The sequence below is a fragment of the Arthrobacter sp. zg-Y40 genome (assembly GCF_020731535.1).
Lineage (GTDB): Bacteria > Actinomycetota > Actinomycetes > Actinomycetales > Micrococcaceae > Arthrobacter_B.
Genome location: NZ_JAJFZS010000001.1, coordinates 57672 through 114981, shown reverse-complemented (window position 1 = coordinate 114981; position 57310 = coordinate 57672). Strand labels below are relative to the sequence as shown.

At 66.5% G+C, this 57310-nt stretch carries 55 protein-coding genes (1 of these 55 running past the window's edge); 41 read left to right on the top strand and 14 right to left on the bottom strand.

Annotated elements, in window-relative coordinates:
* Positions 1–427 precede the first annotated feature (427 nt).
* A complete protein-coding gene (locus tag LJ754_RS00515; RefSeq protein WP_227924914.1) occupies positions 428–1651 on the top strand; it encodes an HNH endonuclease signature motif containing protein in 1224 nt (407 codons plus the stop codon).
* 32 nt (positions 1652–1683) lie between these two features.
* Here LJ754_RS00515 and LJ754_RS00510 read toward each other — a convergent pair whose 3' ends face one another.
* From LJ754_RS00510 to LJ754_RS00500, 3 genes are read right to left on the bottom strand one after another with little or no spacing between them, the layout of a single operon-like run.
* Positions 1684–3234, bottom strand: a complete 1551-nt coding sequence (locus tag LJ754_RS00510) for an FAD-dependent oxidoreductase (RefSeq protein ID WP_227924913.1) — start codon at positions 3232–3234, stop codon at positions 1684–1686.
* Positions 3231–4142 (bottom strand): FAD:protein FMN transferase, encoded by a 912-nt coding sequence (locus tag LJ754_RS00505; protein ID WP_227924912.1) that lies wholly within the window; start codon positions 4140–4142, stop codon positions 3231–3233. The genes LJ754_RS00510 and LJ754_RS00505 overlap by 4 nt, the downstream gene beginning before the upstream one ends.
* Positions 4143–4151: 9 nt before the next feature.
* Positions 4152–4670 (bottom strand): FMN-binding protein, encoded by a 519-nt coding sequence (locus LJ754_RS00500; RefSeq protein WP_227924911.1) that lies wholly within the window; start codon positions 4668–4670, stop codon positions 4152–4154.
* Positions 4671–4898: 228 nt separating this feature from the next.
* Between LJ754_RS00500 and argS the strand changes: the two genes are divergently transcribed.
* The 9 genes from argS (at position 4899) to LJ754_RS00455 (ending at position 16958) form a co-directional block, all read left to right on the top strand.
* Positions 4899–6548, top strand: coding sequence for an arginine--tRNA ligase (gene argS, locus LJ754_RS00495; protein WP_227913831.1), 1650 nt, complete (start codon positions 4899–4901; stop codon positions 6546–6548).
* A gap of 3 nt (positions 6549–6551) precedes the next feature.
* Entirely contained in the window at positions 6552–7976 is a 1425-nt protein-coding gene (gene lysA, locus LJ754_RS00490) for a diaminopimelate decarboxylase (RefSeq protein WP_227924910.1), read from the top strand.
* A 24-nt stretch (positions 7977–8000) separates the two neighbouring features.
* On the top strand, positions 8001–9296 hold the full coding sequence (locus LJ754_RS00485; protein ID WP_227924909.1) for a homoserine dehydrogenase: 1296 nt from the start codon (positions 8001–8003) through the stop codon (positions 9294–9296).
* 3 nt (positions 9297–9299) lie between these two features.
* Positions 9300–10427: a threonine synthase gene (gene thrC / locus LJ754_RS00480; protein ID WP_227924908.1), complete on the top strand. Its 1128-nt coding sequence runs from the start codon at positions 9300–9302 to the stop codon at positions 10425–10427.
* 8 nt (positions 10428–10435) lie between these two features.
* On the top strand, positions 10436–11431 hold the full coding sequence (gene thrB, locus LJ754_RS00475; RefSeq protein ID WP_442860294.1) for a homoserine kinase: 996 nt from the start codon (positions 10436–10438) through the stop codon (positions 11429–11431).
* A 429-nt stretch (positions 11432–11860) separates the two neighbouring features.
* A complete protein-coding gene (gene rho, locus LJ754_RS00470; RefSeq protein ID WP_227924907.1) occupies positions 11861–14083 on the top strand; it encodes a transcription termination factor Rho in 2223 nt (740 codons plus the stop codon).
* 157 nt (positions 14084–14240) lie between these two features.
* Positions 14241–15320: a peptide chain release factor 1 gene (gene prfA / locus LJ754_RS00465; protein WP_227913836.1), complete on the top strand. Its 1080-nt coding sequence runs from the start codon at positions 14241–14243 to the stop codon at positions 15318–15320.
* A 13-nt stretch (positions 15321–15333) separates the two neighbouring features.
* The gene (gene prmC / locus LJ754_RS00460) at positions 15334–16248 is read left to right on the top strand and encodes a peptide chain release factor N(5)-glutamine methyltransferase (protein WP_227924906.1); all 915 of its coding nucleotides are present in this window, start codon (positions 15334–15336) and stop codon (positions 16246–16248) included.
* Positions 16245–16958 carry an L-threonylcarbamoyladenylate synthase gene (locus tag LJ754_RS00455; protein ID WP_227924905.1) on the top strand — a complete coding sequence of 238 codons (714 nt, stop codon included), beginning with the start codon at positions 16245–16247 and terminating at the stop codon, positions 16956–16958. Before prmC ends, LJ754_RS00455 begins: the two co-directional genes overlap by 4 nt.
* On the opposite strand, the gene map is transcribed toward LJ754_RS00455, so the two are convergent.
* The 4 genes from map to LJ754_RS00435 all read right to left on the bottom strand — a co-directional run bounded on the left by map (position 16955) and on the right by LJ754_RS00435 (position 20652).
* Complete coding sequence (gene map / locus LJ754_RS00450) at positions 16955–17737, bottom strand: type I methionyl aminopeptidase (protein WP_227925402.1); 783 nt, start codon at positions 17735–17737, stop codon at positions 16955–16957. The genes LJ754_RS00455 and map overlap by 4 nt on opposite strands.
* A gap of 70 nt (positions 17738–17807) precedes the next feature.
* Complete coding sequence (locus tag LJ754_RS00445) at positions 17808–18782, bottom strand: NAD-dependent epimerase/dehydratase family protein (RefSeq protein WP_227924904.1); 975 nt, start codon at positions 18780–18782, stop codon at positions 17808–17810.
* A complete protein-coding gene (locus tag LJ754_RS00440; RefSeq protein ID WP_227924903.1) occupies positions 18779–19750 on the bottom strand; it encodes a glycosyltransferase in 972 nt (323 codons plus the stop codon). Before LJ754_RS00440 ends, LJ754_RS00445 begins: the two co-directional genes overlap by 4 nt.
* 2 nt (positions 19751–19752) lie before the next feature.
* Positions 19753–20652, bottom strand: a complete 900-nt coding sequence (locus LJ754_RS00435; protein ID WP_227913841.1) for a glycosyltransferase — start codon at positions 20650–20652, stop codon at positions 19753–19755.
* 171 nt (positions 20653–20823) lie between these two features.
* Here LJ754_RS00435 and LJ754_RS00430 point away from each other — a divergent pair, with 171 nt between their 5' ends.
* From LJ754_RS00430 to murA, 14 genes are all read left to right on the top strand, one after another.
* Positions 20824–22764 carry a polysaccharide biosynthesis protein gene (locus LJ754_RS00430; protein ID WP_227924902.1) on the top strand — a complete coding sequence of 647 codons (1941 nt, stop codon included), beginning with the start codon at positions 20824–20826 and terminating at the stop codon, positions 22762–22764.
* Positions 22764–23759: an MraY family glycosyltransferase gene (locus tag LJ754_RS00425; RefSeq protein WP_227924901.1), complete on the top strand. Its 996-nt coding sequence runs from the start codon at positions 22764–22766 to the stop codon at positions 23757–23759. The genes LJ754_RS00430 and LJ754_RS00425 overlap by 1 nt, the downstream gene beginning before the upstream one ends.
* Before the next feature lie 149 nt (positions 23760–23908).
* On the top strand, positions 23909–24391 hold the full coding sequence (locus tag LJ754_RS00420; protein ID WP_227924900.1) for a hypothetical protein: 483 nt from the start codon (positions 23909–23911) through the stop codon (positions 24389–24391).
* On the top strand, positions 24384–24659 hold the full coding sequence (locus tag LJ754_RS00415; protein ID WP_227924899.1) for an AtpZ/AtpI family protein: 276 nt from the start codon (positions 24384–24386) through the stop codon (positions 24657–24659). The genes LJ754_RS00420 and LJ754_RS00415 overlap by 8 nt, the downstream gene beginning before the upstream one ends.
* 85 nt (positions 24660–24744) lie before the next feature.
* Complete coding sequence (gene atpB / locus LJ754_RS00410; RefSeq protein WP_227913846.1) at positions 24745–25548, top strand: F0F1 ATP synthase subunit A; 804 nt, start codon at positions 24745–24747, stop codon at positions 25546–25548.
* Between the two features lie 73 nt (positions 25549–25621).
* Positions 25622–25840: an ATP synthase F0 subunit C gene (gene atpE, locus LJ754_RS00405; RefSeq protein WP_227913847.1), complete on the top strand. Its 219-nt coding sequence runs from the start codon at positions 25622–25624 to the stop codon at positions 25838–25840.
* 44 nt (positions 25841–25884) lie between these two features.
* Positions 25885–26433, top strand: coding sequence for a F0F1 ATP synthase subunit B (locus tag LJ754_RS00400; RefSeq protein WP_227913848.1), 549 nt, complete (start codon positions 25885–25887; stop codon positions 26431–26433).
* Positions 26433–27248, top strand: a complete 816-nt coding sequence (locus tag LJ754_RS00395; RefSeq protein ID WP_227913849.1) for a F0F1 ATP synthase subunit delta — start codon at positions 26433–26435, stop codon at positions 27246–27248. The genes LJ754_RS00400 and LJ754_RS00395 overlap by 1 nt, the downstream gene beginning before the upstream one ends.
* Before the next feature lie 99 nt (positions 27249–27347).
* Positions 27348–28985, top strand: a complete 1638-nt coding sequence (gene atpA, locus LJ754_RS00390) for a F0F1 ATP synthase subunit alpha (protein WP_227913850.1) — start codon at positions 27348–27350, stop codon at positions 28983–28985.
* A gap of 98 nt (positions 28986–29083) precedes the next feature.
* Positions 29084–29977, top strand: a complete 894-nt coding sequence (locus LJ754_RS00385) for a F0F1 ATP synthase subunit gamma (RefSeq protein ID WP_227913851.1) — start codon at positions 29084–29086, stop codon at positions 29975–29977.
* Between the two features lie 80 nt (positions 29978–30057).
* The gene (gene atpD / locus LJ754_RS00380) at positions 30058–31521 is read left to right on the top strand and encodes a F0F1 ATP synthase subunit beta (RefSeq protein WP_227913852.1); all 1464 of its coding nucleotides are present in this window, start codon (positions 30058–30060) and stop codon (positions 31519–31521) included.
* A gap of 5 nt (positions 31522–31526) precedes the next feature.
* Positions 31527–31820: a F0F1 ATP synthase subunit epsilon gene (locus tag LJ754_RS00375; RefSeq protein WP_227913853.1), complete on the top strand. Its 294-nt coding sequence runs from the start codon at positions 31527–31529 to the stop codon at positions 31818–31820.
* Positions 31821–31829: 9 nt separating this feature from the next.
* Complete coding sequence (locus LJ754_RS00370) at positions 31830–32258, top strand: DUF2550 domain-containing protein (protein WP_227913854.1); 429 nt, start codon at positions 31830–31832, stop codon at positions 32256–32258.
* Positions 32259–32373: 115 nt separating this feature from the next.
* Positions 32374–33639: a UDP-N-acetylglucosamine 1-carboxyvinyltransferase gene (gene murA / locus LJ754_RS00365; RefSeq protein ID WP_227913855.1), complete on the top strand. Its 1266-nt coding sequence runs from the start codon at positions 32374–32376 to the stop codon at positions 33637–33639.
* Positions 33640–33731: 92 nt separating this feature from the next.
* On the opposite strand, the gene LJ754_RS00360 is transcribed toward murA, so the two are convergent.
* The 3 genes from LJ754_RS00360 to nucS all read right to left on the bottom strand — a co-directional run bounded on the left by LJ754_RS00360 (position 33732) and on the right by nucS (position 36143).
* The gene (locus LJ754_RS00360; protein WP_146361532.1) at positions 33732–33935 is read right to left on the bottom strand and encodes a cold-shock protein; all 204 of its coding nucleotides are present in this window, start codon (positions 33933–33935) and stop codon (positions 33732–33734) included.
* Between the two features lie 208 nt (positions 33936–34143).
* Positions 34144–35394, bottom strand: coding sequence for an N-acetylglucosamine-6-phosphate deacetylase (locus LJ754_RS00355; protein WP_227924898.1), 1251 nt, complete (start codon positions 35392–35394; stop codon positions 34144–34146).
* A gap of 53 nt (positions 35395–35447) precedes the next feature.
* The gene (gene nucS, locus LJ754_RS00350; protein WP_227924897.1) at positions 35448–36143 is read right to left on the bottom strand and encodes an endonuclease NucS; all 696 of its coding nucleotides are present in this window, start codon (positions 36141–36143) and stop codon (positions 35448–35450) included.
* Between the two features lie 40 nt (positions 36144–36183).
* Between nucS and LJ754_RS00345 the strand changes: the two genes are divergently transcribed.
* The gene (locus LJ754_RS00345) at positions 36184–36528 is read left to right on the top strand and encodes a hypothetical protein (RefSeq protein WP_227913858.1); all 345 of its coding nucleotides are present in this window, start codon (positions 36184–36186) and stop codon (positions 36526–36528) included.
* Here LJ754_RS00345 and LJ754_RS00340 read toward each other — a convergent pair.
* Positions 36525–37883 carry an AI-2E family transporter gene (locus LJ754_RS00340; RefSeq protein WP_442860293.1) on the bottom strand — a complete coding sequence of 453 codons (1359 nt, stop codon included), beginning with the start codon at positions 37881–37883 and terminating at the stop codon, positions 36525–36527. The two genes, LJ754_RS00345 and LJ754_RS00340, sit on opposite strands and share 4 nt — an antisense overlap.
* A 299-nt stretch (positions 37884–38182) precedes the next feature.
* On the opposite strand from LJ754_RS00340, the gene LJ754_RS00335 reads away from it, so the two are divergent.
* From LJ754_RS00335 to LJ754_RS00305, 7 genes are all read left to right on the top strand, one after another.
* On the top strand, positions 38183–39859 hold the full coding sequence (locus tag LJ754_RS00335; protein WP_227924896.1) for a hypothetical protein: 1677 nt from the start codon (positions 38183–38185) through the stop codon (positions 39857–39859).
* Positions 39860–39966: 107 nt separating this feature from the next.
* Complete coding sequence (locus LJ754_RS00330) at positions 39967–40941, top strand: co-chaperone YbbN (protein WP_227924895.1); 975 nt, start codon at positions 39967–39969, stop codon at positions 40939–40941.
* 16 nt (positions 40942–40957) lie between these two features.
* Positions 40958–42079: an NADH:flavin oxidoreductase/NADH oxidase gene (locus tag LJ754_RS00325; RefSeq protein WP_227924894.1), complete on the top strand. Its 1122-nt coding sequence runs from the start codon at positions 40958–40960 to the stop codon at positions 42077–42079.
* 136 nt (positions 42080–42215) lie between these two features.
* Positions 42216–42989, top strand: coding sequence for an ABC transporter ATP-binding protein (locus tag LJ754_RS00320; RefSeq protein WP_227913862.1), 774 nt, complete (start codon positions 42216–42218; stop codon positions 42987–42989).
* On the top strand, positions 42971–44548 hold the full coding sequence (locus tag LJ754_RS00315) for a transporter (protein WP_227924893.1): 1578 nt from the start codon (positions 42971–42973) through the stop codon (positions 44546–44548). Before LJ754_RS00320 ends, LJ754_RS00315 begins: the two co-directional genes overlap by 19 nt.
* Before the next feature lie 24 nt (positions 44549–44572).
* A complete protein-coding gene (locus tag LJ754_RS00310; protein WP_227918249.1) occupies positions 44573–44881 on the top strand; it encodes a DUF3039 domain-containing protein in 309 nt (102 codons plus the stop codon).
* A 184-nt stretch (positions 44882–45065) separates the two neighbouring features.
* Entirely contained in the window at positions 45066–46859 is a 1794-nt protein-coding gene (locus tag LJ754_RS00305; RefSeq protein WP_227924892.1) for a DEAD/DEAH box helicase, read from the top strand.
* A gap of 62 nt (positions 46860–46921) precedes the next feature.
* Here the strand turns inward: LJ754_RS00305 and LJ754_RS00300 are convergent, their stop codons facing one another.
* Positions 46922–47539: an isochorismatase family protein gene (locus tag LJ754_RS00300; RefSeq protein WP_227924891.1), complete on the bottom strand. Its 618-nt coding sequence runs from the start codon at positions 47537–47539 to the stop codon at positions 46922–46924.
* A 2-nt stretch (positions 47540–47541) separates the two neighbouring features.
* Positions 47542–48867 carry a nicotinate phosphoribosyltransferase gene (locus tag LJ754_RS00295; RefSeq protein ID WP_227924890.1) on the bottom strand — a complete coding sequence of 442 codons (1326 nt, stop codon included), beginning with the start codon at positions 48865–48867 and terminating at the stop codon, positions 47542–47544.
* 86 nt (positions 48868–48953) lie between these two features.
* On the opposite strand from LJ754_RS00295, the gene clpS reads away from it, so the two are divergent.
* From clpS to LJ754_RS00250, 9 genes are all read left to right on the top strand, one after another.
* Positions 48954–49262, top strand: coding sequence for an ATP-dependent Clp protease adapter ClpS (gene clpS / locus LJ754_RS00290; protein WP_227913867.1), 309 nt, complete (start codon positions 48954–48956; stop codon positions 49260–49262).
* 73 nt (positions 49263–49335) lie between these two features.
* Positions 49336–49890 (top strand): DUF2017 domain-containing protein, encoded by a 555-nt coding sequence (locus LJ754_RS00285; protein WP_227913868.1) that lies wholly within the window; start codon positions 49336–49338, stop codon positions 49888–49890.
* A gap of 106 nt (positions 49891–49996) precedes the next feature.
* Positions 49997–50986: a glutamate racemase gene (murI, locus tag LJ754_RS00280; RefSeq protein WP_227924889.1), complete on the top strand. Its 990-nt coding sequence runs from the start codon at positions 49997–49999 to the stop codon at positions 50984–50986.
* Positions 50983–51828 (top strand): MBL fold metallo-hydrolase, encoded by an 846-nt coding sequence (locus LJ754_RS00275; protein WP_227913870.1) that lies wholly within the window; start codon positions 50983–50985, stop codon positions 51826–51828. The genes murI and LJ754_RS00275 overlap by 4 nt, the downstream gene beginning before the upstream one ends.
* A 27-nt stretch (positions 51829–51855) precedes the next feature.
* Complete coding sequence (gene rph, locus LJ754_RS00270) at positions 51856–52620, top strand: ribonuclease PH (protein WP_231700913.1); 765 nt, start codon at positions 51856–51858, stop codon at positions 52618–52620.
* Complete coding sequence (gene rdgB, locus LJ754_RS00265; protein ID WP_227924888.1) at positions 52621–53247, top strand: RdgB/HAM1 family non-canonical purine NTP pyrophosphatase; 627 nt, start codon at positions 52621–52623, stop codon at positions 53245–53247.
* A 108-nt stretch (positions 53248–53355) separates the two neighbouring features.
* Positions 53356–54171 (top strand): DedA family protein, encoded by an 816-nt coding sequence (locus LJ754_RS00260; RefSeq protein ID WP_227924887.1) that lies wholly within the window; start codon positions 53356–53358, stop codon positions 54169–54171.
* Entirely contained in the window at positions 54164–55180 is a 1017-nt protein-coding gene (locus LJ754_RS00255) for an exonuclease domain-containing protein (RefSeq protein ID WP_227924886.1), read from the top strand. Before LJ754_RS00260 ends, LJ754_RS00255 begins: the two co-directional genes overlap by 8 nt.
* A 245-nt stretch (positions 55181–55425) precedes the next feature.
* The gene (locus LJ754_RS00250) at positions 55426–56901 is read left to right on the top strand and encodes an HNH endonuclease (RefSeq protein WP_227924885.1); all 1476 of its coding nucleotides are present in this window, start codon (positions 55426–55428) and stop codon (positions 56899–56901) included.
* 28 nt (positions 56902–56929) lie between these two features.
* On the opposite strand, the gene LJ754_RS00245 is transcribed toward LJ754_RS00250, so the two are convergent.
* Positions 56930–57310 carry the final stretch of an ADP-ribosylglycohydrolase family protein gene (locus LJ754_RS00245; RefSeq protein ID WP_227924884.1) on the bottom strand. The gene runs 663 nt beyond the window's last position, so the window shows 381 of its 1044 coding nt (coding positions 664–1044); its start codon lies off the right edge, out of view — the gene reads right to left on this strand; its stop codon occupies positions 56930–56932.

The window sequence follows — 57310 nt, the reverse complement described above, 5'->3', positions numbered from 1 at the left end:
GCTGTTGGTTGGGAGCGCAGATGCATATCGGCGGTTTCCCGGACGTACGTAGTGGCGCTGTAAAGACGGGTATTTGAAGTGCTTCAACGTGTCCGTTTCGGCCGGTTTTTGCGCGGAAATGTCAGTGCCGGATGAAAGCCTTAAGCATGGACCAGGTCGGGAATGCCGGGCCGGTAACCGGACAGAAAACTGAACAAACAGGAACTGGACACCGGGCCGCTGAAGACGGGGCTGATACCAGGGACGGTCCCGGTCAGAAGTGCTCACTAGCGGTGTTTCGAGCGGCCTCGGGCGCCGGCACTGACGACGGCGGCACGGGTGGGCGTTCCTGCGGAACCGGCACTGATTTTCCGGATGGTTTCAGCGGAACCCTGGCTCTGCAGAACCTCGAATCCTTTGACGACCAAGCCACCGGGTGGAACCCGGGATGGCGTTCACACTGGCGGCAGCGGAGTGTGCCGCCCTCCTGCAGATACCGCACGGCACCGCACAGCGGCTGATGTTCGAAGCCGGCCTCCTCACGGACACCCACACCGCCACGCTGGAAGCGCTGCAGGACGGAAGCCTCGGTTACAGGCATGCTCAGGTACTTCTGGACCAGTGCGAAACTGTTCGTGCCGCCGAGCTGCCTAAGTTTGAAGCAAACCTGTTGAAAGCCGCAGAGGGACGAACCAGCGCCCAGTTCGCCGCCAAAGCCCGCCGGCTGCGCGAGACCAAGTACCCGCAGACCATTCCGCTGAAGCATCAAAGTGCGTTCGAGAAGCGCCGGGTGAATTTGGACCGGGAAGAAGACGGGATGTCCTGCCTGTCCGCGCATCTGCGTGCCGCCGAAGCCCAGCAGATCTACACAGCCCTGAGCACTGCAGCCCGGGGTGAGCAGAGTGATGGGGATACACGGACCGCGGACCAACTTCGTGCCGACATCCTGGCCCAGCTGCTTATGGGTGGCCCCGGTTCACCGCGTACTGGTGCTGCCCCAGAGCGCACCCCAGTGCGGTCTGACCGTGCGGGCGGCGGTGGGAAAGCCGCCGACATTGGCCCGAGCCGTGAATCTCGCGGGGCTGGCAGTGCACCTGAAGGTGCCGACTCTGATGACTATGACGCCGAGTCTTTTGGCATCCTCCCCCGGGCGGAAATCATGGTCCTGATCAACGCCGAAACACTGTGTGGAGCCAATGAAGACCCGGCCGAGCTGCATGGCTACGGCCCGATCAGCGCCGAAGCAGCCCGCAGGCTGTCCCGCCACGCCACCCGCTGGACCGGACTCGTCCAGGACCCGGACACCGGGGAAATCCTCGGCGGGGGCAGGCGCCGGAAAGTCCCCGCCGGACTGGCCCGTTGGTTGCGTGCCCGGGACGGAACCTGCCGGTTCCCCGGCTGCCGGGTCAGCACCGCGGTCACGGAAATCGACCACACCACCGACTGGGCGGACGGAGGCCCTACGGACCATGGCAACCTCGCCCATCTGTGCCGGCGGCATCACCGGTTCAAAACCCTGGGATTCTGGAAGGCCCGGCAACCGGAACCGGGAGTGATGGAATGGACCTCACCCACGGGACGGGTCTACCGAACCGAACCCTTCCTGGAACTGGCTCGTGTCCGACCCGAGCCGGGACAGGCGTCCACCCTGGTGACACCGCCACCTTTTTAACCAGGGAATGGCCACCGGGGGAACGCCCGGGACTAGTACCCCAGGAACGGATCGGTCCGGATCCGCCGCCCTCCCGCGCTGCGGACCGCCTTGCGGGCGGCCGCCACGGCCCGGGGCGAACCCGAAACGTACACCGCCCGGGAGGCGATATCGGGAACTTCCTGCCGCAGCACTGCGGCGTCCGGAAGGCCGGCACCAAGCCATGTCCACTCCGGGATTTCGGGATCAGCCGGGGTGCACACCAGCACCCGGATCCCGAAATCCCGCAGCTCGTCAGCGTAGGCCAGTTCGGCAGCATCGGACGCGGCATAAACCAGGACAATGTCCCTTGCCGTCTGCGCCCGTGCCGTTCCGCCATGTCCTTCGCCGCGTACCGCGCGCAACTGGCTGATAAACGGCGTAATGCCGATACCGGAAGCAATCATCAGTACGGGCTTGGCCGGATCCCGGGGCAGCAGGAAGTCTCCGGCCACGGCTGTCGCCGTTACTTCTGCGCCGGGACGCATTTTCATCAGCGCAGTCTTGAAGCTGCTGCCGGCCTCTGCCGCCACCCGCAGCCCCACAGCCACCGTGCCTGGTTTGTCCGGTGCCGTGGTGATGCTGAAGATCCGCCGCGACCCGCGGGAATCGGGCTCGAAGTGCGGGACCGCGAGCTCCAGGTATTGGCCGGCACGGAACCGGACCGGACGGGACGGGACGAACACGACTTCACGGGCGGTCGGGGTCAGCTCCCGCGTGGCCTGCAGGCGCAGCCGCACGGCGCCGCGCTGTCCCAGCACAAAGGCGAGCGCGTTGCCCACCAGCAGGGCCAGTTCGGGGGACATGGCGACGGGGCCCAAGGACAGCGGCACGGCAAAAAGGACGCCGACGACGACGCCCTCCGCCAGCCGCTGAGCGCGCAGCGGGGGCAGCGTCAGCGGTTCGGTAAGCATAAAACCGGCCAGGAAGACCAGCGGATAAGAGCCGGCGACCGTGACCAGGGCATCGGCGGCAGATTCTCCGTTTGCCATAAACCGGAACACAAGGACCACCACGGCGGTCAGCGCAAACACTCCGGCCATCGGCAGCAGGCGGTTCCGGTACAGGACCAGCAGGGAGGCAGGCAGCACGGCTACCAGCATCCACGGGGTGGCCACCCACCAGGCCGCACCTCCCAATCCGGTCAGGGCAACCACAAACGCGCCGGCCGCTGCCGGGTTGAAGATGTGCCGGCGCCGGACGGCCAGCACGTATTTGGACGCAGTCGCTGCAGCACCGGCAAGGGCCACTGTGCCCAACTCCGCGCCCCCGGTGCCCGGCCAGAACAGGAAGTACAGCAGCAGTCCGGTGATCAGCGAGGAATCCGTCAGCGGACGGGTGCGCAACAGCAGCCCGGCCACCCTGCTGGTGACCAGGGTGGACGCTACGGCGGTCAGCAGCGTGGCCCCCAGCTCAGCCGGAGTATAAAAGAGCACCCCGGCAAAGGAGAGCACAAAAGACCAGGCAACACAGGCCAGCAGCAACCAAACGGTCAGCCGGTACATGGTCCAGCGGCCCAGAAAGGTGTTCAGGGTGCGCGGGGCAGCAGGTGCGTTGACGCTCATGGGAACAGGACTCCAGCCATTGCAGGGGAATAGTCGGCCCGGCCGTCGGTAAACATCCGGACATAGTCAAAGTCGAACCCGGCCGCGAGGGTCTGCGGATCGGCGAAAAACAGGGCCGTGGCCAGCCCGTCGGCGGTCATGGCGTCTGCGGCTACGGCCCAGGTGGCTGCCACTGCGTCCACGGGAGCGCCGGTCCGCGCGTCCAGGACATGGTGCAGGCCTTCGCCCCATCGGCGGCGGTTGACTGCGGATGCGCACAGCGCCCGGTCGGCCAGAGTCAGCACGCCGATGGCCCGCGCCGGGTCATACGGATGTTCCAGGGCCACCCGCAGGGGTTCGGCACCGGCATGGCGCAGGTCCGAGCCTGCGTCCACCACATAACGGCGGACGCCGGCGGACTCCAGCACGCCGCAGACCAGGTCCACCAGCTGCCCCTTTCCGGCGGCACCAATATCGAATGTCACCGGAGCGGAAGTGCGCACCGTCACGCCCGCCCCGGAACCGCCCGCCCCGGAACCGCCCGCCCCGGAACCGCCAGGAGCCTCGGTCCAGGACACGGTTTCCGCCCACGCCGCTGCCGGCAGGGACGGTCCCCAGACACGGAAGCTGTACGCGGCGTCGTACCCCAAAACCTCCAGGGAACGCCCGACGAGGGGATTCACTGCGCCGTCGGTGAGCCGGTTCAGGGCGTCGAAAAGACGCAGCAGCCCGGCAGCGGACCCGGGCAGCTCAAAACTGCCGGCACCGTCGGCCATCCGCGCCACCGTGGAGTCGCTGCGGAAGCGGGACCAGGTCCGGTCATAGTCCTGGATTAGCTCCGCAACGGCAGCCTGCACGGAGGCTTCCAGGGGGTCCGGCGTGGACAGCGTCCACGCCGTGCCGATCGCCTGGAAGCCCACGGTATGCATCGGCGGTACCTAGGATCCCGCCACGGAGCGGATCGCATCCAGTGCGCGGTTGAAGCCTTCACTGGTCAGCGAGGATCCGGCCACCTTGTGCACATCGAGCTCATCAATGTTCTTGCCCACCACCTGCTCCTGCACGTTGGAGGTGAATTCGCGCTGGTACTGCTTGGAGGTGGGATTCTTCTGTGAAGTCTTCACTTCCAGTTCGGTCACCACATTGTTTTCCAGCCGCAGCGTCACATCCACGTCTTCGGAGGTGCCCGACGGCGGGATGTAGCTTCCGGTGCCGGAATACTCGCCGTCCGCGTAAGCGCCGGAAGCGGACGCATCCGCCGTGGCGGCGGGGGACGGGGCAGCGGACTGGCTGGCGGACTGGCTGGCGGACTGGCTGGCGGACTGGCTGGCGGACGGGCTGGCCGGTGCTTCGGCAGCGTCCGCACTTTCACTGTCTTCGCCCGCTGCGCATCCGGCGGCAGAGAGCAGGGACAGGCCGGCGGCGGCACACAACAGGGACTTGCTCGCTCGGTTCACGGTTCTCCTCGTTTTTGGGGTTCCGGGGATCAGATTGGGGTTCCGGGGATTAGGGGAAGACTGCCAGGCCACGGCTGCACAAGGAGCCGGCAAACGCCTTCCCCTTCATTACATCGCATCCACTTTCCCCTTTATTACACCGCATCATTACCCCCGGGGCTGGGCGTTCGCTGGGTAAGGCCTGTCATACACAACGAGGCCAGTGCCGCACCCGGCTATGCTTAACCGGTGACTCCTGAAGAACTTTCCTCCGCCGTAACTGCCTGCCTCCAAGACGCCATCGATGCCGGTGACTTCAGCGTCGAGCTGCCCGGGGAGGTCCGGGTGGAGCGCCCGAAGAACCGGGACCACGGTGACTGGGCCACCAACATTGCCCTGCAGCTATCCAAGCAGGCCGGTATGAATCCCCGTCAGTTCGCGGAAATCCTGAAGGGCCGGCTGGAGAAGATCACCGGCGTGGCCAAGGTGGACATTGCCGGCCCCGGCTTCCTGAACATCACCCTCGACGCCGGCGCCGCCGGTGAACTGGCCAAGGCCATTGTCGACGCCGGCCCCGCCTACGGCACATCCGAAATCCTCAAGGGCACGCGGATCAACCTCGAGTTCGTCTCCGCCAACCCCACGGGCCCCATCCACCTGGGCGGCACCCGCTGGGCCGCCGTGGGCGACGCCCTGGCCCGGGTCTTCGAATCCCAGGGCGCAGACGTGACCCGCGAGTACTACTTCAATGACCACGGCGCACAGATTGACCGCTTCGCCCGGTCCCTGCTGGCTTCCGCCAAGGGTGAACCGGCCCCCGAAGACGGTTACGCCGGCGCCTACATCGAGGACATCGCCAACCGCGTGCTCGCCGCCGAGCCCGGCATCATGGAACTGCCCGACGCCGAGGCGCAGGAGCGTTTCCGTGCCGTGGGCGTGGACTTCATGTTCGGTGACATCAAGGAGTCACTGCACAACTTCGGCGTCGACTTCGACGTCTACTTCCACGAGGACTCCCTGCACGAAAACGGACAGGTGGACAAGCTTCTGGAACAGCTGAAGGGCTCGGGAAACCTGTACGAAAAGGACGGCGCCTGGTGGCTGAACTCCAGCGAGTTCGGTGATGACAAGGACCGCGTGGTCATCAAGTCGGACGGCAACGCCGCCTACATTGCCGGCGACATCGCCTACATCCACAACAAGCGCGAGCGCGGCTTCGACCTGAACGTCTACATGCTCGGCGCGGACCACCACGGCTACGTGGCACGCCTGAAGGCCGCCGCCGCAGCCCTGGGCCACGACCCGGAGTGCGTGGAGGTCCTGATCGGCCAGATGGTGAACCTGGTCAAGGACGGAAAGCCGGTGCGCATGTCCAAGCGCGCAGGCACGGTAGTCACGCTCGAGGACCTGGTGGAGGCCGTGGGCGTGGACGCTGCCCGCTACACCCTGGCCCGCTTCTCCGCCGACTCCAACATTGACGTGGACCTGGACCTGCTGACCAAGCGCAGCAACGAGAACCCTGTGTTCTACGTCCAGTACGCCCACGCCCGCACACATGCCCTGGCCCGCAACGCCGAGGCCGCCGGCGTCGACGATTCCGCTTTCGACGCCTCGCTGCTGAACCACCCCACCGAAAGCGCCCTGCTCGCCGCGCTGGGCCAGTACCCCGGCGTCGTCGCCCAGGCCAGCGCCTTCCGCGAGCCGCACCGCGTGGCCCGCCACCTCGAGGTCATCGCCGGCACGTACCACCGCTGGTACGACGCCTGCCGCATTGCGCCGCAGGGCGACGAGGAAATCACCGATACCAACCGCACCCGGCTGTGGCTGAACCTCGCCGCACGCCAGGTCCTGGCCAACGGTCTGGGCCTGCTGGGAGTATCCGCACCCGAACGGATGTAACTCATGACTGCTTCACCCCTGGCCCCCGCCTGGCTCAGCCACCCGGAGGACCCTAATGCCCTGCGTCCGCAGATGTGGGCACGCGACGTCGTCCGGGGGGATAGCGGCGAGCTGGAAATTTCCGGAATCCCGGTCAGTCGGATCGCCGGGGAGTTCGGCACCCCGGTGTTCGTGATGTCCGAGGATGACTTCCGTGCGCGCGCCCGGGACTTCAAGGACTCCTTCGACGCCGCGTTCGCCGGCCTGTGCGGGGGAGTGGACGTCTACTACGCGGGCAAGTCCTTCCTGTGCACCGAGGTGGCCCGCTGGGTCTCCTCGGAAGGCCTGCGCCTGGACACCTGCTCCGGCGGCGAGCTGGCGGTGGCCCGCCGCGCCGGACTGCACGGCAGCCAGCTGGGCCTGCACGGCAACAACAAGTCCGTGGCTGAAATGACCCGCGCCCTGGACATGGAGCTGGGACGCATCGTGGTGGACAGCCTGGGCGAACTGGAGCTGCTGGGGAACCTCGCAGCCTCCCGGGGCGAGCGCGCCAACGTGATGCTGCGCCTGACCCCGGGAGTGCACGCTTCCACCCACGAGTTCATTGCCACCGCCCACGAGGACCAGAAGTTCGGCCTGTCGATGGTCGCGGATCCGGACTTGGACGGGCGCTCCCCGGCTATGGCCGCCGTGGAAAACGCGCTGAAGCACGACGGCGTGAACCTGGTGGGCGTGCACTGCCACATTGGCTCGCAGATCTTCGAATCCGCCGGCTTCGAGCTGGCTGCCCGCCGGCTGCTCGGCTTCCTGGCCGAGGTGAAGGAGGGGTACGGCGTCGAACTGGCGGAGCTGGACCTGGGCGGCGGCTACGGCATCGCCTACACCGAGGCCGACGCCCCGCGGCCGCCGGCCGAGATCGCCAACGCCATGGCCGCCGTCGTCGGCAGTACCTGCGCCGAACTGGGCCTGGCCGTGCCGCGGATCTCGATTGAGCCCGGCCGCGCCATCGTGGGCCCGAGCACGTTCACGCTGTACCGCACCGGCACCACCAAGACCGTCCGGGTGGACACGAACGGCGGCGGCACCTCGCCGCGTCGCTATGTCAGCGTGGACGGCGGGATGAGCGACAACGCCCGCCCGGTGCTGTACGGCGCCGACTACTCCGCCGTGCTGGCCTCGCGGGCCTCCGAAGATGACGCGGTTATGTCGCGCGTGGTTGGTAAACACTGCGAGAGCGGGGACATAGTGGTGCGGGATGCCTACCTGCCCGGGGACGTCACGGCAGGGGACCTGCTGGCCGTTCCCGGCACCGGCGCCTACTGCTGGGTGCTTTCGAGCAACTACAACTACATTGCCCGTCCGCCCGTAGTCGCCGTGCGGAACGGCACCGCCCGCCTGATTGTCCGCGGCGAAACCGAGGACGACCTGTTGGCACGCGACGTTTCCTAACCGTTAGAGGAGTTGGCACGCACCATGAAGACCCTGAAAGTGGCCCTGCTGGGATGCGGAAACGTGGGATCGCAGGTCGCCCGGATCCTCATCGATGACGCCGCCGACCTCACCGCCCGCCTCGGCGCACGGCTGGAGCTGGCCGGCATTGCCGTCCGCAACCCGGACGCGCCCCGCGACGTGGAGCTGCCCGCGGACCTGTTCACCACCGACGCCGAGGCACTGGTGGCTGGCGCGGACATCGTGATCGAGTTGATGGGCGGGATCGAGCCGGCCCGCACCCTGATTATGCACGCCCTGGGCAACGGCGCCGCCGTGGTCACCGGCAACAAGGCCCTGCTCGCCGCGGACGGTGCTGCGCTGTACGAGAAGGCCGACGCCGCCGGCGTCCAGCTCTCCTATGAAGCGGCAGTGGCCGGAGCCATCCCGATCCTGCGCCCCATCCGGGACAGCTTGGCCGGGGACCGGATCACCAAGGTGATGGGAATTGTCAACGGCACCACCAACTACATCCTGGACGCCATGGATTCCACCGGCGCGCAGTTCGCCGACGCGCTGGCCGACGCCCAGCGGCTCGGGTACGCGGAGGCGGATCCCACCGCCGATGTGGAGGGGCATGACGCCGCCGCCAAGGGCGCCATCCTCGCCTCCCTGGCCTTCCACACCGGCTTTGACCTTTCCGCCGTGTCCTGCGAGGGCATCAGCTCCGTGACCGCCGAAGACATCAGTGCGGCGCAGGACGCCGGGTTCGTCATCAAGCTGCTGGCCATCGCCGAAAGGTTCGCCGACGACGACGGCACCGAGGGCGTGAGCGTACGGGTGCATCCCACCCTGCTGCCGCGCCGTCATCCGCTGGCCGCCGTGCACGGAGCCTTCAACGCCGTGTTCGTCGAGGCCGAGAACGCCGGGGAACTGATGTTCTACGGCCAGGGCGCCGGCGGCGCACCCACTGCATCGGCCGTGATGGGCGATGTGGTGACGGCGGCACGGCGGCTGGTCCTGGGCGGACCGGTTCCCGCCGGCCGGCCTTCCGGACACCTGCCGGCACTGCCGCTCCAGAAAGTCACCACCAGCTACTCCATTGGCCTGGAGGTGGCGGACCAGCCGGGCGTGCTGGCCGCCGTCGCCCGGGTTTTCTCCGAACACGGCGTCTCCATTGAGACCATGCGCCAGACCATCCACGGTGAAGGGGCCAGCGCCGAACTGCGCTTCGTCACGCACCGTGCTTCCGAGGCCGCCCTGGCGGCCACCGTTGAGGCCATCAAGGACCTTGACGTCATCACGAACGTTAAATCCGTCCTGCGGGTAGAAGGAGTTTGAGCCGTGGCTCACCAATGGAGCGGCGTTATCCGCGAATACGCCGACCGGCTGCCGGTCACCGACAGCACCGAAGTCATCACCCTGGGTGAAGGCGGCACGCCGCTGGTTCATGCCAAGGCCCTCTCGGAGCTGACCGGATCCACGGTCTACCTCAAGGTTGAAGGGATGAATCCCACCGGCTCGTTCAAGGACCGCGGGATGACCATGGCCATGACCGCCGCCGTTGAATCCGGTGCCAAGGCCGTGGTGTGCGCCTCCACGGGCAACACCAGCGCCTCGGCCGCCGCCTACGCCACGCAGGCCGGCATCACCTGTGCCGTGCTGGTCCCGGACGGCAAGATTTCCATGGGCAAGCTCAGCCAGGCCATTGCCCACGGCGCGCAGCTGCTGCAGGTGCGCGGCAACTTCGACAACTGCTTGGAAGTGGCGCGCAAGCTCGCCGAGGCCTACCCGGTGTTCCTGGTGAACTCGGTAAACCCGGCACGCATCGAAGGCCAGAAAACCGCGTCCTTCGAAGTGGTGGACGCGCTTGGGGACGCCCCGGACTACCATCTGCTGCCGGTGGGCAACGCCGGGAACATCACCGCGTATTGGAAGGGTTACTCCGAGTACGCCGCGCCTTACACGAACGTTGCCGGCGAGGAACTCGCGCCGGTGGCCAGCAAGACGCCGCACATGTGGGGATTCCAGGCCGAGGGCGCTTCGCCCCTGGTGAAGGGGCACCCGGTCAGCGATCCCGACACCATTGCCACCGCCATCCGGATCGGCAACCCGGCGTCCTGGGATGCAGCCATTGCCGCACGCGATGAATCCGGCGGGCTAATCGAGGCCGTCACCGACACCGAAATCCTGGAAGCGCACCGCTGGCTTTCCGCACGCGAAGGCGTGTTTGTGGAACCGGCCTCTGCTGCGGGTGTGGCAGGGCTGCTCAAGAAGCACGCCGCTGGCGAAGTTCCCGCCGGCAAAACCATCGTCATTACGGTTACCGGGCACGGCCTGAAGGACCCGCAGTGGGCCCTGCGCACCGCAGACGGTTCCGACGTCGAGCCCACCAAGGTGGATTTCGACGTCGTCAGCGTGGCCGCCGCGCTGGGCCTGGAAGCGGCTGCCCCGGCAGCCTCCGGAAAGTAGGTACGCGCGTGCAGGTGGAGCTGCCCGGTGCCGGTCTCGCCGGTGCCCGGACGCCGTCCCGGCCGGTGACTCCGGGCCAGGACATCAGCGTCAGGGTGCCGGCGACCAGCGCCAACCTCGGTCCGGGGTTCGACTCCTTGGGCCTGGCCCTGGACCTCCACGACACCGTACGGGTCCGCACGGTCGAGGAGGAGGGCATCCTCGTCGAAGTGGCGGGGGAGGGCGCAGGAAACGTGCCGCTGGATTCCTCCCACTTGGTGGTCCGGGCCCTGCTCACCACCCTGGCCGCCGCCGGATACAGGGCTCCGGGGCTGCACCTGAGCGCAGCTAACGCCATTCCGCACGGACGCGGCCTGGGCTCCTCGGCGTCGGCGATCGTGTCCGGCGTGCTGGCTGCCAACACCCTGCTTCCCGCGGAGGCGCGGTTGGATGCCGCGGGCCTGCTGCACGCCTGCTCGGCGCTGGAAGGCCATCCGGACAATGTGGCGCCGGCCCTGGCCGGCGACCTCGCGATCTCCTGGGAAACGGGCGGACGCTTCCGTTCCGCCCGTGCGTCGGTGCACCCGGGCGTTGTGCCGGTGGCAGCCATTCCGGCCACTGAACTGTCCACCGCAAGCGCCCGCGGGCTGCTGCCCGCCAGCGTTCCGCACCGCATTGCCGCAGCAAACTCAGGGCGGGTTGCCCTGCTGGTCCACGCCCTGACCCATGACCCGTCGCTGCTGCTGGAGGGAACCCGCGACGAACTGCACCAGTCGTTCCGGGCCCCGGCCATGCTCCCCAGCGCGGAATTGATGGCGTCCCTGCGCGCAGCTGGCTTCGCAGCTGTGATCTCCGGGGCCGGCCCCACGGTGGTGTGCCTGGCCGCCGGGGTTGCGGAGGCGCGCGAAGCGGAGGGACTCATCACGGAACATCTGCTTGCCGCAGGAAGCCGCGAAAAGTGGCGTGTTCTCAGTCTTGGCGTTCAGCGAGATGGTGCTAGAGTGGAAGTGCACCAGCGGTACTAACCGTTCTAGTGCTCCCGCCGGCACGGCCGTCCATCTGGATTGTGATCTGGGTTTCAAATATGACCTGGGTAACAGATTTGTTGGGCCGCCCCGGGCTTTCGTTGAAAACACCTTGCCGCCGTCAGGTGCAGTTGCACCCGTACCGGCCGGTTGTCGATTCAATTGCCTGACCAGCGGAGGCACAGTCTTCGGTGTAGCCTTCATCCGGAACCGCCAAGAAGCGGCGCGTCCCACTGAATGCCGCGTGTTAGGCAGCAACGCTGGCCAAACTCCGCGTGGATTCTTCTTAAAAGGCACCCAGCAGATTCGCCCTTCTCCGGCCCTTGCCGGAAGCAGGCGAACCCTGGCCCAATGTCTGACCATGGGCCCAGGGCCAATCACCGCGGCCGGCAATGCGCCGGACCGCCCGACGAGGGGGAAGGATCCTTCGTGACAGACACCACCAGCCTGACTGCAGGCGTGGAATCCGTATCCGCCGGCTCCGCCGGCGAGAACACTTCAAAGAGTGCAGGCCTTGCAGGCCTTAAGCTCGCACAGCTCCAGGCACTTGCCGGCCAGCTCGGCATCACCGGCGGCTCCCGGATGCGCAAGGGGGACTTGGTTACGGCCATTTCCAACCACCAGCGCGGCGGTGCAGTGGCCGACCGCCCCGTGCGCGAATCCCGGGCCGGCGATGACGCTGCCAAGGGTGCCGTGACCGCACCGGAAGCTTCGGCTCCCGCTGCACAGGAGCAGGCCGCTGAGCGTCCGGCACGTACCCGGAACCGCAACCGGCGTGCCGCCAGTGACGGTGTAGTCACCTCCGTACCGGCCGAAGCTCCGGCAGAGGCACCGGCTCAGCAGGCACCCCAGCAGGCTGAAACCACCGAAGCAGCCGACAACGGCCGTCCGGCCCGCGACGAGAACCAGCGTGAGCGCGGCAACCGCCGCACCCGCAACCGCCGCAGCGACAGCGGCGAGACCAACGCCTCCTCTAACGGTGCTTCCTCCAACGGTGCTTCGTCCAACGGTGCTTCCTCCAACGGTGCGGAGGCACCGGATGCAGGCGAGAAGCGGGCCGAGGGCAACGGAGCTTCCAGCAACGGATCCTCCAATAACGCTGAGACCCGCTCCGACGACGAGCGCGGAGAGCGCCGCGAACGCCGCACCCGCGACCGCGACAACAACCGCGAAAACGGCAACCGCGAGAACCGCGAGAACGGCAACCGCGAGAACAACCGGGACCGCGACAACAACCGCGAGAACGGCAACCGCGAGAACCGCGACAACAACCGTGAGAACGGCAGCCGTGACAACAACGGCAACCGCGAGAACAACCGCGACCGCGACAACAACCGCGATGACAACGAAGAGAACGGACGCGGCCGCAACCGCCGCAACCGCAACCGGAATGACCGCAACGACCGCGGCGACCGCAACGACCGTTTCCGCGACCGCAACGAACGCCGCCGCAACCGCAACCAGAACCCCGAGGTTGACGACGTCGAGGTCACTGAGGACGACGTGCTGCTGCCCGTCGCCGGCATCCTGGATGTGCTGGAAAACTACGCCTTCGTGCGTACCTCCGGCTACCTCCCGGGCCCGAACGACGTGTACGTTTCCCTGGCCCAGGTCAAGAAGTACAACCTGCGCAAGGGCGACGCCGTGGTTGGCGCCATCCGCGCTCCCCGCGAAGGTGAAAACCAGGGCGGCAACCAGCGTCAGAAGTTCAACGCACTGGTGCGCCTGACCTCGGTCAACGGCAAGCCCGCCGAGGACAACAAGGACCGCGTGGACTTCTCCAAGCTGGTTCCGCTGTACCCCTCCGAGCGCCTGCGCCTCGAGACTTCCGCCAAGGTGATCGGCCCGCGCGTCATCGACCTCGTGGCACCGATCGGCAAGGGCCAGCGCGGCCTGATCGTCTCGCCGCCGAAGGCCGGCAAGACGCTCATCCTGCAGTCCATCGCCAACGCGATCACCATCAACAACCCTGAAGTCCACCTGATGATGGTCCTGGTTGACGAACGTCCCGAAGAAGTCACCGATATGCAGCGCACGGTGAAGGGTGAGGTCATCGCCTCCACCTTCGACCGTCCCGCCGATGACCACACCACGGTGGCAGAGCTCGCCATTGAGCGCGCCAAGCGCCTGGTGGAAATGGGCAACGACGTTGTTGTGCTGCTGGACTCCATGACCCGCCTGGGCCGTGCCTACAACCTGGCCGCTCCGGCGTCGGGCCGTATCCTCTCCGGCGGCGTGGACTCCTCCGCCCTGTACCCGCCCAAGCGTTTCTTCGGTGCTGCCCGCAACATCGAAAACGGCGGGTCATTGACCATCCTGGCCACGGCCCTGGTGGAGACCGGCTCCAAGATGGACGAGGTCATCTTCGAAGAGTTCAAGGGAACCGGCAATATGGAACTGCGTCTGTCCCGCAACCTGGCGGACAAGCGCATCTTCCCGGCCGTTGATGTCAACGCCTCGGGTACCCGCCGCGAAGAGAACCTGCTGTCTCCTGATGAAGTCAAGATCATGTGGAAGCTGCGCCGCGTTCTCTCCGGCCTGGATACCCAGCAGGCGCTGGAACTGCTGACCGGCAAGATCAAGGAAACGCAGTCCAACGTGGAATTCCTGATGCAGATCCAGAAAACCACCCTGGGCAGCAAGGACGACTAGCTGCCTTATCGAGCCGCTCATGCTCGGGTCCCGGCACCAGCCGGGGCCTGGGCCTGGGCGGCTTGTCCGTTAACCCGGTGCAGCCACCGGAGCACGGGATCCCCTGCAGGCCGATAAACTGCCTGTGGGAAACACAGTCGAAAGAGGAACCGAAAACATGTTTGAGTCCATTCAGGGTCTGTTGGATGAGCACGCAGAACTCCAGCTGCGCCTCTCCGATCCGGCAGTGCACGCGGACCAGGGCCTGGCCCGCCGGCTGGGCCGCCGCTACGCCGAGCTGAGCCGGATCGTGGATGCCTACAACCGGTGGCACGGACTCGAGGACGATCTCGCCGCAGCATCCGAGATGGCGGATGAGGATCCGGAGTTCGCCGCCGAGGTTCCCGTCCTGAAGGACCAGCTGGCCGACGCCCAGGAAAAGCTGCGCCGCCTGCTGATTCCGCGTGACCCCAATGACGGCCGCGACGTCATCATCGAGGTCAAGGGCGGTGAGGGCGGCGACGAAGCTGCTCTCTTCGCCGGCGACCTGCTGCGCATGTACACCCGCTACGCCGAGCACCGCGGCTGGCGCACCGAGATCATCTCCGCCACCGAGTCGGACCTCGGCGGCTACAAGGATGTATCCATGGCCATCAAGGGGAACTCCAACGACCCGGCCGAGGGTGTCTACGCCCGCCTGAAGTATGAAGGCGGTGTCCACCGCGTCCAGCGCGTTCCCGTCACCGAGTCGCAGGGCCGGATCCACACCTCGGCCGCCGGCGTGCTGGTGCTGCCGGAAGTGGATGAGCCCGAAGAGGTCGAGATCAACCAGAACGACCTGAAGATCGACGTCTACCGCTCCTCCGGCCCGGGCGGCCAGTCGGTGAACACCACCGACTCCGCCGTGCGCATCACCCACCTGCCCACCGGCATTGTGGTGGCCATGCAGAACGAGAAGTCGCAGCTGCAGAACCGTGAAGCAGCCATGCGCGTGCTCCGCTCCCGCATCCTGGCGCACGAGCAGGAGAAGATCGACGCCGCCAACTCGGACATCCGGAAGTCGCAGATCCGCACCATGGACCGCTCCGAGCGCATCCGCACCTACAACTATCCGGAAAACCGGATTGTGGATCACCGCACCGGCTACAAGGCCTACAACCTGGACACCGTGCTGAACGGTGAGCTGGAGGCCGTGGTGCAGGCCGCCATCGAAATGGATGAACAGGCCCGTCTGGACGCCATCGGTGACGAAAGCTAACCAGCCTCAGCCCGTGCCGGACACCCGGGACGGCGCCGAACCCCTACTGGCCGAAGCCCTGCGGGCCGCCGCGGCGGTGCTGGCAGCCGCGGGGGTCCCGTCGCCCCGGGTGGATGCTGAACTGCTTGCCGCGCACCTGCTGGGCGAGACCGCCGGCCGTGTGCGTGCCCTGGCCTTTACGGATGCTCCCACACCGGCCGGCTACGCCGACCTCGTGGCTGAGCGTGCCGCACGGGTGCCATTGCAGCACATCACCGGAAAGGCCCATTTCCGCTATCTGGAACTGGCCGTGGGGCCCGGGGTCTTTGTGCCCCGCCCCGAGACGGAGACCGTGGCGCAGCTGGCCATCGACGCGGCCCGCCGCGCCGCTGGTGCCAAGGTGGTGGACCTGGGCACGGGCTCCGGTGCCATTGCCGCGGCGGTGGCCTCCGAGGTGCCCGGCGCCGAGGTCCACGCCGTCGAGCTCAGCCCGCTGGCGTTTGCCTGGGCCGAGCGGAACCTGGCACCGCTGGGTGTACGGCTGGTCCAGGGCGACCTGCGCGATGCGCTGCCAAGCCACAACGGCTCCTTTGACGTGGTGGTATCCAACCCGCCGTACATTCCCGCCGACGCCGTACCCAACGAGCCGGAAGCCGCCGAGCATGATCCGGCCATGGCCCTGTACGGCGGGGGAGCGGACGGGATGGAACTGCCCATGGCGGCCGCCCGTACTGCGGCGCGGCTGCTCGTTCCCGGCGGCTATTTCGTCATGGAGCATGCCGAAGTGCAGGCCCAGGACATTGCCCGCCGGCTTGCGGCCGATCCCGCGTGGACGGACGTGCGTTCCCACCTCGACCTCAATGGACGCCCGCGGGCGACGTCGGCCATCCGGCGTGCGGCCGCTGAACCAGAACCTATGGCATCCCCTACCGAAAGAATGTTGCCGTGAGCACCAGTTATGACTGCACCAATCCAGAGGAACTCAGCGAGGGCCTGGCTGCCGCGCAGCGGGCGATCGCTGCCAAGGCCTGCGTGGTCCTTCCCACCGATACGGTCTACGGGATCGGCGCCGACGCGTTCTCGCCCCAGGCCGTAGCCACGCTGCTTGCAGCCAAGGGCCGCGGCCGCAGCATGCCGCCGCCCGTGCTGATTCCCCGGATGCAGACCATGGACGGACTGGCCACGGACATCCCCGAAGACGCCCGCAACCTGGCGCGTACCTTCTGGCCCGGCGGGTTGACCTTGATCTGCCACGCCCAGCCTTCCCTGTCCTGGGACCTGGGCGACACCATGGGCACGGTCGCCCTGCGGATGCCCGATGACCGCATCGCCCTGGAGCTGCTGGGAGTCACCGGCCCCCTGGCCGTGTCCTCGGCTAACCGGACCGGCTCGCCCGCCGCGCAGAACGCTGCCGAGGCGCAGGCAATGCTGGCTGAATCGGTGGAGGTCTACCTGGAAGCGGGGCACCGCCCGGTTGCCGGGAGCGACGGCGTGCCCTCGACCATTGTGGACGCCACCAGCGAGCCCATGCGTGTTGTGCGGCAGGGCGCCGTCAGCCTGGAAGCCCTGCGGGAAGTGGTTCCCGGGATTCTGGGTCTGGGCGAAGAGCCGCCTGCTGAAGAAGCTGCTGCCGAAGATGCGGCCGCCAAGCAGGGCTAAGCCCGTCCGCCGGACGGCAGCGTGAGGATTTCTGCGCCGCCGTCGGTAATGGCTACAGTGTGCTCGCTGTGCGCGGTCCGGCAGCCGGTGGCGCTGCGCAGCGTCCATCCGTCGGCGTCGGTCACCAGTTGCGCCGTGTCCGCCATGACCCACGGTTCCAGGGCCAGCATCAGCCCCGGCCGCAGCTTGCACCCGCGGCCCGCACGCCCGGCATTGGGAACGTGCGGGTCCTGGTGCATGGTGGTGCCGATGCCGTGGCCCCCGAATTCGGTATTGACCGGATACCCGGCGGCGCCAAGCACCGACGCGATGGCGGCGGAGATGTCGCCGATTCGGGCACCGGGCACGGCAGCGGCAATGGCTGCGTCCAGTGCCTGTTCCGTGGCGCGGATCAGTGCGACGCTTTCGGGCGGGCGGGTTTCGCCCACAATGAAGCTGATGGCCGAATCGGCTGCCATCCCATCCTTGGTGATGGCGAAGTCCAGTTTCAGCAGGTCGCCCTCGGCCAGCGAATAGTCGTAGGGGAGGCCGTGCAGCACTGCATCGTTGACCCCGGTGCAGATGTAGTGGCCGAACGGGCCGCGGCCGAATGACGGCGCGTAGTCGACATAGCAGGAGCGCGCTCCCGCGGCGGCAATCATTTCCGCTGCCCACCGGTCAATGTCCAGCAGGTTCGTGCCGACTTTCGTCCGCGCCTTCAGGGACTGCAGGATGTCCGCAACCAGGCGTCCGGTGACCCTGGCGCGGGCCAGTTCGTCCGGGTTCAGGATCTCGATCATGGGGTGGCTTTCATCAGCATCCACCCACCCTATCCGGCTTAGGTCCGGTTCCGGGCGCTTGGCCGCCGATTCACCCGCGGGATGCCTCCTGCAGCACGTCCTGCACCCGGGGGCGGGGAACGTTGTTGGTTTCTTCGGCCCAGCCCGGCTCCTGCCGCTGCCCGAACCACATCATCTCCACGCGGCGCAGCGGGCCGTGCAGGCGTTCACCGGCCAGCGAGGACAGCCCGTAGCCCAGGCGCAGCACAGCCCGGCAGAACCAGGCCGGCAGGCGGGCCGGCCGGCGTCCGCCTGCCGCCTCCAGGACCGAAGATACGGAAGCCTGCTCCCACGGCTGCAGTACTACCGCCGGCACGGGTCCGCGGTGTCCGGCCACCCTCAGGACGAAGTCGACGAGGGAATCCACGGAGCTCACCGGACTCGGAGCCGTGCCCGGTGAGGCCACTGAGGCCAGCGGCGAGGCGGCCAGCCGGGCCAGCTTGGCGGTGGTGGCGCGGCCGGGGCCCTGCACCGAAGTGGCGCGGACGGTGGTTACGCTGCAACTGCCGGCGGTACGTGCCGAGAGGGCCTGTTCACCCAGGGCCTTGGACCGGGAATAGGCCGAGAACGGTTCGACGTGGCTGCTTTCATCCAGGAACGGGCGGTGACCCTGCACAGCGGCGCTGCTCAGGTGCACAAACCGCCGGACCCCGGCGGCGTCGGCCGCGTCGGCGATCAGCAGCGGCAGCAGCGCATTGGCGCCGCGCAGTTCGGGGGAATCCCCGGCACCTGGAGTCGCCAGCCCGGCAGCGTTGATAACGACGTCGGCGCCGGCCAGCCCGGCGGTGAGCGAAGCCCGTTCGGTGTCCAGGCCGGCAGACCGGTCCTTCAGTGCCTGCATGTCCGTGCCGTCGGCGTGCAGTCGAGGTGCCCGGACAGTGCGGACCTCAATACCACGGGCGGCCAGCTCGGAGCGGATGGCTGAACCGATGAATCCGGTGGCGCCGACAACGGCCCAGACGGGGGAGTGCGGTGCGGGAACTGATGATGTGGATGCGGAGCTCAAACCTGTTGCTTTCGGGTGGCGGGCAGGGGAGGCATGGGGGACCAGGAACGGTCCTGCAGGATGCGCCGGGCTTCGCGCCAGCCAGCCCATAGGCGGCCGGCGCCGTGCAGTGTGCGCTCTACGGCGACCAGCCGCAGTATTTCCTTGCCTGCGGTCAGGACGGTGCCCAGGGCAAAGCCGGCACGGTTGTACCGTCCGTGGACCTGCAGGTAGCGGGCCGTGTGGCCTCGGTTGCGCATGGACGTGAACCGGCCCAGGTCGCTGGAATCGTTGAGGTGCCGGATGCCCAGATCAATCTGCTTCTGGGCGCGCACCTTGCGGATCACGAAATCGTTGACGTACGCCACCGGCCGGTCGAGGGAGGCCAGCCAGCCGTAGATCAGGTCATCGCCGTTGATGAAGTAGCGGGCGTCCGGCAGGCCGATGCGGCGCACCTGCTCAGCGCTGATGAGCATTCCCTCGAAGCAGCCCAGATTGGTTTCGAACACGGGTGAGTCGCGGAAAACGTTGCCCCGTACGGGGACGTGCACGCCGAGGAAGGGCACAAAGCGGTGCTGCCAGAAGAACGGAGCACCGGAGCCGTCAAGCCGCCGGCCGTGGATGCAGTCGTAGCTGCCGGTCCATTTGCGCAGCGCAGCCACGGCGCCGGGCAGTACCTCGACGTCGTCGTCCATCAGCCACAGCCAGCCTGCGCCGTCGGCCAGCGCGGCTTCCGTTCCGGCCGCGAATCCGCCGGCGCCACCGGTGTTGGTCTCCAGCCGGAGGACGGTCAGCGGAACCGGGAAGCCCCTGCGGGCCGCTTCGAGGACCTCGGGCGTATTGTCGGTGCTGGCATTGTCCACCACCACCACGGCGGCCGGAGCGGGATCAAGCGCCTTGATGCTTTCCAACAGCCCGGAAAGGTAACCGGCGCGGTTGAAGGTGGTGATGACAATTGTCAGCTCGGCTTCACCGGCAGGCTTCGCCATTGCTAGAACCCGAAGTCCGACGGCGGTCCGAAGCGGCGCCCGCTCATCCCGGCGGCGTAGGCGCGCAGCCAGCGGACGAAGCCCTTGGGGTCTTTCGTGCGGGCGAAGTGGATCGGGTAACCGGCGGCGTCGGCCACGAAGGACTTGACCCGGCCGTAACGCCGGGTGAGGTGGCCCCGGTTGCGGTAGAAGTAGAACTGTTTGAACGGCGTATCCGGGACCAGGACATGCATCCGGTCTCCCAGCACGGGCTGCACCTCCGACCATGCGGCGGGATGCGTCAGGGCTGCTGTGGTGACGGTGCCGAAAGCGACGCCGGCGCGGCGCAGCCTGATCATGAAGTCCGTCTCGTCGCCGCGGATGAACAGGCGCAGGTCCGGCAGGCCCACCCGGTAGAACACATCGGCCCGGATCAGCGCGCCGTTGAAGAAGTGGCCCACGTTGGGCAGGAACCCCCGGGCGGCGACTGCGGCGCGGTCGTGGGTCAGTTTCCCGTCCAGGCGGAAGTGGAAGGAGAGGGTGTCCGGGGCACCGGGGGCCACCACCAGCGGCAGGACGACGTCGAGCCCGCGTTCCTGTGCGGCGGCGAGGAGCACGGCGAGGCACTGAGGGTCTTCGGGATGGGCGTCGTCGTCCATGATCCAGATCCACTCGGCACCGGAGGCCATGGCTGAAAGAATGGCCAGGGAGAAGCCCCCGGCCCCGCCCAGGTTGGTGTTCGAACGGATGTAGTTCACAGGTGCCGCAGAGCTTTCGGCAATCTCGGCAACCGGGCTCTTGCCGGAGTCCACCAGGGCCACGGATGTGATGTTGGCAGTCTGGGCAGCGAGTGCACCGAGGAGTGTCTTGACGTCATCGGGACGGTCGAAGGTGACTGCTGCTACGGCAACGGAGTCCGGCAAGATGATCCTTTCGCAGCCACCCGCAGGAACGGCCCCGTCTAAACAGCAGGGCCGGAACAGAACAGGGTGTGCAGTTAGTATGCTGAATAGATTCCAGTCTATTACACCGGATTCTTCCACCTGTTCTTCGCACCACCGAGAAGAGAGCCGGGTACCTACCCGTTGAGGACCATGAGGCAAAAACCTACGGAGACCGCCAGCCTTCCAAGGGAGGAAAAACCTGTCCTGTGGCTGTGGTCGCAGTACATGCTGGATTCCCTGGCCTGGATCGTATCCATCGTCCTGGCGCTTGTGCTGCGGTACGAGCTGACGGTTGAGCAGATCAATCCGGGGGGACTGGCCGTGTTCTGCGGCGTGGCAGTCCTGACCCAGCTGATCGTCGGGTATTCCTTCGCCCTCTACCGCGGGCGCTACAGCTTCGGCAGCTTCCACGAGATGCGCCTGCTGGCCGTGGTGACGCTCATAGTCTCCGCCATCCTGGTCCTTGCCAGTGCCCTGTTCGGCCTGGTGATCGACATCCCGCGAAGCACCGGAATGATCGCCTTCCCGTTCGCCTGCCTGTTCATGGCGGCCATCCGCTACGTGAAGCGGATGTACGTGGAGAGCAGGGCCCGTCCGGGCGAAGAGGCCCAGCGCACGCTGATCTACGGTGCCGGGTTCCTGGGCGGTTCCCTTGTGTCCCGGATGATGAAGGATCCCGGATCCCCGTATTACCCGGTGGGCCTGATTGACGACGACCCCGCCAAGAAGCACCTGCGGCTGGCGACTGTCCCGGTCCTGGGCAAACTCACCGACCTTGCCGAGGTGGTGCACCGCACCCGCGCCACCGTGCTGATTGTTGCCATTGCCGACGTCGAAGCCAAACAGGTGCGCGAGATTTCGGACCGTGCAGAGGGCCTGGACCTGCGCGTACTTGTCCTGCCTCCGCTCAAGGACATGCTGTCCAAAGGCGAGGGCGCCGGTCTCACGGAATTCCGCGACGTCGCGGTGGAGGACCTGATTGGCCGCCGGCCCGTGGACATCCGCGTTGAGGAGGTGGCCGGCTACCTGTCCGGCAAGAAGGTGCTGGTCACCGGTGCCGGCGGGTCCATCGGCTCCGAACTGTGCCGCCAGATCACCGCGTTCAATCCGGGGGAGCTGATCATGGTGGACCGGGATGAGACCGGGCTGCAGCTCACCCAGCTTTCCATCACCGGACGCGGGCTGCTGGACGGCAGGGACACGGTTTTGGCCGATATCCGGGATCCGCAGGCACTGGAGCGCATCTTTGCCGAGCGCCGTCCCGACGTCGTTTTCCATGCCGCCGCCCTCAAGCACGTTTCGCTGCTGGAGCAGTACCCGCAGGAAGCATGGAAAACCAATGTGCTGGGCACCTCAAACGTGCTGGCCGCTGCCCGGAAGGCGGGCGTGCGCCACTTCGTGAACATCTCCACTGACAAGGCAGCCAACCCCACCACCGTCCTGGGGCACTCCAAGCGGGTAGCCGAGAAGCTGACCGCTTGGATGGCGCAGGCCACCGGCGAGCAGTACGTGTCGGTGCGGTTCGGCAACGTCATCGGCAGCCGGGGGTCCATGCTTCCGCTCTTCAGCGAGCAGATCCGCCAAGGCGGTCCGTTGACCGTTACGGACCCCGAGGTCACCCGCTTCTTTATGACCATTCCCGAGGCTTGCCAGTTGGTGATCCAAGCCGGGGCAATCGGCCGCGGCGGTGAGGTCATGATCCTGGACATGGGCGAACCGGTGAAGATCCTCGACGTTGCCCGCCGCATGATCGCCATGTCCGGCAAGGACATCGATATTGTGTTCACCGGCCTGCGCCAGGGTGAAAAAATGCACGAAATCCTGGTGGGGTCCGGTGAAGAGGATTCACGGCCGTTCCACCCCAAGATCTCCCACGCGTCCGTGGCGGTCCTCAATCCAGAGGACCTGGATCTGGCCGACTGGCTGCGGCGCTGCGGGATTGCCGGCGCGCCCGCTGTTGAGGGTGGGGCCGGGGTAGTACGGCTTTCCGGGGCCAGCCCCGAGGGAACGGATTCCCCCGTGGACGGCCGCGAACTGGACGGCGGCGAACTGAACGGCGGCGACGCCTACCGTGAACGGCGGACCGGCTGATGCTGCTGGCCGTATGCGCGGCGGCGGCGTTCCTGATAAGCCTGCTGCTGCCCTTTGTTTTTATCCCGCTGCTGCGCCGGCTGGGCGTTTTGGATGTTCCAAACGAGCGGTCCTCCCACACCACCGTGGTGATCCGCGGTGTGGGCCTGACGGTCGCTGCCGGTGTCCTGGCGGGGCTGGTACTGTCCCTGGCTACCGGACTCGTCTCTGTTGACCGGTCCATTATCGCCATCCTCATTGCGGTCATCGGCCTGGCCTCGCTGCTTGGCTGGATTGAAGACTGGCGCGGTGTATCCGTCCGGACGCGTGCCGGCAGCCAGCTGGTTATCGGGCTGGCGGGCACGGCTGCATTGGCCTGGACCATGGAGCAGAGCTGGTGGTGGGTGCCGGTGGGCGGAGTGGCCATTGCGGCCTACATCAACGTGGCCAACTTCATGGACGGCATCAACGGCATTTCCGGCCTGCACGGACTGGTGGTGGGAGTGCTTTATTCCATCAGCGGCGTGCTGTCGGACCATGTCTGGCTGACTGTTGCCGGTGCCGTCACGGCTGCTGCGTTTGCCGCTTTCCTGCCGTGGAACCTCGGCAGGGGACAGGTGTTCCTGGGGGACGTCGGAAGCTATCTGCTGGGCGCTTCCGTTGCGGGTACCGCTGTGGCTGCTTTCCTTGCCGGCGTTTATGTGGAGTACCTGCTGTTCCCGCTCCTGGTGTACCTGGCGGACACGTTTTCAACGCTCCTGCGCCGGGTGCGCAGGGGAGAGCGGTGGTACACGGCGCACCGCCAGCATGTGTACCAGCGGCTGACCGACGCCGGACTGAGCCATGTCCAGGTGTCCCTGCTGGTGACCGGTTGCACCCTGGTGGTGGGCCTGGCAGGCCTGTTCACAGCGGGCGCGGGGGCCGGCACCACGTTGGCCGGAGTCCTCTTCGCCGTCGCCGTGGTGGTGTTCTACCTCGCTTCGCCTGCACTCTTCGCGCGGCGCTACGCCCAGTAGCCGCGCAGGCGGTCCGGTAGGGAGCTGCCTGCGCCGCGGCCGGGCCAGGGGCTTCTTCTATGTACTGTAGAATTCAAGGGTCGCGGTAGCCCCGCGCCTTTTCCAGAAGTATCCAGGCGAACCATCCAGACAAGGAAGACTGCCCACACATGAGATCCACAGACGGTTCCCGCACCAGCGGGTTCCTGACCCCCTCCGGGCCAACGAAGGCCCCCTGGCTGGGGATCCTCGGTCGGGCCCTTGCCGTCACCGGGGGCGCAGCCGTGCTGGCTGCGGCCTCGGCGGCAGTGTTTGCGGACGGATACGCTGCGGCAAGTTCTGTGCTCGGATGGTTCCTCATTGCGGCCTTCTTCGGCATCAGCCTCTTGGTTGGGCATTTTGTCGGCCGGAGGAATCCTTCGGGCGCAATTGGAATGTTCGTAGTTACCTATGCCATAAAAGTTGTGGGTTTCGCCGTCATTCTTTTCGGATTGGGTACGCCGGAATGGCTGCACCGTGAATGGTTTGCGTTGAGTGCTGTCGGCGCCGTGGTTCTGTGGCAGGCAACGGAGATCCGTGCCTTTGCAGCAACCCGGCACCTGATCTTTACCGAAGCAGCGGAACCTTCCAGCGAAGGAGCTTCGAATGCCTGAGAAAAAGCCCGCAGTTACCCCCGCAGCCTTCCAAGCTCCCGCGTCCAGGCGCCGCGCAGCACTGCAGTATGTGCTGGCGGGAATCATCGCCTGGGGTTTGATAGGGTGGAGCCTGGATAGTCTCCTGGGAACTCGCTGGATTTTACCGGCCGGTATCGTTCTGGGCGCGGTCAGTGGCTACTATGTGGCCGCCGCGCACAGGCAGGCCACGGATGCGGACCGACCCGCCAAGGGTGGAAAACAGCCGGATACGGATAAATCGAATTGATTTCACAAAACCTGTTTAGAGGGCGCACCTCGCGCGTGCCCGCCAATGATATGCCCAACGATGGACACAGCAGAGAGGAAACGCGTTGATCGCGCTTGCGCTTCCCGCCTCCAATGACGAGGGATTCGTTCCACCCACCCTCGAAGACATGCACCTCCCTGAGATCCTTCCCTGGGGCGCCGAAAGTGGAGAAGGATTTGGTAAGCAGATGCTGCTTATCCTCCTTTCCGTCCTCATTCTCGGATGGTTCTTCGTAGCCGCTGCCCGAAAGGGCCAGATGGTCCCGGGCCGGCTGCAGTTCCTGGGCGAGTGGAGCTACAACTTCGTTCGCAACTCGATCGGCCGGGACATCATCGGTGAAAAGGACTTCAAGGCCTTCACCCCGCTGCTGTTCTCGCTCTTCTTCTTCATCCTGATCAACAACCTCTGGGGCAGCATCCCGCTGGCGCAGCTGCCGACCACGTCCCACGTGGGCACGGCTTACGCCCTGGCCGGCATCGTGTACTTCACCTGGATCATCCTCGGCATCAAGAAGCACGGCATTGCCTACTTCAAGTACGCCACGGTTCCGTCCGGCGTGCCGATTGCCATCCTGCCCCTCGTGGTGCTGATCGAAATCATCTCCACCTTCCTGGTCCGTCCGATCACGCACAGCCTGCGACTCTTCGCAACCATGCTGTCGGGCCACCTCATCATCATGCTGGCGGGTGCCGGAACCTCGTTCCTGCTGCTCGAGGCTGAGGGACTGCTGAAGCCGCTGGGTGCTCTCACCCTGATCGGCGGCGTCGCTATGTTCCTGTTCGAAGTCTTGATCCAGGTCCTGCAGGCCTACGTCTTTACCCTGCTGACCGCGATCTACATCCAAGGCTCAATCGCCGAGGAACACTAAACCTCCCCTCTCCGGGGGAAACCCCTGAACCACACAACCTGCCCTCCGGGGCATCTTGAAAGGAACAAGCCAAATGATTGGTGAAATCAACGGCAACATCAACCTCGTCGGCTACGGTCTGTCCGCCATCGGCGGCGCCATCGGCGTGGGCCTGGTCTTCGCTGCCTACATCAACGGTGTAGCCCGTCAGCCGGAAGCCCAGCGCGTCCTGCAGCCCATCGCCTTCCTGGGCCTGGCACTGACTGAAGCACTGGCTATCCTTGGTCTGGTTTTCGCGTTCGTCCTCAGCTAACTTCAGCGCGTATTTTCCTAACCAAGTAGATAGGACGGATTGAAATGAACGAGGCACTAATCCTCGCCGCTGAAGAAGGCGCGAATCCTCTGATCCCAAACATCTGGGAGATCCTCGTAACACTGCTTGGCTTCGCTGTGCTGATGTTCATCGTGGTCAAGTTCGTCGTCCCGATGTTCGAGAAGACGTACGCAGAGCGTACCGAGGCCATCGAAGGCGGACTCAAGAAGGCCGAAGCCGCACAGGCCGAGGCCAGCGCGGCCCTGGATGAATACAAGCAGCAGCTGATCGATGCCCGCACCGAGGCCAACCGGATCCGTGAGGAAGCACGCGCCGAAGGCGCCCAGATCCTCGCTGATCTCAAGGCCAAGGCAGGCGCCGAATCCGCCCGCATCATGGAACAGTCCCACGTCGCCATTGAGGCGGAGCGCCAGGCAGCTGTCGTTTCCCTCCGCAGCGAAGTGGGCACCCTCGCCACGGAGCTGGCAGGCAAGATCGTAGGCGAGTCCCTCGCCGACGATGCCCGTGCTGCCCGTGTAGTTGACCGCTTCCTTGACGACCTGGAATCCCAGAACGCAGGTGCGGTCCAGTAATGGCAGGTATATCGAGCGAGTCCCTGGCCGCGGCACAGACGAAGCTGGAAGGCATGCTTCCCGGCGCCACTGCGTCCCTGGCCGAGGAACTCTTTGGAATTCTTGGCCTGCTGGACAGCGACGCCGGTCTGGTCCGCGCACTGACGGATCCGGCTCGTGAAGCCTCCGCCAAGGCAGCCCTGGTCTCGAAGCTGGTAGGCGGCAAGGTTTCGACCAGCGCCGAGCAGCTTGTTGCTTCTCTGGTGGAGTCGCGGTGGCGCACTGCGCGTGACCTCGGCGATGCCCTGGAAACCCTGGGTGCAACGGTTGTTTCCGCTGTAGCGGAAAACAAGGGTCCCGGCCTGGCCGGGCTCGAGGCCCTGGAAAGCGAACTGTTCCGCTTCAACCAGGCCGTTGCAGCCAACCATGAGGTGCAGCGTGCCCTGCAGGAACCGCAGGCTTCGGCCGCAGCGCGTTCCGAACTGGCGCTGAAGCTGGTACCGGGCGCGGGCGCTGAAGCAAAGGTGCTGATCAGGCAGGCAGTGACCGCCCCGCGCGGCCTGCGGCCCTCGGCACTGGTCACCCGCTTCATGGAACTGGTAGCTGCCCGGCAGCAGCGGTGGATTGCCGAAGTGCAGTCCAGCCGTCCGCTGACGCAGGAACAGCAGAAGCGTCTGCAGTCCTCTCTCAACGGACTGTATGGCCGCGAGCTGAAGATCAACGTCAACGTGGACCCGGCGATTCTGGGCGGCATCCGTGTCACAGTGGGGGATGAAGTAGTTGATTCCACCGTTGCAACACGCCTGACTGAACTTCGCCGAAAGCTCGCTGTCTAGTCACGTCACGGCCGGAAACGGCCGGAGAAACAATTGAGTACCAATCACGGTCATCGGCTTTCAAGCGATGATCACAACATAGGAGAGCAGGGACTGCAGATGGCCGAATTGACCATCAACGCCGACGACGTCCGTAATGCGTTGAATGAATTCGCGGCGTCCTACGAACCCGGAAACGCAGAGCGCGTTGAAGTTGGCCGCGTAACCACCGCCAGCGACGGCATTGCCCGTGTGGAGGGCCTGCCCTCCGTTATGGCGAATGAGCTGCTTCGGTTCGAGGACGGCACGCTGGGCTTGGCCCAGAACCTTGACACCCGTGAAATCGGTGTCGTTGTACTTGGCGACTTTGCCGGTATCGAAGAAGGCCAGGAAGTTCACCGCACCGGTGAAGTCCTGTCCGTACCCGTAGGCGATGCCTTCCTGGGCCGCGTTGTCGACCCGCTGGGCGAGCCCATGGATGACCTGGGCCCGATCCAGGCCGAGGCACGCCGTGCCCTGGAACTCCAGGCACCGGGCGTTACCCAGCGGAAGTCGGTCCACGAGCCGCTCCAGACCGGCCTCAAGGCAATCGACGCCATGATCCCGATCGGCCGCGGACAGCGCCAGCTGATCATTGGTGACCGCAAGACGGGTAAGACCGCCATTGCCGTGGACACCATCCTGAACCAGAAGGCCAACTGGGACTCCGGCGACGTGCAGAAGCAGGTTCGCTGCATCTACGTCGCCATCGGTCAGAAGGCTTCCACTGTCGCTGAAATCAAGCGCACGCTGGAAGACAAGGGCGCCATGGAGTACACCACCATTGTGGCCTCCCCGGCATCCGACCCGGCCGGCTTCAAGTACCTGGCACCGTACGCCGGTTCGGCCATCGGCCAGCACTGGATGTACGGCGGCAAGCACGTCCTGATCATCTTTGATGATCTCTCCAAGCAGGCCGAAGCCTACCGCGCCGTGTCGCTGCTGCTGCGCCGCCCGCCGGGACGCGAAGCCTACCCGGGCGACGTCTTCTACTTGCACTCCCGCCTGCTGGAGCGTTGCGCCAAGCTCTCCGACGAGCTCGGTGCAGGCTCGATGACCGGCCTGCCGATCATCGAGACCAAGGCAAATGACGTCTCGGCCTACATCCCGACCAACGTCATCTCCATCACTGACGGCCAGATCTTCCTCCAGTCGGATCTGTTCAACGCCAACCAGCGCCCCGCCGTCGACGTCGGTATCTCCGTGTCGCGTGTTGGTGGCGCCGCACAGCAGAAGGCCATGAAGAAGGTCTCCGGTACGTTGAAGCTGGAACTGGCCCAGTACCGCGACATGCAGGCATTCGCCATGTTCGCTTCGGACCTGGATGCGGCTTCCCGCCAGCAGCTGACCCGCGGCGCACGCCTGATGGAACTGCTCAAGCAGGGCCAGTACGCCCCGTACCCGGTGGAAGACCAGGTCGTATCGATCTGGATGGGCACCAACGGCTACCTGGACGACGTTCCCGTTGAGGACGTGCGCCGCTTCGAGGCCGAGTTCCTGGAGCACGTACGCCACTCCTCGTCCGTCATGACCGTCCTGGCCGAGACGAACAAGCTCGAGGACTCCACGGTTGATGAGATGAAGACCCTCATCACCAACTTCAAGCAGGGCTTCTTCGGCGAAGGTGACAACCGCATGGTTGCCGCCGGCCACGAAGAAACCTCCGCCTTGGACGGGGAAGCCGTAGACCAGGAAAAGATCGTCAAGCAGAAGCGCTAACGGCTTTGGACCTCCGCTGCCGGGCACACCGCCCGGCAGCGGACCCTTTGCCCTTGCCTTAGCCCCTAGTTCGAACGCTAGGAACTGAAAGGAAAAGTATGGGAGCCCAAATTCGGGTCTACCGCCAGAAGATCGCGTCGACCACGTCGATGCAGAAGATCTTCAAGGCGATGGAGCTGATTGCTGCCTCTCGCATTGGAAAGGCGCGCACCCGTGTGGCTGCGTCACTGCCTTACTCCAATGCGATCACCCGTGCCGTTTCTGCTGTGGCATCCCAGTCGGAGATCGATCATCCGCTGACCACCGAACCGGAGCAGATCCGGCGCGCAGCCGTGGTCATCATGACCTCCGACCGCGGTCTTGCCGGATCATACTCCGCCGGTGTCCTCAAGCAGGGCGAAGCACTTAATGAATTGCTCCGTGAAGAGGGCAAGGAAGTTAAGACCTACCTTGTCGGACGCAAGGCGCAGGCGTACTACGACTTCCGCAACCGTTCCGTGGAACGGGTTTGGACCGGCGGTACCGACGCACCCGAGTTCGAAACAGCCCGAGAAATCGGCAAGGCACTCCTCGATGACTTCAATACGGCCTACGAAGACGGCGGCGTGGACGAAATCCACATCGTGTACACGCGCTTCAAGTCCATGGTTATTCAGGAACCTGCGGTCATCCGACTGCTGCCGCTGGAGGTAGTAGAGGAAGAAGCCCAGTCAACCGCTGAGTTCCTGCCTCTCTACGAATACGAGCCCGAGCCGGAAAAGGTCCTGGACGCACTGCTGCCGCGCTACATCGAGTCGCGCATCTTCGCAGCCATGCTCCAGGCCGCGGCTTCCGAGCTTGCCGCCCGCCAGCGCGCCATGAAGGCCGCAGGGGATAACGCCACGGACCTGATCAAGAAGTACACGCGACTTCGCAACAACGCCCGTCAGGCTGAAATCACCCAGGAGCTTTCGGAGATTGTCGCCGGAGCAGACGCGCTCAGCGCGTCCTAACCAGCAGCAACCGCCGCAAGAAGCTCCAACGCAAAACAAAACTTAGTCCACACGCCATCTAACTGAGTGAAGTGAGAGAGATGACTGCCCAAACTGCCGAGCACGGAGCAACCTCCGTAGCACCGGGCGCCACAGGCCGTATCGCCCGTGTCATTGGCCCGGTTGTCGACGTCGAATTCCCGGCTGACGCAATCCCCACCATCTACAACGCCCTGACCACCGAACTGACGGTCAACGGCGAAACCCGCACCATCACCTTTGAGACCTCCCAGCACCTGGGCGACAACCTCATCCGTGCAATCTCCCTGCAGGCCACTGACGGCCTGGTCCGCGGCGCAGCCGTGGTCGACACCGGTGCCCCCATCTCCGTGCCCGTAGGCGACGGCGTCAAGGGCCACATCTTCAACGTGCTGGGCGAGCCCCTGGACGTTCCGGCTGACAAGCTTGAAATCTCCGAGCGCTGGCCGATCCACCGCAAGGCACCGAACTTCGCGGACCTCGAGGGCTCCACCGAGATGCTGGAAACCGGCATCAAGGTGATCGACCTCCTGACCCCGTACATCAAGGGCGGCAAGATCGGCCTGTTCGGCGGTGCCGGCGTCGGCAAGACCGTTCTGATCCAGGAAATGATCACCCGTGTTGCCCGCAACTTCGGCGGTACCTCGGTATTCGCCGGTGTTGGCGAGCGTACCCGTGAAGGCAACGACCTCTGGGTTGAAATGGAAGAGGCAGGCGTCCTGAAGGACACGGCCCTTGTATTCGGCCAGATGGATGAGCCGCCGGGAACGCGCCTTCGCGTGGCCCTCTCCGGCCTGACCATGGCGGAATACTTCCGCGATGTGCAGAACCAGGACGTGCTGCTCTTCATCGACAACATCTTCCGCTTCACGCAGGCAGGTTCCGAGGTTTCCACTCTTCTCGGCCGCATGCCTTCCGCCGTGGGCTACCAGCCGAACCTGGCTGACGAGATGGGTCTGCTGCAGGAGCGCATCACGTCCACCAAGGGTCACTCGATCACGTCCATGCAGGCCATTTATGTCCCTGCTGACGACTACACCGACCCGGCCCCGGCCACCACGTTCGCCCACCTGGACGCGACCACGGAACTTTCCCGTGAAATCGCATCCCGTGGCCTGTACCCGGCCGTGGATCCGCTGACCTCGACGTCGCGCATCCTCGACCCCCAGTACGTCGGCCAGGCGCACTACGACACGGCTATCCGCGTCAAGCAGATCCTTCAGAAAAACAAGGAACTGCAGGACATCATCGCCATCCTCGGTGTCGACGAACTCTCCGAAGAGGACAAGATCGTCGTGTCGCGTGCACGCCGTATCCAGCAGTTCCTCTCGCAGAACACCTACACCGCCAAGCAGTTCACCGGCGTCGAAGGCTCCACGGTTTCCGTCAAGGACACCATCGAGGGCTTCAAGGCCATCTGCGACGGCGACGTGGACCACATCGCCGAGCAGGCCTTCTTCAACGTCGGCGGCATGGATGATGTCGAGCGTCAGTGGGCGAAGATCCAAGAGCAGACCGGGAAGTGAGCCCCATGGCGGACACTGCTGAACTCCAGGTTGAGATTGTCGCAGCCGACCACTTCGTGTGGTCCGGTGCGGCGAAGATGGTCAAGGCCCGCACCAGCGACGGCGAGATCGGGATCCTTCCCGGCCACTCGCCGGTGCTGGCCATCCTTGCTGAGGGTGGACTGGCCATTGAGCCGGTTTCCGGCTCCCGCATTGAGGTGAGCGTCGACGGTGGTTTCTTCTCCGTGGACAACAACCGCGTGGTCATTGTGGCCGACAATGCGAAGGTGACCAACGAAGCAACCGCCGGGATCCGCTGACCCCCACCAATGGACGGTTCTTACGTGTTCATTGCGCTGGCTGCCCTGTTCGGGCTGCTTGTCCTCGCAGTACTGCTTTTCTGGGTGCGCCGCAGTCAGCTGCGGCGCACCCTGGGGACTCTTGATGCCTCCATCTGCTTCCCGCCCGGCGGGTGGCGGATGGGGGTTTGCCGTTATACGGACACCCACTTGGAGTGGCTGCGGCTCGTATCACTGAGTCCGCGCCCGCCCTACCGTTTCCTGCGCAGTTCGCTGGAAATGGGCGGCTGGCGCGAACCCACCGAGGCCGAGCGCGCACGCATCCAGCCGGGCGCCGTAGTGGTACGGCTGAATTACGAGGGCAGCGCTGTCCTGGTGGCCATGAACTATGAGGCCTACACCGGACTGTCGTCCTGGATCGAAGCCGGCCCCGTAGTTGGCATCGGCACCTGGCGGTAGCACCGGCCGGCCAAAGCCCAAGCATCAAAGGCACAGGGATTCCCCTGTGCCTTTTGTGCTGTCCGGGCACTGTTGGCGGCCCGGACGGTGCGCCGGCTCCACCTAGAATGGAGTAATGGAAGACGTCATTGTTGTTACCGGTCCGTCCACCCTGCGCGGCGCCGTCACTGTTCCCGGCGCGAAGAACAGCGTCCTGAAATTGATGGCCGCAACCCTGCTCGCGCAGGGGCGGTCGGTCATCACCAACGTGCCCAACATCCAGGACGTCTGGATCATGGCCGAATTGCTGCGCCGGCTGGGCTGCACAGTGGACTACGACGTCGACGCCGCGTCCGTGGCGGTGGATGTGCCCCGGGAGTTGGGCCACCAGGCCGACTATGACCTGGTCCGTGCCATGCGGGCCTCCATTTCCGTACTTGGCCCGCTGGTGGCCCGGTGCCGGCGCGCCGAGGTGGCGTTGCCCGGCGGCGACGCCATCGGTTCCCGCGGACTGGACATGCACCGTTCCGGACTCGAGCTGATGGGCGCCTCGATCGGGATAGACCACGGCTACCTGGTGGCGTCGGTGCCGGAAGGCCTGCACGGCGCGGCTCACATCCTGGACTTCCCCAGCGTGGGTGCCACGGAAAACCTGATGATGGCAGCCACCCTGGCCCGCGGACGCACGGTGATCGACAACGCTGCGCGCGAACCGGAGATCAGTGACATTGCGCAGATGCTCAATGCGATGGGTGCCCGGATCACCGGCGTGGGTACCAACACGCTGGTCATCGAGGGCGTCGACGCACTGCATCCTGTGGTCCACCGCACCGTGCCGGACCGGATTGTTGCCGGAACGTGGGCGTTTGCGGCGGCGATCACCGGGGGCGAAATCGAAGTACGGTCCGCAGATGCATCGGCTCTGGCCGTGGTGCTGGACAAACTGGTCCAGGCCGGCTGCGAGGTCAGCACGGGGGAGGACTGGTTCTCCGTGAAGGGTCCGGCCACGCCGGAACCGATCAATGTATCGACCCTGCCTTATCCGGGTTTCCCCACCGATCTGCAACCGTTTGTGGTGGCCCTGAACGCGGTGTCAGCCGGTTCGGGAATGGTGACGGAGAATGTGTTTGAAGCGCGCTGGGGCTTTACGTCAGAATTGGCCCGGTTGGGGGCAGTGGTCCGGCTGGACGGCCACCACGCCCTTATCCAGGGCGTGCCGATGCTTTCCGCTGCGCCGGTTGTCGCCAATGACATTCGTGCCGGAGCTGCGCTGGTTATTGCCGGTCTTGCGGCAGACGGAACTACCGAGGTGCGCGGCGTGGAGCATATCGATCGCGGCTATGAGAACTTTATGGAAAACCTTCGCGGCCTGGGCGCCAATGTGGTGCGCCGCCGCGGATAAAGGACGAACCCTCGAAAACGTAAAAGCCCCCGGCAGCTGCCGGGGGCTTTTACGTTTGCTGCAAAACTGTTGTCCCGAAGGGAACGCGGTCCTTAGAGGGCGGTGACGCCGGTGGCCTGGGGGCCCTTGGCGCCCTGGCCGATTTCAAAGGAAACGCGCTGGTTCTCGTCGAGGGTCTTGAATCCGTTGGTCTGGATTTCGGAGTAGTGGACGAAGACGTCGCCGTCGGAGTCGTCCGGGGTGATGAAGCCGAAGCCCTTTTCGGCGTTAAACCATTTGACGGTACCCTGAGCCATTGTTTCTCCTCATAAATGGAACTTACCTGCACGCTTCGTGCCGGGTTATGTTACTGAAGCAAGAAAGCCCAAGTTCTTGCCGTTCAGCAGTTCCTTGAGGAGCTTCTCGCTCGCAACGGTCTTGCGAGCATGAAATACACCTACACAAAGACTTGGTAATAGAGTGGCATAACCTATTTCCGGGGTCAATGCCGGAAACGAAAAATTTTCAACTATTTTTCCCAGTTTTCAGAGTTTCCGGGGCGTCCAGCCAGGAGCCGAGCCGCAGCACCGCGTGCAGCTGAAGATCGGGTGTAAGCACCAGTGCGTCGGCGCGCAGTCCCCGGCGAAGTGCGCCAACCTCGTCCGCCAGCCGGAGCACGTCGGCAGGCACCTCGGCTGCGGCGCGCACGGCGTCGTGCAGCGGCACGCCCGCAGCCACGGTCCGCTGCAGGCACTGCAGCAGGGTGGCCGTGCCGCCGGCAATTGATCCACCCCCGGCCAGGCGGGCGGTACCGGCACGGACTTCCACGGCCAGGTTGCCCAGCCGGTAGCTGCCGTCCTGCAGACCGGTAGCTGCAATGGCATCACTGACCAGGGCTATGTTGTCGGCGCCTGCCAGCTCGAAGACGGTCCGCACCATGGCCGGGTCCATGTGCACGCCGTCGGCAATTACCTCGACCACGGCGTCGCCCTTCCGTGCGGCCCGCAGGCAGGCAGCGGCAGGCCCGGGGGAGCGGTGGTGGAGCGGCGGCATTCCGTTGAACAGGTGCGTCACGGTGGGCCGGGGCGCGTAACCGTCAAACCCGGCCTCATCCATCTCGTCACGGGCCCACGCAAGCGACGCCGCGGCGGTGGCGTCGTCGGCGTCGGTGTGGCCCAGGGAGGGGGTGACGCCCCGCAGGATGAGCCGGTCCACCAGGTCCTCGGCCCCTGGAAGCTCCGGAGCGTAGGTCATGGTCACCAGCTCACTGTCGGAAGCCTCTACCAGCGCATCCACGAAATCCGGATCGGGAGCGAGCAGGTACTCGGGGTCCTGCGCACCCCGGCGCACCGGCGAGAGGAAGGGCCCCTCGGCGTGGATGCCCGCAATGAGCCCCTCGCGGGCCAGGGCGCCCAGCCGCTCCGCGGCCGCCAGGAGGGACTGGCGGGATCCGGTGACCATGCTGGCCAGCAGGGAAGTGGTCCCCGAGGCGTGCAGGAAGGATACCGCCTGCCGGATCCCGTCGGGGCCGGCGGTGGCGAAGTCGGAGCCCAGGGCGCCGTGGCAGTGCAGGTCCACCAGGCCGGGAATGATCAGCGCACCAGGGGGGACCGCCACCGGGTCCGGCCACCCGGCGTCATCAAATCCGGACGCGGGTCCGGCATACACAATCCGGTCGCCCTCGAAGGCCAGCACGCCGTCGGAAACCGGCTCGTCGGGAGTGAGGACGGTGCCCCGGAGATAGCCGCGGGTTGCGGAAGGCGCAGTAGGAGTCATGCACCGATTCTAGGCATGCCCTGAGCCGGCGGGGCAGCAGCGCAACTGCAGGCTCAGAAAAGACGGGAGTCCCGGTCATCCACTCCGCGCATGGCATCGTAGTCCAGGGTCAGGCAGGAGATGCCCCGGTCTTCGGCCAGCACCCGGGCCTGCGGCTTGATCTGCTGGGCGGCGAAGATCCCCTTGACCGGAGCCAGCAGCGGATCCCGGTTGAGCAGTTCAAGGTAGCGGGTCAGCTGCTCGACGCCGTCGATGTCGCCGCGGCGCTTGAGCTCCACGGCCACCGTGGCACCGGAGGAATCGCGGGCCAGGATGTCCACGGGACCGATGGCCGTCATGTACTCGCGGCGGATGAGGGTGTAGCCCTCGCCCAGGCGGTTGATCTGTTCGGCCAGCAGCCGCTGCAGGTCCGCTTCCACGCCGTCCTTGATGAGTCCGGGGTCAACGCCCAGGTCATGGGAAACGTCGGAGAACCGCTCATGGATGCTGATCACCAGGCGGTCGTCGGTCTTGGCGCTCTGGACGTTCCATACTTCCGTGACACCGGCTTCGGCATCCGTAGCGTCCGGTTCCACGCTGCGCATGGTGGCCGGAGGGCTCATCCAGTTCAGCGGCTTGTAGGAGCCGCCGTCGGAATGGATCAGGACGGAACCGTCGGCCTTGACCATCAGGAGCCTTACGGCCAGGGGCAAATGGGCACGGAGGCGGCCGACGTAGTCAACGGAGCAGCGGGCTATTACTAAACGCACAGTTGCACTTTACCGGCTCATCTGCGGCAAAATGACTTACATGCCCCGTTCCAACCGTCCCCGCCGCGCGCCCGCCGCCGGCAGCCCCGCCGGCAGGAATGCCCGGCGCAAGTGGGCCGCTGCGGCCCCGGACATGGATCTGGAGCGTACCCGCGCCGGAATTCCGCACCATGAGAGCGGCCCCGACGGAGAATGGTCCGTGCGGCAGATCACCGCCAAGAACGCTGCCAAGGACTACCGGTGCCCCGGCTGCGGGCAGGTCATTCCGCCCGGAACTCCGCACCTGGTGGTCTGGCAGGAGGACTCGCTGCTGGGCCGGCAGGCGGCAGTGGAGGGCCGCCGGCACTGGCACAGCCACTGCTGGCGGATCCGCCGCCGATACTAGTGGTGGTCCTGGCGGGCGATAAAGACTTCCTTGAGCAGCAGCAGGATCGCCGCCGCAGTGGGAATGGCGATGAGTGCGCCGAGGACGCCCAGCAGGGTGCCGCCGGCGATCACCGCGATGACGGCCACCGCCCCGGGCACCGCCACGGCGCGCTGCATCACCCGCGGCGAAACAAAATACGCTTCGAACTGCAGGTAGGCCATGTACAGGATGGCGAACACGACTGCCGTCTGCCACCCCACGGTCAGTGCCACCAGTGACACCAGGACCAGCGCGATGGGCGGACCCACCAGCGGGATGAAGGCCAGCAGCGCCACCAGGAACGCGAGCAGCACCGAGAACGGTACCCCGGTAATCGTCATCACAATGAACGCGTAGGTGGCGTCGAGGAGGGCTACGAATCCCTGGCCAATCACGTAGTTGCCCACGCTGCCGGTGATTTCCTCGGACAGGGCTTCCACCCGCCGGCGGCGGCTGCGCGGGGCGAGCCGGTAGGCCCACTTCTTCATGGAGGGCAGGGAGGCCAGGAAATACAGGGTCAGGACCAGGATGATCAACGCGCCGAACAGGCCGTTGGCAATCACGGTGCCAACGCTGAGGACCCCGCCGAACACCCCGCCCACGGCATCACCGTTCGAGAAGAACTTCGTGACCTCCTCGTCGATCCGGTCACGGACCTTGAACTGCCGGTCAATGTTAATGAAGAAGTCCGAGGCCAGGAAGTTATCGACGTAGCCCGGCGCCTTGGAAATAATTTCCGAGGTCTGGCTGACGATTGTGGGAATCAGTGTTGCGAAGAAGGCGGCGACGACGCCGGCCAGCACCAGCACCGTGATGGCGATGCCTGCGGGACGGGGGATGCGCCGGGCCGCGAGCCAGCGGACCACCGGGTCCAGCCCCAGGGCAATGAAGAGCGCGGCCCCGATCCACACCAGCAACTCGCCCACGTTGGTGATGACGAAGTACAGCAGCAGGGCCAGCCCCACGCCCACGGTGAGCATAAAGCCGAAGTAAATGGGATGGGTACGCAGGCTGTGGACGTCGGGTTCGGCATGCTCGGCACCGCTGATGCTCAGGCGTTCATCCGGCAGCCGGACCTCTGGATCCACTACGACTTCGGGCGTTTCCTCCGGCGGAAACTCGAAGCGCCGCCGGGGCCGGGCGCCCGGCACTCCGTGGCGCAGGCTGTACCGCACCCGGTCCGATGCCGTGGAGAGGAACCCGGGCATCCGCGTCCGCCCCGCTGCCCCGCGGGTACCGCCGGTCTCCGCTGAATCGGGGTTTGCCGTGCGGGGTCCCTTCGCAGCCGGTCCGGGGAGCGGTGCGTGGACAGGCACGTCCTCGTTCTCGCTCATTTGCGTACGCTCTCCCTCTGCTGTTTTTGCCTCTTGGTACGTTGCGAAACCCTATCAGCCGTGGCCCTTTGCGGTCCGTTCCTCCCGCATCCTCGGCGGCATCCCCGCACCCGGACAGCAGCGGGCGCCGGCGGCGCGAATGGGAGGTGGAACGGGATTTCGTTACCATTGGGTTATAAAGTGCCAGGACAACTAATAAACCGCCGCGCCGGGGCCGCCGTATATGAGGCCCCGCTCCCGCCTGCCCGGGGCAGGGATGCGGCCGCCCAGAGATGTCGTTGACTGAAGATAGGTAAGTTGTGCGAAACAAATTTGCAGTTCCGCTGATCGTCCTTGGGGTGTTGCTGATGCTCGTAGGCATTGGGCAGCGCACCATTTGGGCGCCCCCGGAGACCGAATCGGCGTCCGCTGCCGTCAGCGACGCCAAAGCACCGGTGACCGTCCTCGACGCGGAACTGCTGGCCGGCTATCCGGACGGCGTGGAAATCACGGTCCGCCAGGATGCCCCCTTCACCTTGGCGGTTGGCCGGGCCAACGACGTCGAAGCGTGGGTAGGCGAAGCCGCCGCCAACCGGCTGGAAGCCGCAGACGGCGACGAGCTGGCCGCAGCCTCCGAACAGGGCGAGGCGAAGACCCCGAATCCTGCCGGTTCCGACCTCTGGGTAGTAGAGGAAGCAGGGGAGGGCGAGCTGTCCTATGACTGGAAGGCGCCGGCTGAGGGCGACTGGGAGATCCTGCTGGCCACCGACGGCACCGCTGCTGCTCCCGGCGACGTGACGCTGACCTGGGACAGTGACGCCAGCCGGCCGCTTGCCGTTCCGCTGATTGTGCTCGGTGCACTGCTGGCGGTCCTCGGCCTTGCCCTGGGCTTCCTGCGCAGCGGTGACACCCCGCGCCGCGGCGGCCGCCGCAGCGCCGGCCCGGACAACCGTTCTGTTCCCGCCGAAAAGTCACCCAGCTCCACCTCTGCTTTCACCGCCCATGCCCCCGCACGCCGTCGTCCGGCCATGGCGGCAGCTGCCGCCGCAGCGCTGGTACTTGTGGCCACCCCCGCCCCCGCGTTGGCGGAAGAGGGTTCAGCAGGCTCCCGCCCGGTTGTGCTGGATTCGCAGCTGGAACGCATCCTTGCCGACGTCGCCGGCACCGTTGAGGCCGGCGATGCGGCGAAGGACGCGAACGCACTGGCACCCCGCGTCGGCGGCTCCGCCTATGCCCTGCGCGAGGCGAACTATGCGGTGGCTGCGAAGGCTGCCGATCACGAAGCTCCGGTTCCGGTGGCTGCGCAGACTCTGCGGACCCAGTCAGTTGCCGCCACCGACAGCTGGCCCCGGACCATCGTCGCCGTCACCCAGGGCGAGGCCAACCCTGTGCCGCAGGCCCTCCTGCTGGTCCAGGCCTCGGCACGCGAGAACTACAAGCTTGTATCAGCCGTCCAGATGCTTCCGGCGAGCACGTTCCCGCAGCCCCCTGCCGCTGGAACCGGCGCTGACCAGATTCCGGCCGATTCCGCCAACGGTCTCCTGATGAGCCCGCAGCAGGCCGTGGCCGCCCTCGCCGATTCGCTGACCAACCCCCAGGGCGACAACAAGGCAACATTCGCCGGAAACCGGTTCACCGAGGACGTGGTGAAGTTCCAGGAACAGGTCAAGACCGACCCCAAGAACGAGTTCGCCACGAACACGTTTACGCACACTGCCGAGCCCTCGGCTACGCACGCGCTGCGCACGGCCGACGGCGGGGCCATCGTTTTCGGCTACCTCGCCAACACGTTCTCCAGCACCCCCAAGGAAGCCGGCGACTCGATCAACTTGGAAGGGACCGTGTACCAGTCGCTCACCGGCCAGGCCAACACCGATGCAGGCATTGACGTGCGCCACGGTGAAGCGGTGATGGTCTACGTTCCTGCCGCCGGGAGCAACAGCCAGGCGCAGGTGGTGGGTGCCGCCCAGCAGCTGTTGGGCGCAACCCTGAAGTAGCTGCGAAGGCGGCGGAGCGCAAGGGATCCGGGGCAAGCCCCACGCCGCCGGCAGGGATGCGGGCACGGGCTTGCCGGTGACGGGGCGCGGCGTAATAAGGTGAAGAAATGAGCACACCGAACCACCGCCCGTCGCCGGCGGCCCCCTCACCTGTGAACCTGCGGGGTGCAGTCGACCTCTCCGCCCTCAAGGCCCGTTCCGCCGCCCCGCCCGCTGCGGCAGCCGCCGCCCCTGCCTCCGGCCCGGCAGCTGGAGCCGCGCCCGCTTCCTCACCCTTTGTTGTGGAGGTTTCGGAGCAGACCTTCCCGCAGGTGGTGCAGCTTTCCGCTGATGTGCCGGTGGTCATCGACCTGTATTCGCATACCAGCGCCGAGTCGCAGAATGTTTCAGCGGTCCTGGCCGCCGTCGCCGTCGAGCAGAACGGCAGGATGCTGCTTGCCCGCGTTGACGTTGACGCCTATCCGCAGATTGCCCAGGCCTTCCAGGCTATTGCGGTTCCCACCGTCGCAGCCGTGCTCAAGGGCCAGCCGGTGCCCCTGTTCGACCGGGCCCTGCCCGAAGAACAGATCCGCGCCGTTGTTGCTGAACTGATGCAGGTTGCCGCTACCAACGGCGTCAACGGCGCCCTGGACGGGGCTGCCCCTGAAACGCCGGCCGAAGAGGCCCCGCTGCCTCCGCTGCACCAGGAAGCCTTCGACGCCATCAATGCCGAGGACTATGACGCCGCCGCGGCCGCCTACCGCAAGGCGCTGGCAGAGCAGCCTGCCGACGCAGAAGCCAAGGCCGGCCTGGCACAAGTGGAGCTGATGGCCCGCCTGCGCGGGGTGGACGCCGACGGGATCCGCCGTGCAGGTGCAGAGGAGCCCGACAATGTGCAGGCCCAGCTGGCCGTGGCGGACCTGGACATTGCCGGCGGGCACGTTGAGGACGCCTTCCGGCGCATCACCGGCCTAATCGGGCGGGTGCGCGGCGAGGACCGGGAGACAGCCCGGCTGCGGCTGCTGGACCTCTTCGAAGTAGTGGGTGTATCCGATCCGCGGGTCACTAAGGCCCGTTCCGCCCTCGCCCGGGCACTGTTCTAGGAAGGGCGCTTTTTCCGTGGATACACCATCGCTTTTTGACCCGATCACCCTGCGCGGTTTGGAGCTGGCCCACCGCGGCTGGGTCGCCGCCATGTGCCAGTACTCAGCTGACGCCGTGAATCCCGCGGACCCCGCCAACGCGCCGGGTGTGCCCAATGACTGGCACCTGATGCACCTGGGTTCCTTTGCCGCCGGCGGTGCAGCCCTGATTATTACCGAAGCTGCTGCCGTCAGTCCGGAGGGCCGGATCAGTCCGCAGGATGCCGGTATATGGAATGACGAGCAGGCTGCAGGCTGGCGCCGCATCACCGACTTCGTGCACCGGCACGGTGCCGTGGACGCACGCATCGGCATCCAACTGGCCCACGCCGGCCGGAAGGCCTCCACCTATGCTCCCTTTGCGGCCGGGCACGGCAGCGTTCCCCTCGGGGACGGCGGCTGGCAGACGGTGGGTCCCACAGCGGACCCGTTCGGCACCTACGCCGCGCCCGTCGAACTGGACGAGGCCGGCATCCGCCGCGTCATCTCCGATTTCGCCGACGCAGCGGTACGCGCGGTGGACGCCGGCTTCGACACCATCGAAATCCACGGTGCACACGGCTACCTCCTGCACCAGTTCCTCAGCCCGCTGGTCAACACACGCACCGATGCATGGGGCGGCAGTGAAGACGGACGCAACCGGCTGACCCTGGCGGTCATTGACGCGGTGCGGGCGGTCATCCCCGAGTCCATGCCCCTGCTGCTGCGAATCTCTGCCACGGACTGGATGCCCGGGGGAGTGGACTCTGAATCTTCGGTGGTCCTGTCCCGGCAGGCCCGGGAACACGGAGTGGACCTCATCGACGTGTCCACCGGCGGAGCGGTTCCGGGTGCCGTTATTCCCGTAGGACCGAACTACCAGGTGGAATACGCGGAGGCTGTCCGCCGCGGAGCGTCCGTTCCCACGGCCGCCGTCGGGCTTATTGACACCGGCGCGCAGGCCGAGCAGGTGCTGCAGGCAGGCTCGGCGGATGCCGTCCTGATTGCCCGGGCCGCCCTGCGCGACCCGCATTGGTGGATGCGAGCCGCGGCCGAGCTGGACGCGAAGCTGCCCTGGGTGCCCCAGTATGAGCGGGCCGCCCGGCCCGGCGGCTTCTAGGGCACGCCGCCCGCCCGGTGCATCCAGATCAGCCGGCGCAGGTAGTCCCCGGGAGGGAGCCTCCCCCGGGGACACGGGCGTGAATCTGGTCCTTTGTGCGGAGCACTCCGGCCCGTCCCGGCGTTAATCTGGTCCCATGACCCAAACACCAGGACCGGCCCCCGCCCTGGCGGTGCGCGGCCTCGCGAAAAGATTCGGCGGCAAGGTGGCCGTGAACGGGATCAGCCTGGACGTGCCCGCCGGTTCGTTCTACGGACTGGTGGGCCCCAACGGCGCCGGCAAAACCACCATGCTGTCCCTGGCCACCGGGCTCCTCCGCCCGGACCAGGGCACTGCGGCGGTGCACGGCACCGATGTATGGGCCCACCCCCTGGAAGCCAAGCGGCTGATGGGCATCCTGCCGGACGGCGTGCGGCTCTTTGACCGGCTGACCGGCGAGCAGCTGGTGGCCTACGCCGGCCTGCTGCGCGGCATGGACCGGGACACGGTGGCTTCGCGCACCAAGGACCTGCTGGCCGCGATGGACCTCACCGCGGATGCAGGCAAGCTGGTGGTGGACTACTCCGCGGGCATGACCAAAAAGGTGGCGCTTGCTTCCGCGCTTATCCACGCACCGCGGCTGTTGGTCCTGGACGAGCCTTTCGAGGCGGTGGATCCGGTCTCCGCCGCCAACATCCGCGACATCCTGTCCGGTTACGTTTCCTCCGGCGGAACCGTAATTGTGTCCAGCCATGTGATGGACCTGGTCCAGCGGATGTGCGACCACGTTGCGGTGGTAGCCAACGGAAACCTGCTGGCGGCGGGCACCGTGGATGAAGTACGCGGCGGCACCAGCCTGGAAGAACGTTTTGTTTCCCTCGTGGGAGGCCGTACACACTCGGAGGGGCTGGAATGGTTGCGCACCTTCTGAGGCTGAAGCTGCTGCTGCTGCGCAACTCGCTGCGCCGCAGCCCGTGGCAGCTGGTGGGGATCATCCTCGGCGCCCTTTACGCCCTGGGGCTGCTGGCCTTCCTGCTGGCCGCACTGTTCGTGGTCGGCGCGGACCCGGCACTGGCGCGCACCGCCGTCGTGCTCGCCGGTTCCGCCGCCATCCTTGGCTGGGCGCTCATTCCGGTCGTTTTTTCCGGGCTGGATCTGACCCTGGATCCGGCCCGCTTTACCACGTACGCCGTTCCCATGCGGCAGCTGCTGGCGGGGCTGGCCGTGGGCGGGCTCATCGGCATCCCCGGCGCCGCCACGGCGTTGGCGGTACTGGCACAGGCATTGGGCTGGTACCGTTCACCGGCCGCCCTGGCCGCAGCACTGGTGATGGCCGCGGCGGCGTTGTTCACCTGCCTGGTTGCAGCGCGCGTCACGGTTTCTGCAGCGGTGTCCCTGACCGGTTCGCGTCGGTTCCGCGAAGCGAGCACGATGCTCCTGATCATCCCGCTGGTCCTGCTGGGCCCCATCATTTCCGCCGTAGGGGAGGGCATTGCCTCCAGCGGGGACTTCCTTATCCGGCTGGCGTCCGGCCTGTCCTGGACACCGCTCGGAGCCGTGTGGTCCGTGCCCGGCGACGTGGCCCTGGGCAACTACGGCGCCGCGGCCGCCAAGGCCCTCATCGCTATAGCCTTCCTGGCGGCGCTGGTAGTGGCCTGGAAGCTGCTGCTGCAGCGCGCCCTGGTCAACCCGCCGCAGGCCGCAGCGGCCCGGGGCAAAGCCGGCGGGCTGGGATTGTTCGCCCGGTTCCCGGGCACGCCGTCCGGCGCTGTTGCCGCCCGGGCCATGATCTACTGGCTGCGCGACCCGCGGTACAGCGCCTCGCTGCTGGTTGTGCCGCTGCTCGCCGTGGTCCTGGTCTTCGGATCCAACAGCTACGAGGGCAACGGCACCTGGCTGGTGACCTTGCTGCTTGCTCCGCTGATCGGGTTCCTGCTGGGCTTTTCGCTCCACGCCGACGTCGCGTACGACAACACCGCCTTTGCCCTGCACCTGTCCACCGGCGTGAGCGGCCGGGCGGACCGGGCAGGCCGCGCCCTTGCCTGCGCCGTGTTTGCCGTGCCGGCGGTTCTCCTGGCGGCGGTGCTGCCCGGGTTCCTGACCGGCTGGCCGGAGCTGGTGCTGCCGTCCCTGGGCGTGGGGCTGGGCGCGCTGCTGGCGGGCTTGGGCGTGTCCAGCGTCGTTTCTGCGCGGTACACCTACAACGTGCCGCTGCCGGGTGAAAACGCCTTCAAGACACCGCCGGGGTCCACCGGCCGGTCCCTGCTGGTCCAGGGCGTCTTCAGCATGGTCCTGTTCGCCCTGCTGCTGCCGGTGCTGGCACCGGCGGTTGCCGCGGTGGTTACCGGCAGTACGCTCTGGGGTGTTGTGACACTTGCCGCAGGGCTGGTGCTGGGCGGCGGGCTGCTGGTTGCCGGGATCCGTGTAGGTGGCCGCTGGGTGGACGCGCGGGGTCCGGAACTACTGCAGCAGGTCTCCGTCAACAAGTAGGTGCCGGGTACTAAGATGGTGTCCATGAGCCTGCCCCCAGATCCTTTCGAGAACGATCCCCGCCGCCTGGATGACAACGGGACTTCCACGGCCACCATCGAGCGCGAAGAACTGCGTGAAGAGCTGGAGCCCGGTGACAGCGAACGCTTTGCCCACTACGTGCGCAAGGAAAAAATCATGGAGTCCGCGCTGTCCGGCGAGCCGGTTATTGCCCTGTGCGGCAAGGTCTGGACCCCGGGCCGGGATCCGCAGAAGTTCCCGGTGTGCCCCACCTGCAAGGAAATCTATGAGGGCCTGCGCCCCGAGGGCGACAATCCCAAGGGCAAAAAGTAATACGTCCGTCCGGCCGTCTTGACCGCCCGTTTCCCAGCCTTCTTCTGCTGAAGGCAGTTAGTCCTGATGCCTGCATGACCTATGTGTTGACGCCTGCCCCTGCCGGCAGGTGCTTTGAGCTGTCCCCGTCCGGCGCCCGTACGGCAACAACCAATCGAGAAACTGGAAAGGTTGCGTTCCCAGCGTGAGTTCCGAAACGCTTTTCGGCGCCGGCGCCTCCCTGCCGCCCGCCTATCCTGAACGTGCCGCCTGGGGTACCGCCCCGAAGCTGCGCCAGTGGCAGGCCGAAGCGCTGGAGAAGTACTTTGCTTCCAATGCCAGCGACTTCCTGGCCGTGGCCACCCCCGGCGCCGGTAAAACCACCTTCGCGCTGCGGGTGGCCAACGAACTTGTGGAACGCGGCATCGTTAACCGGATTACCGTCGTCGCGCCCACCGATCACCTGAAGCGGCAGTGGGCCGACGCCGCCGCCAAGGTTGGCCTGGCCATCGACCCGAACTTCAAGAACGCCGACGGCCGGCACGGCCACGGGTTCATCGGTGTGGCCGTCACCTACGCCCAGGTGGCGTCCAAGCCCATGCTGCACCGCGCCAAGACGGAAGCGGCCCGCACCCTGGTGATCCTGGATGAGGTCCACCACGGCGGAGACGCACTGTCCTGGGGCGACGGCATCCGCGAGGCCTTCGAACCGGCGGCCAAGCGGCTGTCCCTCACCGGTACGCCGTTCCGTTCGGACACTGCCGCCATTCCGTTCGTGGAGTACGTCGAAGACCGGGACGGGATCCGCCGGTCCAAGGCGGACTACACCTACGGCTACGGCCAGGCGCTCAAGGACCATGTGGTCCGGCCGGTGATGTTCATGGCCTACTCCGGCCAGATGCGCTGGCGCACCAGCGCCGGAGACGAGATGGCGGCGTCGCTGGGCGAGGCTGCCGTCACCAAGGACATTACGGCCCAGGCCTGGCGCACGGCATTGAACCCCACCGGAGAATGGATTCCGGCCGTGCTCGCCGCGGCTGACCGGCGCCTCACCGAGGTCCGCCGGTCCGTGCCCGACGCCGGCGGCCTGGTGATTGCCACGGACCACGACGACGCGCGGGCCTACGCCGGCTGGCTGAAGAAGATCATGGGGGAGTCTCCCACGGTCATCCTCTCCGACGATGCCAAGGCCTCGGAGAAGATCGAAGAGTTCTCCGCCGGTACGCAGCGATGGATGGTGGCGGTGCGGATGGTGTCCGAAGGCGTGGACGTGCCGCGCCTCGCCGTCGGGGTGTATGCCACCTCCACGGCCACGCCGCTGTTCTTTGCGCAGGCCGTGGGCCGCTTTGTGCGTGCCCGCAAGCGCGGGGAGACTGCCTCGGTGTTCCTGCCCTCGGTGCCGAACCTGATGGCGCTGGCCAACCAGATGGAAGTGGAACGCGACCACGCCCTGGACCGGCCGGACAACCATCTGGAAGAGGAAGGCTTCGGGCTGGAGGACAGCCTGATGGAGGCCGCGAACCGGGAGGAGAAGGCGTCCGGTGAGCTGACCAAGCAGAAGTTCGAGGCGCTGGAGTCCCAGGCGTCGTTTGACCGGGTGCTTTTCGACGGCGGCGAGTTCGGCACCGGCGGGGCGCTGGGCAGCGAGGAGGAACAGGACTTCCTCGGGATTCCCGGATTGCTGGATGCAGACCAGATGAGCACGCTGCTGCGCCAGCGCCAGCATGAGCAGCTCTCGCGCAGGGGCCGCCGTTCCGGGGCGGCTGAGGCGCCGCCGGCGGAAGCCCCGGAGGTGGTGGACCACCGCCGGCTCACCGAACTGCGGGGAGAACTGGCCAAGAACGTTTCCGCCTGGTCCGCCCGTTCCGGCATGCCCCACGGGGTGGTGCACAGCGAGCTGCGCCGGATCTGCGGCGGACCGCCCGTGGCCCAGGCCAACGAGGAGCAGCTGAACAAGCGGTTGAAGAAGCTGCAGGACTGGTTCATCGGGCGCAAGTAGCGCCGTGTACGCGTGGAAGGGCCGGACGCATATGCGTCCGGCCCTTCCCCGTGTGTGTGCTGCTAGAGGTCGATGATCTCGACGCCGGCGTCTTCCAGTTCCGCCCAGGCGGCCATGGTGGATTCCCGGTTGATGCCGCGGGAAAGTTCCGGAATGACGGCGGTGGTGTAGCCGGCGGCCACTGCGTCCATGGCAGTGGCACGCACGCAGTAGTCGGCAGCCAGGCCCAGGACCACCACCTCGTCAACATCGTTGTCGCGCAGCCAGTCATCCAGGCTCAGCGTCTCTTCGCCGCTGTCCGGTTCCGCTTCGGGATCACCCAGGGGAACCTCGACGTCCGGGGCCAGTACGCCCTCGAATCCGGAGTAGGCCGCCTCGTACTGGCCCTTGCGGAAGAAGGCGTCAACGAGCTCGGTGTCCAGGTCAGGGTGCGGCTGGGCCCCGGGTGTGCCGGCTACGCAGTGCCGCGGCCAGGAATTGACCATGTCCGGCGTCTCGGAGAAGTGCGCTCCGGGATCGATGTGCCAGTCCTGTGTGGCGGCCACCAGGTCGTAGCGGCCAGCCGACGTTTCCACGTAATCGGTGATTTCACCGGCAAGGTCGGCTCCGCCGGAGACGGCCAGCGAGCCGCCTTCGCAGAAGTCGTTTTGTACATCGACAATGATCAGGGCACGCGCCATGCTTACTCCTCGTATTCGGTGGGGATTGCCGGTTCGCCGCGCTGCAGGCGGTTTACCGAGGTGGGCAGTTCGGCCAGTGATTCTGCGTGCCGCCGGGCTGCACGCGTGACGGCCTCGGGCCCGGTCCAGCCGGGCAGGATCTCTCCATCGGCGACGAACTGGTGCAGCAGCGGACGGTCGTTGCCGTCGTCGGCCGGGGCGTGGCCGATTCCCACCACCTCGGCGGTTGCCGTGCCGTGTTCGTTCAGCCGGCGCATGGCGTACTTGCGCCCACCGCGCGAAGCCTTGTTCTTGGCCGCCTTGGCCACGGAAACAAACACATGGTCATCACCCTCGCGGCTGACCAGTTTGTAGACCATGCCGGCGGTGGGCGCGCCGGAGCCGGTGACCAGGGAGGTCCCGACGCCGTAGGTGTCCACCGGCGCCGAGGCCAGGGCCGCGATGGCGTACTCGTCCAGGTCGGAGGTGACCATGATGCGGGTGCCGGTGTTGCCCAGGTCATCGAGCAGGTCCCGCACCCAGCGGGCCTGCGCCACCAGGTCCCCGGAATCAAGGCGGACGCCGCCCAGCGCCGGTCCGGCCACTTCCACCGCGTTGCGGACGCCCTGTTCGACGTCGTACGTGTCCACCAGCAGCGAGGTACCCATGCCCAGGGCGGCGGTCTGTGCCGTGAAGGCTTCCTTCTCGGAGTCGTGCAGCAGGGTGAAGGAGTGCGCGGCCGTGCCTACGGTCTTGAGTCCGTAGCGCAGGCCTGCTTCCAGGTTCGATGTGCTGTTGAAGCCGGCAATCACCGCGGCACGGGCTGCGGCCACGGCTGCTTCCTCGTGGGTACGGCGCGAGCCCATTTCAATGCAGGGGCGGCCGTCTGCGGCCGAGGTCATGCGGGAGGCGGCAGAGGCGATGGCACTGTCATGGTTGAGCATGGACAGCAGCATGGTTTCCAGGATGCATGCTTCCCCGAAGGTGGACTCGACAATAAGCAGGGGCGACTGCGGGAAATACGCTTCGCCCTCGGCGTACCCGTAGATGTTGCCCGAGAAACGGAAATCCGCCAGCCAGGCGAGGGTGCGCTCGTCCACCACGTTGGTGCGGGCCAGGAAATCCAGCTGCGGTGCATCGAACCGGAAGTTTTCCAGGGCTTCCAGGATGCGGCCGGTTCCGGCAGCAACACCGTAGCGGCGGCCGTCGGGCAGGCGCCGGGCGAAAACCTCGAAGACGGAGCGGCGGGAGGCCGTGCCCGAATGCAGGGCGGCCTGGAGCATGGTCAGCTCGTAATGATCCGTATACAGGGCGGAGTTTGGGGAATGCCAAGCGGCGGGACTGTTCACAGGCAAAACTCTAACCCGCTTATCCCGATTGGGGAGAAGACGCCGCCGCGGCAGTTCGGCACTGAATCCTCACTACAATTGAAGCCATGGCTACCAGCACTGCACCCGGCACGGACACCCTGATACGTGAGGAGACCGAATCCCTTACCGCCGTGGACGTCCCTTGGGTGGTGATCGTGTGGAATGACCCGGTGAACCTCATGAGCTATGTCAGTTACGTTTTTCAGAGCTACTTCAACTACTCGGAGGCCAAGGCGCACCGGCTCATGATGGAGGTGCACCAGGCCGGAAAGTCGGTGGTGGCCACCGGCTCCCGGGAGGCCGCTGAACGCGACACACTGGCGATGCACTCCTACGGGCTGTGGGCCACCTTCCAGAAGGCGGATGCAGCTTAGCCGGCTCCCGGGCCCTTAAACAGGCACCGGTACTTCAACAGCTGCTGAAGAAACGCACAACAGAACGGATATCGTGGCAACCGGATTCAAGCTCACCCGCAAGGGCATCACCGCCAACCTGGAACCGGGGGAGCGGGACCTGCTGCGCAAGCTCTTCGCCGATGTGCAGTCCCTGCTGGAACCGGACACCGCAGCGGACGCAGATCCCCTTGCGGCAATGGTGGGGATCGATCCGTCCGCCGTTGCCCCGGAGGACCCGGCGCTGCTGCGGCTGCTGCCTAACGGCACCGAGGCGGAAGACGACGCCCTGGAGTTCCGCCGGTTCACCGAACGCAGCCTGCGCGAATCGAAGCAGGCGGCCCTGCGCGCAGCTGCCCTGCAGCTGGAAACCGGCCCGCTGCGGCTGGACGCGGAGCAGGCCCGGCTCTTTGCCCGCGCCCTGAACGACGTCCGGCTGGTCCTGGGCGATCGTCTGGGCCTGGCCGACGATGAGGACGCTGAACGGCTGCACGACATAACGGACCCGTCCAAGGCACAGGACGTGGACGGCTACCTGGCCCTGGTGTACAACTTCGTCACATGGCTGCAGGAAACATTGATGCAGGCGCTCCTCGACACCCTGAACTGACGCTGAACTGGCGCTTCACCGGCCCGCAATACCGGCTTGGGCTGTGAGCAACGGCACGCAGCGGTGAATGTGCGGGCGCCGCGGGGAGGACTATTGTCGTTACATTATGAGTTCGAACCGGGTCGATCCGTCCGCTGCAGCACAACCGTCTGGGAAGTCAGAGGGGAAGTCGGACGCACCCATCGGCATTTTCGACTCCGGGGTGGGCGGCCTGACCGTGGCACGCGCCGTCCTGGACCAGCTGCCCAACGAAGCCATCATGTACGTGGGGGACACCGCCAAGGGACCGTACGGGCCGTTGCCCATTGCCGAAGTGCGGGCCAACGCGCTGGGCGTGATGGACGAGCTGGTGGACTCCGGCGTCAAGCTCCTGGTCATTGCCTGTAACACTGCCTCCGCCGCCGTCCTGCGTGACGCCCGCGAACGCTACACCCGCCGGTACGGCATCCCGGTCATAGAGGTCATCCAGCCGGCCGTCCGCCGCGCCGTCGCGGCCACCCGCACCGGACGGATCGGCGTCATCGGCACCGCCGCCACCGTGGGCTCGCGGGCCTACGACGATACTTTCGCTGCCGCGCCGCACCTGACGGTCTCCTCCGTGGCCTGCCCCGCTTTCGTCGAGTTCGTGGAGGCCGGCATTACCTCCGGCCCGGACGTGCTCGCCACCGCCGAGGAATACCTCGCTCCGCTGCGGGCGAAGGACGTGGACACCCTCGTCCTCGGCTGCACCCACTATCCGCTGCTCACCGGCGTGATTTCCTACGTAATGGGCGACGGCGTGTCCCTGGTGTCCAGCGCCGAGGAAACTGCCAAGGACGTCTACCGGGCACTGATTTCCCACGGCATCGAACGCCGTTCGCAGACACCCCCGCAGCACACCTTCGTCGCAACCGGGGATTCGGCTTCCTTCGAGCTGCTGGCCCGGCGTTTCCTTGGCCCCGAGGTCCTCAGCGTCCAGCACGTTGACCACGTGGCAGCGCATTACCCCACCGGCAGCATGGCGCGGGTCACTCCGCAGATGATTGCCGCAGCACGGGCAGACGCCCCCGAACACATGGCGGCGCAGAGCGGCGCCTCCTGGAACGGCACCGCATGAAACTGACCATTGTGGGCTGCAGCGGCTCCTTTCCCGGCCCCGCCTCGCCGGCGTCGTGCTACCTCGTGACCGCCAACGACGGCGTGCGCGACTGGCGGATCCTGCTGGACCTGGGCAACGGGTCCCTGGGAGCCCTGCAGCGCTACATGGACCTGCGGGACATTGATGCCGTCCTGCTGACCCACCTGCACCCCGACCACTGCATGGACCTGTGCGGGCTGCACGTGGCGGTGCACTGGGATCCCTCGGGCTGGAACCGGGACCGGATCAAGGTGTGGGGACCGGCGGCTACCGCAGACCGGATGGCTACCGCCTACGGCCTGGAGCTGGATCCGGGGATGCACGAGGACTTCGAGTTCAGCAACTGGACACCGGGCGGCACCGTGGAGATCGGGCCCTTCAGCATCACCCCGTATCCGGTCCGGCACCCCGCCGAAGAAGCCTACGCGCTGCGGGTCGAGGCCCGCAGCTTGGACGCCGACGGCGTATCCACCCTGCGGACCCTGGCTTATTCCGGGGACACTGACTCCTGCCCGGGGCTGGAAGCAGCTGCCCGGGACGCCGACGTCTTCCTCTGCGAAGCTGCCTTCCACGAGGGCCGCGACGACGCGATCGAGGGTGTGCACCTGACCGGGCGCCGTGCCGGGGCTGCGGCCACTGCCGCCAATGCGCGCCGACTGCTGCTCACGCACCTGCCGGTTTGGAATGACGCCAGCCTCAGCGTGGCCGAGGCCCGCGGCTCCTACACAGGTGACCTTGCGGTGGCCGTGGCCGGAGTGTCTTACGACGTTGGCAGCCCGTTCGCGGAGCCGTTGGCGGTGCAGAAGGCGCGCAGCGTCTAGCCGCAGTGCCGGCGATAGACTGAAGCCATGACTACCGCCTCCACTCCCGTCCCGTCCGCCAGCCTCGTGCGCGCGGACGGACGTACCCCGGACCAGCTGCGCAGCATCACCATCACCCGCGGCTGGTCGAAGCAGGCCGAAGGCTCGGCCCTGATCGAGTTCGGCAACACCCGCGTGCTGTGCACCGCCTCACTCACGCCCGGCGTGCCGCGCTGGCTCAAGGGCGAAGGCAAGGGCTGGGTCACCGCCGAGTACGCCATGCTTCCCCGCGCCACCAACACCCGCAATGACCGCGAGTCGGTGAAGGGCAAACTGGGCGGCCGCACCCACGAGATTTCCCGGCTGATCGGGCGCTCCCTGCGTTCCATCATCGACACCAAGGCGCTGGGCGAGAACACGATCGTGCTGGACTGCGACGTCCTGCAGGCCGACGGCGGCACCCGTACCGCAGCCATCACCGGGGCCTATGTGGCGCTCGCCGACGCAGTGGCCTGGGCCAAGGAAAACAAGCTCATAGCCCGCAACGCGTCCCCGCTGCTGGACACCGTTGCCGCCATCAGCGTGGGCATCATCGACGGCGTGCCCATGCTGGACCTGCCCTATGTCGAAGACGTGCGGGCGGAAACCGACATGAACGTTGTGGTCACCGGCTCGGGCAAGTTCGTGGAGGTGCAGGGAACCGCCGAGGGCGCTCCCTTCGACCGCGCCGAACTGGACGCGCTGCTGGACCTGGCGCTGCAGGGCACCGCCGAACTGGCCGCCATCCAGCGGCAGACCCTGGGCACGGCATAAATGGCACAGGCGCGCCTGGTCCTGGCCACCCGCAATCCGGGCAAGCTGCGTGAACTGCGTGAACTGCTGCGCGGGCAGGTGCCCGGGCTCGACGTCGACACGCAGGTGATCGACGCCGCGGCCGCCGGGGTTCCCGATGTACCCGAGACAGGCGTGACGTTCGAAGAGAACGCACTGCTCAAGGCCCATGCAGTTGCCGCCGCCACGGGCCTGCCCGCGGTGGCGGACGATTCCGGCCTGTCCGTGGACGTCCTGGGCGGAGCGCCGGGCATCTTCTCCGCTCGCTGGTCCGGCCGGCACGGCGACGACGCCGCGAACCTGGACCTGCTGCTGGCCCAGTTGGGGGACATTTCCGCCGAGCACCGCGGGGCCGCCTTTGTGTGCGCCGCGGCGCTGGCCGGCCCGGACGGCTCGGAAACCGTGGAGCGGGGCGAACTGCGCGGAACCCTGCTCACCGAGCGCCGGGGGGACGGCGGTTTTGGCTACGATCCCATCCTGGTCCCAGCCGGTTCCGAGCGCAGCTGCGCGGAACTGAGCAGCGCGGAAAAGAACGCCATCAGCCACCGCGGCCAGGCCTTCCGTGCCTTGCTTCCGGCATTGGTCCGCACACTGGCTGCGGAGGGCTAGCCCGTCTCCGAATCCCGGGGCCACGGTGTGTGATGTGTCCCAAACACGCCGGGGAGGGGTCCCGGGATTCTGTCCGGCGAAGGGGGCTGGGGCAGAATTGAGCGCGAGATGACTATTACTGAAGCCGTTCCCGCAGCCACCTCCCCGACTTTCTTCGAGTTCTCCGCCGGCACCGCCGTCGTCGAGCCTCCTGCCGCTCCCGCCGCCGTCGCGCCTCCTGCCGCTCCCGCCGCCGTCGTCGAGCCTCCTGCCGAAGGGCAGGTTGCCGCGGAACAGGCCGCGGCGGAGCCCTCCGCCCTTGGCGGGGTCGCAGACTGGGCTGTCGGCATGATGGAAAGCATCGGTGCCCCCGGTGCCGGCCTGGCCATTGCGCTGGAAAACCTGTTTCCGCCGCTGCCGAGCGAAATTATCCTTCCGCTGGCCGGCTTCACCGCCAGCCAGGGAAGCTTTTCCCTCACGGCTGCCTTGTTCTGGACCACGCTGGGTTCGGTTCTCGGCGCGCTGGCCCTTTACGGGCTGGGTGCCTGGCTCGGCCGGGACCGGATGCGCCGGGTGGTGGCCAAGGTTCCCCTGGTGGACCTGGAAGATGTGGACAAGGTGGAGGCCTGGTTTGAACGCCACGGCTATAAAGCGGTGTTCTTTGGCCGGATGATTCCGCTGTTCCGCAGCCTCATTTCCATTCCCGCAGGCATTGAACGGATGGGCCTGCTGACCTTCTCCGCGCTCACTACTGCCGGCAGCCTGATCTGGAACACCATCTTCATTCTGGCCGGCTACTATCTGGGCGAAAGCTGGCACCTCGTTGAGGCCTACGCCGGTGTTTTCCAGAAGATCGTCATTGCAGCGGTTGTCATTGCGGCTGTGTGGTTCGTTGCTGCCAAGGTCCGCAGCTCACGGAAGCCGGTGACCGGCGAAGATGCTTAACGCGGGACTGAACTTCACCGCGATCGACTTTGAAACCGCCAACGGATTCCGCGGTTCACCGTGCTCGGTGGGCCTGGTCCGGGTCCGCGGCGGACAGGTGGTCGAAGAGACTTCCTGGCTGATGCGGCCGCCCGAGGGGCACGACTACTTCGACCGGCGCAATGTGCGCATCCACGGCATTGAACCGGAGATGGTGGCCGGAGCTCCCCGCTTTGGCGAGCTTTTTCCCGAGATCGGGGCGTTCATTGGGGATGACCTCCTGGTGGCGCACAATGCGGCCTTCGACATGGGGGTGATCCGGTCCGCGCTGGAAGTATCCGGTCTGGCCGGCCCGGCGTACGACTATACCTGCACGGTGGTCCATTCCCGCCGCACCTACCAGCTGCCCTCGCACTCGCTGCCCTTCGCCGCAGAAGCGGCAGGCGTTCCGCTGCTGAACCACCACGACGCCACAGAAGACGCCCGTGCCTGTGCCGGAATCATGGTGGACATTGCCCGGCGCTGCGGGGCCTCCTCCATGCCGGACTTTTTCCTCCGCCAGGGCATGCAGGCTTCCAGGCTGCCCGCCTATGTGCCGGGCCAGCATGAGCTGTCCAAAGCCACCCGTGACGCCATGGCCAAGGGCACCGGGACGGCGGCTGCAGCGGGGACTGCCTGGACCGGATGGCCGTCCGAAGGGGAGAACCCGCTGCCCAACCCGCTCGCGGACCCCGCCCATCCCTTGTACGGGCAGACCGTGGTCTTCACCGGAAACCTGGGAATGGCCCGCCAGAGCGCCAAGGACCGTGCCGCGGAGGTAGGCGCCCGGACGGCCAGCAACGTCACCCGCGCAACCACGGTGCTGGTGGTCGGCGACGGCTTCGAACCGGCGGACCTTCGCAGCGGACGCCTGACTGGCAAGGCCCGGCGGGTCCTGGACCTGCATGAGCGGGGCCAGCGGATTGAAGTCCTCTCCGAAGCGGAGTTCCTCCAGACTCTCGGCGGGATTTGGCCCCGGGCTTCGCAGTAGGGGGAGGGCGGCGCGGCCGTCCGTCTGGGGATATCGCCGCGCCGGGTGTCCTGTACCTGTTTGCATAAGTACTTTGTCCACAGGCTCAAAAACACCTGTTGTTGCGGACTTTTGCGGTCGTTACTATCGAACACATGTTCGAATCATTGCGAGTGGCGGAGTGCTTGCAGCCCGACCCCTCGGGTCCCCGACCGGCGCCTGTTTTCCGCCTTGCGCCCGCGAGTGCCTCCGCTGCGGCTCCGGTCGTGGCGTCTTGGTCCCGGGCGCTCGCCTCCGAGGAATCCCTGGCCGGGATTGCTGCTGATTCCGATGCCGGGCTTGTTGACCGGCTCCGTGCTTTGGAGGAGCTGAAGGCTGCTGCGTGTGCGGCGCAGGCCCGGGTGGCGGCGGCGTTGGACGCATCTGTGCGTGCGGCTCATGCCCGGGCCGGGCTGCCCGCGGAGAAACAGGGGATGGGCGTTGGAGCGCAGGTGGCGTTGGCGCGGCGTGAGTCTCCTGCCCGCGGCGGCCGGATTCTGGGCTTCGCGAAGGCCTTGACGAAGGAGATGCCGTGCACGCTCAAAGCGTTGTCAGATGGCCAGATTAGTGAGTGGCGGGCGACCCTGCTGGTTCGCGAGACCGCCTGCCTGTCCGTGGCGGACCGGCGGCTGGTGGACCGTGAAATTGCCGGGGATCCTGCCGGGCTGGACGGGTTGGGGGATCAGCGCCTGATAGCGAGGATCCGGAAGATCACGTACCGGCTTGATCAGGCCGCGTTGGTGCGGCGGGCGGCGAAGGCGGAGGCGGACCGGTTTGTGTCCTGTCGTCCGGCTCCGGACACCATGACCTACCTGACGGGTTTGCTGCCGGTGGCCCAGGGGGTTGCGGTGTATGCGGCCTTGCGCCGTGCTGCGGATTCGTTGCGGGCCCGGGGCGATGCCCGCGGCCGGGGCCAGATCATGGCCGACACCATGGTTGAACGCATCACGGGCCAGGCAAAGGCTGAGCAGGTGCCGGTGGAAGTGCAGTTGGTGATGACGGACCGGACCCTGCTTGCCGGAGACCGGGAGCCGGCGCACTTGACCGGGTACGGGATAGTGCCGGCGCCGTGGGCGAGGGACCTGGTAGGTAAGGGAGTCCGTCGAAGGGCTCAGAAGACAGGGGAGCCCGGGGAGTCCCCGACAGATGCCTCCCATGGCTCCGGGGATCCTTCAAGCGGTTCCGCCGGCAGTGCGCCTGGCCCGACCGGCAGTGCGCCTGGCCCTGCCGGCAGTGCGCCTGGCCCGACCGGCAGTGCGCCTGGCCCGACCGGCAGTGCGCCTGGCCCGACCGGGACCTGGCTGCGCCGCCTCTACACCGCCCCAAGTTCTGGCGAGCTGCTGGCCATGGACTCGAAGGCCCGGTTCGTGCCGGCGTCTCTGGCCCGCCTGATCACGGCTAGGGACCAGACCTGCCGGACCCCGTGGTGTGATGCGCCGATCCGGCACCAGGACCACATTCGCCCACACCGTGACGACGGTCCTACGGAGGCAGCCAATATCCAGGGGCTGTGCGAGGCGTGCAACCAGGCCAAGGAAGCGCCAGGGTGGAAAGCGGCCGTCATCGGGGCGTCCGGTACCACCGGCCACCCGAGATCGCGGGTCCGGAAGGCCACTACTGCCGCCCGTCGCCACACCGTGGACATCATCGCGCCAACCGGCCACCGCTACCGGTCAACCGCCCCACCCTTGCCGGGTACGTAGCTGCGCTGCACCGGGCAAGCCGGGACAGCTAAGGGGCGATGGTTGTTGCCGCGAAAGCACCAGCGAGCTTCTCAATGGCGCTGTGCTCACGGAGGGCGTCGGCATCGGGCAACGCCGACGGTCCATAAAGCGTTCCAAGCATGCTGCCGGCGACCACGGCGGCTGGCGCGCCGCCACGGAGGGCTGCCTGACGGATGGCGGCCGGCACTATGGCGCCGGCGGAGTCAGGAACCGAACTGTTAGCGGCAGCGAGGGCGATCTCCAGCCCCAGGGCAAGCGCGTCCTCTGCTGCGGCTGGCCGGGTATCTTCTCCGGTGACGGTGCCATCCACAGATGTGCCGGCCAATACGGCCTGCAGCCGCTTCACGAGCTCGGGGGAGCCGCCGTCGTCGGACGCAACCAGTGCGGC

Bases quoted from the DNA above. Each gene is read 5' to 3' on its own strand.
- LJ754_RS00515 (WP_227924914.1), top strand. From the start codon at position 428: ATGGCGTTCACACTGGCGGCAGCGGAGTGTGCCGCCCTCCTGCAGATA.
- LJ754_RS00510 (WP_227924913.1), bottom strand. From the start codon at position 3,234: ATGAGCGTCAACGCACCTGCTGCCCCGCGCACCCTGAACACCTTTCTG.
- LJ754_RS00505 (WP_227924912.1), bottom strand. From the start codon at position 4,142: ATGCATACCGTGGGCTTCCAGGCGATCGGCACGGCGTGGACGCTGTCC.
- lysA (WP_227924910.1), top strand. From the start codon at position 6,552: ATGACTGCTTCACCCCTGGCCCCCGCCTGGCTCAGCCACCCGGAGGAC.
- LJ754_RS00485 (WP_227924909.1), top strand. From the start codon at position 8,001: ATGAAGACCCTGAAAGTGGCCCTGCTGGGATGCGGAAACGTGGGATCG.
- prfA (WP_227913836.1), top strand. From the start codon at position 14,241: ATGTTTGAGTCCATTCAGGGTCTGTTGGATGAGCACGCAGAACTCCAG.
- map (WP_227925402.1), bottom strand. From the start codon at position 17,737: ATGATCGAGATCCTGAACCCGGACGAACTGGCCCGCGCCAGGGTCACC.
- LJ754_RS00440 (WP_227924903.1), bottom strand. From the start codon at position 19,750: ATGGCGAAGCCTGCCGGTGAAGCCGAGCTGACAATTGTCATCACCACC.
- LJ754_RS00430 (WP_227924902.1), top strand. From the start codon at position 20,824: ATGAGGCAAAAACCTACGGAGACCGCCAGCCTTCCAAGGGAGGAAAAA.
- LJ754_RS00425 (WP_227924901.1), top strand. From the start codon at position 22,764: ATGCTGCTGGCCGTATGCGCGGCGGCGGCGTTCCTGATAAGCCTGCTG.
- LJ754_RS00420 (WP_227924900.1), top strand. From the start codon at position 23,909: ATGAGATCCACAGACGGTTCCCGCACCAGCGGGTTCCTGACCCCCTCC.
- LJ754_RS00415 (WP_227924899.1), top strand. From the start codon at position 24,384: ATGCCTGAGAAAAAGCCCGCAGTTACCCCCGCAGCCTTCCAAGCTCCC.
- atpE (WP_227913847.1), top strand. From the start codon at position 25,622: ATGATTGGTGAAATCAACGGCAACATCAACCTCGTCGGCTACGGTCTG.
- LJ754_RS00400 (WP_227913848.1), top strand. From the start codon at position 25,885: ATGAACGAGGCACTAATCCTCGCCGCTGAAGAAGGCGCGAATCCTCTG.
- LJ754_RS00395 (WP_227913849.1), top strand. From the start codon at position 26,433: ATGGCAGGTATATCGAGCGAGTCCCTGGCCGCGGCACAGACGAAGCTG.
- atpA (WP_227913850.1), top strand. From the start codon at position 27,348: ATGGCCGAATTGACCATCAACGCCGACGACGTCCGTAATGCGTTGAAT.
- LJ754_RS00385 (WP_227913851.1), top strand. From the start codon at position 29,084: ATGGGAGCCCAAATTCGGGTCTACCGCCAGAAGATCGCGTCGACCACG.
- atpD (WP_227913852.1), top strand. From the start codon at position 30,058: ATGACTGCCCAAACTGCCGAGCACGGAGCAACCTCCGTAGCACCGGGC.
- LJ754_RS00375 (WP_227913853.1), top strand. From the start codon at position 31,527: ATGGCGGACACTGCTGAACTCCAGGTTGAGATTGTCGCAGCCGACCAC.
- LJ754_RS00370 (WP_227913854.1), top strand. From the start codon at position 31,830: ATGGACGGTTCTTACGTGTTCATTGCGCTGGCTGCCCTGTTCGGGCTG.
- murA (WP_227913855.1), top strand. From the start codon at position 32,374: ATGGAAGACGTCATTGTTGTTACCGGTCCGTCCACCCTGCGCGGCGCC.
- LJ754_RS00360 (WP_146361532.1), bottom strand. From the start codon at position 33,935: ATGGCTCAGGGTACCGTCAAATGGTTTAACGCCGAAAAGGGCTTCGGC.
- LJ754_RS00355 (WP_227924898.1), bottom strand. From the start codon at position 35,394: ATGACTCCTACTGCGCCTTCCGCAACCCGCGGCTATCTCCGGGGCACC.
- LJ754_RS00345 (WP_227913858.1), top strand. From the start codon at position 36,184: ATGCCCCGTTCCAACCGTCCCCGCCGCGCGCCCGCCGCCGGCAGCCCC.
- LJ754_RS00340 (WP_442860293.1), bottom strand. From the start codon at position 37,883: ATGAGCGAGAACGAGGACGTGCCTGTCCACGCACCGCTCCCCGGACCG.
- LJ754_RS00330 (WP_227924895.1), top strand. From the start codon at position 39,967: ATGAGCACACCGAACCACCGCCCGTCGCCGGCGGCCCCCTCACCTGTG.
- LJ754_RS00320 (WP_227913862.1), top strand. From the start codon at position 42,216: ATGACCCAAACACCAGGACCGGCCCCCGCCCTGGCGGTGCGCGGCCTC.
- LJ754_RS00315 (WP_227924893.1), top strand. From the start codon at position 42,971: ATGGTTGCGCACCTTCTGAGGCTGAAGCTGCTGCTGCTGCGCAACTCG.
- LJ754_RS00310 (WP_227918249.1), top strand. From the start codon at position 44,573: ATGAGCCTGCCCCCAGATCCTTTCGAGAACGATCCCCGCCGCCTGGAT.
- LJ754_RS00300 (WP_227924891.1), bottom strand. From the start codon at position 47,539: ATGGCGCGTGCCCTGATCATTGTCGATGTACAAAACGACTTCTGCGAA.
- clpS (WP_227913867.1), top strand. From the start codon at position 48,954: ATGGCTACCAGCACTGCACCCGGCACGGACACCCTGATACGTGAGGAG.
- murI (WP_227924889.1), top strand. From the start codon at position 49,997: ATGAGTTCGAACCGGGTCGATCCGTCCGCTGCAGCACAACCGTCTGGG.
- LJ754_RS00275 (WP_227913870.1), top strand. From the start codon at position 50,983: ATGAAACTGACCATTGTGGGCTGCAGCGGCTCCTTTCCCGGCCCCGCC.
- rph (WP_231700913.1), top strand. From the start codon at position 51,856: ATGACTACCGCCTCCACTCCCGTCCCGTCCGCCAGCCTCGTGCGCGCG.
- rdgB (WP_227924888.1), top strand. From the start codon at position 52,621: ATGGCACAGGCGCGCCTGGTCCTGGCCACCCGCAATCCGGGCAAGCTG.
- LJ754_RS00260 (WP_227924887.1), top strand. From the start codon at position 53,356: ATGACTATTACTGAAGCCGTTCCCGCAGCCACCTCCCCGACTTTCTTC.
- LJ754_RS00255 (WP_227924886.1), top strand. From the start codon at position 54,164: ATGCTTAACGCGGGACTGAACTTCACCGCGATCGACTTTGAAACCGCC.